The 55309-nt window shown below is 59.8% G+C and carries 59 protein-coding genes, 2 tRNA genes and 1 pseudogene (2 of these 62 cut by a window edge); 44 read left to right on the top strand and 18 right to left on the bottom strand.

Translation table 11 applies throughout. From position 1 onward, the window contains the following. On the top strand, positions 1–360 hold the 3' end of the coding sequence (locus tag BLJAPNOD_RS14755) for a hypothetical protein (protein WP_115420340.1). Its footprint begins 648 nt before the window's first position; only the last 360 of its 1008 coding nucleotides appear in the window; the start codon falls outside the window, past its left edge; its stop codon occupies positions 358–360. 112 nt (positions 361–472) lie between these two features. Here BLJAPNOD_RS14755 and BLJAPNOD_RS35630 read toward each other — a convergent pair whose 3' ends face one another. Beyond that, positions 473–628 carry a hypothetical protein gene (locus tag BLJAPNOD_RS35630; protein ID WP_176354716.1) on the bottom strand — a complete coding sequence of 52 codons (156 nt, stop codon included), beginning with the start codon at positions 626–628 and terminating at the stop codon, positions 473–475. Between the two features lie 1044 nt (positions 629–1672). Between BLJAPNOD_RS35630 and BLJAPNOD_RS14745 the strand changes: the two genes are divergently transcribed. From BLJAPNOD_RS14745 to BLJAPNOD_RS14660, 17 genes are all read left to right on the top strand, one after another. Continuing rightward, positions 1673–1748 (top strand) — tRNA-Met (locus tag BLJAPNOD_RS14745). Then, positions 1700–2035 (top strand): HNH endonuclease signature motif containing protein, encoded by a 336-nt coding sequence (locus BLJAPNOD_RS35985; protein WP_343215818.1) that lies wholly within the window; start codon positions 1700–1702, stop codon positions 2033–2035. Before BLJAPNOD_RS14745 ends, BLJAPNOD_RS35985 begins: the two co-directional genes overlap by 49 nt. 91 nt (positions 2036–2126) lie before the next feature. Beyond that, positions 2127–2591 carry a terminase small subunit gene (locus BLJAPNOD_RS14735; RefSeq protein WP_115420337.1) on the top strand — a complete coding sequence of 155 codons (465 nt, stop codon included), beginning with the start codon at positions 2127–2129 and terminating at the stop codon, positions 2589–2591. 8 nt (positions 2592–2599) lie between these two features. Continuing rightward, on the top strand, positions 2600–4192 hold the full coding sequence (locus BLJAPNOD_RS14730; RefSeq protein ID WP_115420336.1) for a terminase TerL endonuclease subunit: 1593 nt from the start codon (positions 2600–2602) through the stop codon (positions 4190–4192). Continuing rightward, on the top strand, positions 4192–5460 hold the full coding sequence (locus BLJAPNOD_RS14725) for a phage portal protein (protein ID WP_115420335.1): 1269 nt from the start codon (positions 4192–4194) through the stop codon (positions 5458–5460). The genes BLJAPNOD_RS14730 and BLJAPNOD_RS14725 overlap by 1 nt, the downstream gene beginning before the upstream one ends. Then, positions 5457–6059, top strand: coding sequence for an HK97 family phage prohead protease (locus tag BLJAPNOD_RS14720; protein WP_115420334.1), 603 nt, complete (start codon positions 5457–5459; stop codon positions 6057–6059). The genes BLJAPNOD_RS14725 and BLJAPNOD_RS14720 overlap by 4 nt, the downstream gene beginning before the upstream one ends. A gap of 106 nt (positions 6060–6165) precedes the next feature. Further along, on the top strand, positions 6166–7443 hold the full coding sequence (locus BLJAPNOD_RS14715) for a phage major capsid protein (RefSeq protein ID WP_115420333.1): 1278 nt from the start codon (positions 6166–6168) through the stop codon (positions 7441–7443). 45 nt (positions 7444–7488) lie between these two features. Continuing rightward, positions 7489–7722: a hypothetical protein gene (locus BLJAPNOD_RS14710; protein ID WP_115420332.1), complete on the top strand. Its 234-nt coding sequence runs from the start codon at positions 7489–7491 to the stop codon at positions 7720–7722. After that, positions 7682–8227, top strand: a complete 546-nt coding sequence (locus tag BLJAPNOD_RS14705; protein WP_115420331.1) for a head-tail connector protein — start codon at positions 7682–7684, stop codon at positions 8225–8227. The genes BLJAPNOD_RS14710 and BLJAPNOD_RS14705 overlap by 41 nt, the downstream gene beginning before the upstream one ends. A gap of 18 nt (positions 8228–8245) precedes the next feature. Next, positions 8246–8650, top strand: coding sequence for a hypothetical protein (locus BLJAPNOD_RS14700; protein WP_115420330.1), 405 nt, complete (start codon positions 8246–8248; stop codon positions 8648–8650). 168 nt (positions 8651–8818) lie between these two features. Further along, positions 8819–9175 (top strand): head-tail adaptor protein, encoded by a 357-nt coding sequence (locus BLJAPNOD_RS14695; protein ID WP_115420329.1) that lies wholly within the window; start codon positions 8819–8821, stop codon positions 9173–9175. After that, positions 9175–9666: an HK97 gp10 family phage protein gene (locus tag BLJAPNOD_RS14690; protein ID WP_115420328.1), complete on the top strand. Its 492-nt coding sequence runs from the start codon at positions 9175–9177 to the stop codon at positions 9664–9666. The genes BLJAPNOD_RS14695 and BLJAPNOD_RS14690 overlap by 1 nt, the downstream gene beginning before the upstream one ends. An 18-nt stretch (positions 9667–9684) precedes the next feature. Further along, positions 9685–10104: a DUF3168 domain-containing protein gene (locus BLJAPNOD_RS14685; RefSeq protein WP_115420327.1), complete on the top strand. Its 420-nt coding sequence runs from the start codon at positions 9685–9687 to the stop codon at positions 10102–10104. Positions 10105–10168: 64 nt separating this feature from the next. Then, complete coding sequence (locus BLJAPNOD_RS14680) at positions 10169–10600, top strand: phage tail tube protein (RefSeq protein WP_115420326.1); 432 nt, start codon at positions 10169–10171, stop codon at positions 10598–10600. A gap of 24 nt (positions 10601–10624) precedes the next feature. After that, a complete protein-coding gene (locus tag BLJAPNOD_RS14675; RefSeq protein WP_244610941.1) occupies positions 10625–10990 on the top strand; it encodes a hypothetical protein in 366 nt (121 codons plus the stop codon). Then, entirely contained in the window at positions 10987–11193 is a 207-nt protein-coding gene (locus tag BLJAPNOD_RS36390; RefSeq protein ID WP_115420324.1) for a phage tail assembly chaperone, read from the top strand. Before BLJAPNOD_RS14675 ends, BLJAPNOD_RS36390 begins: the two co-directional genes overlap by 4 nt. A 537-nt stretch (positions 11194–11730) precedes the next feature. After that, entirely contained in the window at positions 11731–14790 is a 3060-nt protein-coding gene (locus BLJAPNOD_RS14660) for a M15 family metallopeptidase (protein WP_158556127.1), read from the top strand. 80 nt (positions 14791–14870) lie between these two features. On the opposite strand, the gene BLJAPNOD_RS14655 is transcribed toward BLJAPNOD_RS14660, so the two are convergent. Next, the gene (locus BLJAPNOD_RS14655) at positions 14871–15218 is read right to left on the bottom strand and encodes a GrlR family regulatory protein (RefSeq protein ID WP_115420321.1); all 348 of its coding nucleotides are present in this window, start codon (positions 15216–15218) and stop codon (positions 14871–14873) included. A gap of 90 nt (positions 15219–15308) precedes the next feature. On the opposite strand from BLJAPNOD_RS14655, the gene BLJAPNOD_RS14650 reads away from it, so the two are divergent. The 5 genes from BLJAPNOD_RS14650 to BLJAPNOD_RS14630 all read left to right on the top strand — a co-directional run bounded on the left by BLJAPNOD_RS14650 (position 15309) and on the right by BLJAPNOD_RS14630 (position 22693). Beyond that, complete coding sequence (locus BLJAPNOD_RS14650; protein ID WP_115420320.1) at positions 15309–16052, top strand: hypothetical protein; 744 nt, start codon at positions 15309–15311, stop codon at positions 16050–16052. After that, complete coding sequence (locus BLJAPNOD_RS14645; RefSeq protein ID WP_115420319.1) at positions 16052–16654, top strand: hypothetical protein; 603 nt, start codon at positions 16052–16054, stop codon at positions 16652–16654. Before BLJAPNOD_RS14650 ends, BLJAPNOD_RS14645 begins: the two co-directional genes overlap by 1 nt. Positions 16655–16690: 36 nt before the next feature. Further along, positions 16691–17098: a hypothetical protein gene (locus BLJAPNOD_RS14640; RefSeq protein WP_115420318.1), complete on the top strand. Its 408-nt coding sequence runs from the start codon at positions 16691–16693 to the stop codon at positions 17096–17098. After that, positions 17095–19674: a hypothetical protein gene (locus BLJAPNOD_RS14635; RefSeq protein WP_115421300.1), complete on the top strand. Its 2580-nt coding sequence runs from the start codon at positions 17095–17097 to the stop codon at positions 19672–19674. Before BLJAPNOD_RS14640 ends, BLJAPNOD_RS14635 begins: the two co-directional genes overlap by 4 nt. 373 nt (positions 19675–20047) lie before the next feature. Continuing rightward, positions 20048–22693 carry an SGNH/GDSL hydrolase family protein gene (locus BLJAPNOD_RS14630; RefSeq protein ID WP_115420317.1) on the top strand — a complete coding sequence of 882 codons (2646 nt, stop codon included), beginning with the start codon at positions 20048–20050 and terminating at the stop codon, positions 22691–22693. Between the two features lie 10 nt (positions 22694–22703). On the opposite strand, the gene BLJAPNOD_RS14625 is transcribed toward BLJAPNOD_RS14630, so the two are convergent. After that, entirely contained in the window at positions 22704–22916 is a 213-nt protein-coding gene (locus tag BLJAPNOD_RS14625; RefSeq protein WP_115420316.1) for a hypothetical protein, read from the bottom strand. A 167-nt stretch (positions 22917–23083) separates the two neighbouring features. On the opposite strand from BLJAPNOD_RS14625, the pseudogene BLJAPNOD_RS14620 reads away from it, so the two are divergent. The 6 genes and pseudogenes from BLJAPNOD_RS14620 to BLJAPNOD_RS14595 form a co-directional block, all read left to right on the top strand. Then, positions 23084–23527 (top strand): annotated as a pseudogene (locus BLJAPNOD_RS14620) (lysozyme); the annotation flags it as partial. 83 nt (positions 23528–23610) lie between these two features. Beyond that, positions 23611–23826 (top strand): hypothetical protein, encoded by a 216-nt coding sequence (locus tag BLJAPNOD_RS14615; protein WP_199565943.1) that lies wholly within the window; start codon positions 23611–23613, stop codon positions 23824–23826. Next, positions 23823–24071 (top strand): hypothetical protein, encoded by a 249-nt coding sequence (locus BLJAPNOD_RS14610; RefSeq protein WP_115420314.1) that lies wholly within the window; start codon positions 23823–23825, stop codon positions 24069–24071. Before BLJAPNOD_RS14615 ends, BLJAPNOD_RS14610 begins: the two co-directional genes overlap by 4 nt. A gap of 120 nt (positions 24072–24191) precedes the next feature. Beyond that, complete coding sequence (locus BLJAPNOD_RS14605; RefSeq protein WP_115420313.1) at positions 24192–24494, top strand: hypothetical protein; 303 nt, start codon at positions 24192–24194, stop codon at positions 24492–24494. A gap of 175 nt (positions 24495–24669) precedes the next feature. Next, complete coding sequence (locus tag BLJAPNOD_RS14600) at positions 24670–24978, top strand: hypothetical protein (protein ID WP_115420312.1); 309 nt, start codon at positions 24670–24672, stop codon at positions 24976–24978. Further along, entirely contained in the window at positions 24975–25352 is a 378-nt protein-coding gene (locus BLJAPNOD_RS14595; protein ID WP_115420311.1) for a hypothetical protein, read from the top strand. Before BLJAPNOD_RS14600 ends, BLJAPNOD_RS14595 begins: the two co-directional genes overlap by 4 nt. 140 nt (positions 25353–25492) lie before the next feature. On the opposite strand, the gene BLJAPNOD_RS14590 is transcribed toward BLJAPNOD_RS14595, so the two are convergent. The 6 genes from BLJAPNOD_RS14590 to BLJAPNOD_RS14555 all read right to left on the bottom strand — a co-directional run bounded on the left by BLJAPNOD_RS14590 (position 25493) and on the right by BLJAPNOD_RS14555 (position 29221). Continuing rightward, positions 25493–25828, bottom strand: coding sequence for a helix-turn-helix transcriptional regulator (locus tag BLJAPNOD_RS14590; RefSeq protein ID WP_199565942.1), 336 nt, complete (start codon positions 25826–25828; stop codon positions 25493–25495). 383 nt (positions 25829–26211) lie between these two features. Then, positions 26212–26448 carry a hypothetical protein gene (locus tag BLJAPNOD_RS14585; protein WP_147294551.1) on the bottom strand — a complete coding sequence of 79 codons (237 nt, stop codon included), beginning with the start codon at positions 26446–26448 and terminating at the stop codon, positions 26212–26214. A 441-nt stretch (positions 26449–26889) separates the two neighbouring features. After that, complete coding sequence (locus BLJAPNOD_RS14570; RefSeq protein ID WP_115421298.1) at positions 26890–27999, bottom strand: tyrosine-type recombinase/integrase; 1110 nt, start codon at positions 27997–27999, stop codon at positions 26890–26892. A gap of 143 nt (positions 28000–28142) precedes the next feature. Then, positions 28143–28682, bottom strand: coding sequence for a hypothetical protein (locus BLJAPNOD_RS35975; RefSeq protein ID WP_244610940.1), 540 nt, complete (start codon positions 28680–28682; stop codon positions 28143–28145). Between the two features lie 35 nt (positions 28683–28717). Further along, positions 28718–28975 (bottom strand): hypothetical protein, encoded by a 258-nt coding sequence (locus BLJAPNOD_RS14560; RefSeq protein WP_115420306.1) that lies wholly within the window; start codon positions 28973–28975, stop codon positions 28718–28720. Between the two features lie 12 nt (positions 28976–28987). Then, positions 28988–29221: a helix-turn-helix transcriptional regulator gene (locus BLJAPNOD_RS14555; RefSeq protein ID WP_115420305.1), complete on the bottom strand. Its 234-nt coding sequence runs from the start codon at positions 29219–29221 to the stop codon at positions 28988–28990. Between the two features lie 104 nt (positions 29222–29325). On the opposite strand from BLJAPNOD_RS14555, the gene BLJAPNOD_RS14550 reads away from it, so the two are divergent. Together BLJAPNOD_RS14550 and BLJAPNOD_RS14545 are read left to right on the top strand one after the other, a co-directional pair. Beyond that, entirely contained in the window at positions 29326–29577 is a 252-nt protein-coding gene (locus tag BLJAPNOD_RS14550; protein WP_115420304.1) for a hypothetical protein, read from the top strand. Between the two features lie 198 nt (positions 29578–29775). Then, positions 29776–30627, top strand: coding sequence for a hypothetical protein (locus BLJAPNOD_RS14545; RefSeq protein WP_115420303.1), 852 nt, complete (start codon positions 29776–29778; stop codon positions 30625–30627). 82 nt (positions 30628–30709) lie between these two features. On the opposite strand, the gene BLJAPNOD_RS14540 is transcribed toward BLJAPNOD_RS14545, so the two are convergent. Together BLJAPNOD_RS14540 and BLJAPNOD_RS14535 are read right to left on the bottom strand one after the other, a co-directional pair. Beyond that, positions 30710–31066: a hypothetical protein gene (locus tag BLJAPNOD_RS14540; RefSeq protein ID WP_115420302.1), complete on the bottom strand. Its 357-nt coding sequence runs from the start codon at positions 31064–31066 to the stop codon at positions 30710–30712. Positions 31067–31229: 163 nt separating this feature from the next. Continuing rightward, positions 31230–31305 (bottom strand) — tRNA-Lys (locus BLJAPNOD_RS14535). A gap of 191 nt (positions 31306–31496) precedes the next feature. Between BLJAPNOD_RS14535 and BLJAPNOD_RS14530 the strand changes: the two genes are divergently transcribed. Both BLJAPNOD_RS14530 and BLJAPNOD_RS14525 read left to right on the top strand, forming a co-directional pair. Beyond that, positions 31497–32243 carry a cytochrome c biogenesis CcdA family protein gene (locus BLJAPNOD_RS14530; protein ID WP_053247663.1) on the top strand — a complete coding sequence of 249 codons (747 nt, stop codon included), beginning with the start codon at positions 31497–31499 and terminating at the stop codon, positions 32241–32243. 211 nt (positions 32244–32454) lie between these two features. Then, positions 32455–33417, top strand: coding sequence for an AEC family transporter (locus BLJAPNOD_RS14525; RefSeq protein ID WP_115420301.1), 963 nt, complete (start codon positions 32455–32457; stop codon positions 33415–33417). Here the strand turns inward: BLJAPNOD_RS14525 and BLJAPNOD_RS14520 are convergent. Next, positions 33385–34596, bottom strand: coding sequence for a UbiH/UbiF family hydroxylase (locus BLJAPNOD_RS14520; protein WP_115420300.1), 1212 nt, complete (start codon positions 34594–34596; stop codon positions 33385–33387). The genes BLJAPNOD_RS14525 and BLJAPNOD_RS14520 overlap by 33 nt on opposite strands. 280 nt (positions 34597–34876) lie before the next feature. Here BLJAPNOD_RS14520 and pcsA point away from each other — a divergent pair, with 280 nt between their 5' ends. From pcsA to BLJAPNOD_RS14480, 8 genes are all read left to right on the top strand, one after another. Then, positions 34877–35602 carry a phosphatidylcholine synthase gene (gene pcsA / locus BLJAPNOD_RS14515; protein ID WP_077503480.1) on the top strand — a complete coding sequence of 242 codons (726 nt, stop codon included), beginning with the start codon at positions 34877–34879 and terminating at the stop codon, positions 35600–35602. Between the two features lie 10 nt (positions 35603–35612). Next, a complete protein-coding gene (locus BLJAPNOD_RS14510) occupies positions 35613–36590 on the top strand; it encodes a quinone oxidoreductase (protein ID WP_115420299.1) in 978 nt (325 codons plus the stop codon). 49 nt (positions 36591–36639) lie between these two features. Next, complete coding sequence (locus BLJAPNOD_RS14505) at positions 36640–38214, top strand: ABC transporter ATP-binding protein (protein ID WP_115420298.1); 1575 nt, start codon at positions 36640–36642, stop codon at positions 38212–38214. Beyond that, positions 38204–39298 carry an ABC transporter permease gene (locus tag BLJAPNOD_RS14500; protein WP_077503483.1) on the top strand — a complete coding sequence of 365 codons (1095 nt, stop codon included), beginning with the start codon at positions 38204–38206 and terminating at the stop codon, positions 39296–39298. The genes BLJAPNOD_RS14505 and BLJAPNOD_RS14500 overlap by 11 nt, the downstream gene beginning before the upstream one ends. Further along, positions 39298–40218 (top strand): ABC transporter permease, encoded by a 921-nt coding sequence (locus BLJAPNOD_RS14495; protein WP_077503484.1) that lies wholly within the window; start codon positions 39298–39300, stop codon positions 40216–40218. Before BLJAPNOD_RS14500 ends, BLJAPNOD_RS14495 begins: the two co-directional genes overlap by 1 nt. Before the next feature lie 48 nt (positions 40219–40266). Then, a complete protein-coding gene (locus BLJAPNOD_RS14490) occupies positions 40267–41337 on the top strand; it encodes a BMP family ABC transporter substrate-binding protein (protein WP_115420297.1) in 1071 nt (356 codons plus the stop codon). 330 nt (positions 41338–41667) lie between these two features. Then, positions 41668–42414 (top strand): FadR/GntR family transcriptional regulator, encoded by a 747-nt coding sequence (locus BLJAPNOD_RS14485; RefSeq protein ID WP_077503486.1) that lies wholly within the window; start codon positions 41668–41670, stop codon positions 42412–42414. A gap of 175 nt (positions 42415–42589) precedes the next feature. Continuing rightward, on the top strand, positions 42590–43882 hold the full coding sequence (locus tag BLJAPNOD_RS14480) for a hemolysin family protein (RefSeq protein WP_077503487.1): 1293 nt from the start codon (positions 42590–42592) through the stop codon (positions 43880–43882). A 339-nt stretch (positions 43883–44221) separates the two neighbouring features. Here the strand turns inward: BLJAPNOD_RS14480 and glp are convergent, their stop codons facing one another. Genes glp through BLJAPNOD_RS14455 form a run of 5 tightly spaced genes read right to left on the bottom strand, consistent with a single transcriptional unit; the run spans position 44222 to position 49685 of the window. Continuing rightward, positions 44222–45433: a gephyrin-like molybdotransferase Glp gene (gene glp, locus BLJAPNOD_RS14475; protein WP_115420296.1), complete on the bottom strand. Its 1212-nt coding sequence runs from the start codon at positions 45431–45433 to the stop codon at positions 44222–44224. A gap of 6 nt (positions 45434–45439) precedes the next feature. Next, positions 45440–45928, bottom strand: coding sequence for a cyclic pyranopterin monophosphate synthase MoaC (moaC, locus tag BLJAPNOD_RS14470; protein ID WP_115420295.1), 489 nt, complete (start codon positions 45926–45928; stop codon positions 45440–45442). Beyond that, entirely contained in the window at positions 45928–46743 is an 816-nt protein-coding gene (trpC, locus tag BLJAPNOD_RS14465; protein ID WP_115420294.1) for an indole-3-glycerol phosphate synthase TrpC, read from the bottom strand. Before trpC ends, moaC begins: the two co-directional genes overlap by 1 nt. Before the next feature lie 16 nt (positions 46744–46759). Continuing rightward, positions 46760–47773 (bottom strand): anthranilate phosphoribosyltransferase, encoded by a 1014-nt coding sequence (gene trpD / locus BLJAPNOD_RS14460; protein ID WP_115420293.1) that lies wholly within the window; start codon positions 47771–47773, stop codon positions 46760–46762. 19 nt (positions 47774–47792) lie between these two features. Continuing rightward, positions 47793–49685 carry a peptidylprolyl isomerase gene (locus tag BLJAPNOD_RS14455; protein WP_115420292.1) on the bottom strand — a complete coding sequence of 631 codons (1893 nt, stop codon included), beginning with the start codon at positions 49683–49685 and terminating at the stop codon, positions 47793–47795. A 374-nt stretch (positions 49686–50059) separates the two neighbouring features. On the opposite strand from BLJAPNOD_RS14455, the gene BLJAPNOD_RS14450 reads away from it, so the two are divergent. After that, a complete protein-coding gene (locus tag BLJAPNOD_RS14450) occupies positions 50060–51706 on the top strand; it encodes a Na/Pi cotransporter family protein (RefSeq protein ID WP_077503493.1) in 1647 nt (548 codons plus the stop codon). A gap of 3 nt (positions 51707–51709) precedes the next feature. Here the strand turns inward: BLJAPNOD_RS14450 and BLJAPNOD_RS14445 are convergent, their stop codons facing one another. Beyond that, positions 51710–53473 (bottom strand): hypothetical protein, encoded by a 1764-nt coding sequence (locus tag BLJAPNOD_RS14445; protein WP_115420291.1) that lies wholly within the window; start codon positions 53471–53473, stop codon positions 51710–51712. Positions 53474–53678: 205 nt separating this feature from the next. On the opposite strand from BLJAPNOD_RS14445, the gene glmU reads away from it, so the two are divergent. Both glmU and glmS read left to right on the top strand, forming a co-directional pair. Continuing rightward, positions 53679–55049, top strand: coding sequence for a bifunctional UDP-N-acetylglucosamine diphosphorylase/glucosamine-1-phosphate N-acetyltransferase GlmU (gene glmU / locus BLJAPNOD_RS14440; protein ID WP_115420290.1), 1371 nt, complete (start codon positions 53679–53681; stop codon positions 55047–55049). Positions 55050–55195: 146 nt separating this feature from the next. Further along, positions 55196–55309 carry the beginning of a glutamine--fructose-6-phosphate transaminase (isomerizing) gene (gene glmS, locus BLJAPNOD_RS14435; protein ID WP_115420289.1) on the top strand. 1713 nt of this gene lie beyond the right edge of the window, so 114 of the gene's 1827 nt are visible here — the first part of the coding sequence; it begins with the start codon at positions 55196–55198; its stop codon lies beyond the right edge, outside the window.

Genomic DNA, 55309 nt, shown 5'->3' with positions numbered 1-55309 from the left:
AGCCTTGGTGTCGATGGATCCGTTAAGTTCGACGATCTTCCGATTACGGCGACCAAATGCGAGACAGCAGTCGCCAAAGGCGCTGCATTTTTAGGAGGAGTGTCGCGCCCTAGCGGAAATTCTTCTGCTGGCGCGCAGCCCTGGGAAGCGCCAGAGGAGGCAAAAGGCGAAGTCGTCGAGGTTATCGAAGAAGTGGCGGCCCGAGGCACGTTGAAATCGATCGGTCTGCGACTTGGCTATTCGGAGAACTACGCCGACAGGGCGGGGAAGGCGGCGCTGGTCGAGGCGGCTCGAGTGCTTGCCGCCGCAAACGACAATAAAAAATATGAGGCAAATGTGCCAAATCGTGCAGGGTTGTGAGGTATATATACAGAAGACATTGAAGGCCGCGCGAGGCGGCCTTCTTTCATTGTGGCGCCGAATTTGAGCGGACGGTTCACCTCGCTATCAATGCCGGGACTGCCACATACTCTTACGCCGCAATCCGCCGAGCCGCCTTGTCGGCGTTCTTTCGGTCGTCTCCGTATTGGTCGAGGATCGTCTGCGCGTCCTCGATTTCAATTCGGTGCTTCTTTGCAAAAGCCTTGACGTCGTTAAGAGGCGTTGCCGCCGTTGTTTTTTCGCTCAAATCAATCTCCTGGAAAAGGTCGCGCGCATTACAAGCCCATTGAGGGTGCGCTGCCGACTGGATCCATATGTGGGGATTGGATGACCGGATGTCCAGAGCACAGCGGCTCGTCAATCGTTACCCCATCTCCGCAGCGCGCCTCCTCTGGCGACGGGTGATCGTGCGCCGGGCTCCCTTAAGTGGTTGAGCCCTTCCTTGTTGTGCAAAAATACAAGGCAGCAAACGATAACTACTTGATTGAGCGTAGGAAAATCGCATGACCGCCGCTAACCCGCATCCAAGTCCCCTATAACGGGGAAGCTGTTTTACACTCAGGCCCACTTCGGTGGGCCTTTTTCTTGAGACCTATGCGTCTCCCCGGTTTCATTGCCGGGTAACTATTGCCGCAGCGCGCCTCCTCTCGCGACGTGGCAATCGTGCGGCAGGTCGAGGTCCGGAAGATAAACCGGGTGCCTCCCTGCCGCTTTTCGTTTTCACAAGCTATCGGGTGGTTGGCGCCAGCACTCCGGGTTACGACCCCGGGTTAGAAGTCGAACGAAAGTTGTCGAGGCCAGGACCTCACATGCGCACAGACGTTTTCCAGACGACCGAACCGCATGCGGACGTACGCTCGAACTTTGACCAACTTAGACGCAAACACGTTCATGTTTGTTCTCCCATCGTAGGTGGATGGAGTCCACCGCTCTAGGGCGAAATGCCCTTGCTCCGTACGAGTTCAGATGGGTTTGTTGGCGCCAACCACTGGTAGATTAATTCAAGATTCTTCGCGCTGTCTACGGGAGATTTGCAATGTGGGGTTTGGCCTTAAGCATAAAGCCCAGCGAATGGCGTTTCGGCGCGTGTGATGCCATCGAGGACGATGGCCGCATTGTTGGGCGATGGTACTGCCTCGGCCCAGTCGCGGTCACCTACGACTACAGCTAAGCCGGGCTCCCTTCGGGTCGAGGTAGCCGCTTTTGCTTTTTTATGATGCCCGCCCCTTTGGGGTTTAGTGTTCTGCCGAGCTAATTAATGGCAGCGACGATCGCTATCGGTAGTCAATCATGCAGGTTAGAGAAGTGGTCATCTCGCTTGGCTCATAACCAGAAGATCGCAGGTTCGAATCCTGCACCTGCAACCAAGACCCCATGGAGCCGCCTGTATGACACTGCGCTGTGGAAGCGGCTGCGTCGCCATCAGTTGGCGCGTGAGCCACTGTGCCGCTTCTGCCTTGTTGTTGAGGATGTGACCGAGGCAACGGTCGTCGACCACATGCGCCCTCACAAGGGCAATGTTGAGTTGTTCTACGACCCTGGCAATCTGCAGAGCCTATGCAAGCCATGTCACGACGGCTTCAAGCAACGCATCGACCGAGGCGCGAGAGTCGCGATCACAGGCGTCGATGGCTACCCCATCGAGATCGGGTAGGGGGCGTTGATCGGTCTGGGCCGATCCGGCCGCCTACCGGTGGCCTCCAAGAGCGATAGCGCTAATACAGAATTTTCTATGAGGAGCGGTCATGGCCAAGAGAAAGGCGCGCATCGATAGCGCGGCCGAAGCCGTCCGCGTGATGGCCAAGGCGACCACCGAGATCGAACCGCCGGCGAACGTGCCGCTGGATGCAGAAGACCTGCCGTTCTTCCGGAACGTGATCGCTGAATACGCGCGGTCGGAATGGTCTTCACACCAACTGGAGCTCGCAGCGATGCTGGCCAGGACGATGGCGGATCTGACGCGCGAGCAGAAGTTGCTGCGCGATGAGGGCGGCGTCGCATATTCCGAGAAGGGTACGCCGGTCGCGAACCCTCGAAAATCAATTGTGCAGATGCACGCCAGTTCGATCTTGTCGTTTCGACGGTCTCTGTCGCTTCACGCACGCGCGCAAGCGGGCGAGGCGAGGGATGTGGCCAAGCGGCGGGAAGCCGCAAAGGATATCGAAAGCGATAACCCCTTGGATGACTATTTGCTGGCGCGACCCGGTTAGCGAAGTAAATGGCCAAAAAGCAGAGGACGCGCGGCGAACGTGTTATCGCGTTCATCGAAAGATACTGCCTTGTGCCGGAGGGAACTCTGCTCGGCAAGCCGGTTAGGCTTCTGGCTTTTCAGCGCAAATTCATTCTAGATGTCTACGACAACCCGGCCGGAACCTCTCGAGCGTATCTGTCGATCGCTCGTAAGAACGGCAAGACGGGTCTGATTGCCTGCCTTCTGCTTGCCCACATTGTTGGGCCGGAAGCATACCAGAACGGCCGAATCGTTTCTGGCGCTCGATCGCGAAAACAGGCCGCTGAGGTCTTCAACTACGCCTCCAAGATGATCATGATGTCGCCAGAGCTGACTAAGCTCGCCCGCATCGTGCCGTCTAGCAAGATGATTGTCGGCCTGGCGAAGAACGTCGAATATCAGGCAAGCTCGGCTGAAGCCAAGAGCGCCCACGGCGGCTCGCCCATCCTTGCCATCCTCGACGAGGTCGGCCAGATCAAGGGTCCGACCGACGATTTCGTCGAAGCTATCGAAACGTCGCAGGGTGCCTATGAAGGCAAGGCGATGTTGTTCGCCATCTCGACGCAGGCCGCGACAGACAACGACCTTTTTAGCCGGTGGATCGACGACGCTGAAACGTCGAAGGATCCTCGCATTGTTTCGCACATCTATACCGCGCCAGCGGATTGCGAACTAGACGACCGTGAGGCGTGGGCTGCAGCCAACCCGGCGCTGGGTGTCTTTCGCTCCATCAAGGACGTTGAAGACTTCTCACTGCTGGCCAGCCGCATGCCGACGAAGGAAGCCAGTTTCCGCTGGCTGTTCCTGAATCAGCGCATCGACGCGTCTGCGCCGTTTGTCTCCCCAGCCGTCTGGCGCGCGTGCGACGGCCCTGTCGACGATTTCGATGGCTTGCCCGTCTTCGGCGGGCTCGACCTATCGGAAGTCTCCGACTTAACGTCATTGGTGCTGATGGCGCCAAAGGAAACCGACACCGGCACGATCTGGCATGTAAAGCCGACGTTCTGGCTGCCTGGCGATGCATTGCGCGAGAAGGCCAAGGCCGACCGGGTTCCTTATGACATTTGGCATAGCCAAGAGCTGAACGGGCAGAAACTGCTCGAGACGACACCAGGCCCGACGGTCGATTACGAGTTCGTCGCACATCATCTCCATGGCCTGTTCGATCGGATGGATATTCGCAAGATTGCGTTTGACCGCTGGAACTGGCGCCACCTTAAGCCCTGGCTGCAGAAGGCTGGCTTCACCGAAGACCAGTTGGACGGCGAACAGGCGGTGTTTGAGCCGTTCGGCCAGGGATTTGCTTCTATGTCCCCCGCATTGCGGGATCTGGAAAGCCTGATCTTGAACAAGAAGATTGCTCACGGCGGCCATCCACTTCTGACCATGTGCATGATGAATGCAACTGTAAAGCCGGATCCATCCGGCAACCGGAAGCTCGACAAGCAAAAATCTCGGGGCCGTATCGACGGCGCCGTAGCGCTCGCTCAAGCAGCGGCGATGGCCGGCACCTATGAGGGTGCGGCCGCGTCGAACAGTCCATGGGACGACCCATCCTTTAGCGTCACAAAGGCGGCATAATGGCTATAAAAAATTGGTTTGCCCGCCGAAATGCGGACAACGCGCTGGAAACTCGCGCAAGCATCGAGAATCCCACGGTGCCGGTGAGTGCAGAAAACTTCCTGACCTTCTTCGGTGTTCAGACGGCAAACTTGCCGGCAGTAACCATCGATCGAGCTCTGACGGTGCCGGCGGTCCTGGCCGCTGTGGCGTTCATGTCCCGCACGTTGGCCGCGCTTCCACGGCACGCCTACAGGGACACGAAGACGGGGGCAAAGCGGGTTTCGGGCAGGCTGGAAACGGTGGTCAACAAGGCCCCGAATGAGGCCATGGGCTCTTTCGCATTCTGGCAATGGTTCTGGCAGCAGGTATTCACCGGCGGCCGAGGCCTTGCCTACATCGAACGGACACCTCAGGGCATTGACTCGCTGTGGCCCATGGATCCGTCGAAGACCGTCATCAAGCGCAGCGGCATGCGTGTCGTCTATCAGTTTGGCGCCAGGGATTATGATGCAGCCGACGTGATCGACGTCCCGTTCATGTTGCATTCGGACGGACTGAAGCACTACGGTCCAATCAACCAGGCTGCGAAAGCAATTCAGCTTGCGATCGCGATGAATGACTACGGTTCCAACTTCTTTGCCGGTGGCGGTGTTCCGCCGCTATCGCTTGAAGGACCGCTGCCGGCTGGCGCCGAAGCAATGAGGCGTGCACAAGCCGACATCAAACGCTCGGTTGATGCCGCCAAGAACGCCAACGAGCCAGTGTTCCCAATTCCGGCCGGCTACAAGCTGTCTCCGGTTGGTCTTGACCCGGCCAAGGGTCAGATGATCGAGGCGCGCCGATTCCAAGTGGAAGAGATTGCCAGGAGCTGGCAACTGCCGCCTGTGTTCCTGCAGGATCTGACGCGCGCGACGTTCACTAACGCCGAGCAGCAGGATCTGCATCTGGTCAAGCATCTGATCGGCCAGTGGGCGAAGGCGCTCGAAGATGAAATGAACCTGAAGTTCTTTGGTCGCGATTCCAACGGACGCTGGATTGAGCATGCGCTCGACGGAATCTTACGCGGCGACTTCGTCTCGAGGATGAACGGCTACGGTGTTGCTATCCAGAACGCCATTCGAACGCCTGACGAGATCCGGGCGCTGGAAAATCTTCCGGCAATGGGCGGCGAGGCCGACAAGCTGCATATCCAAGGGGCCACAGTGCCTCTTGGCTCGCAGAATGTCTCGCAGGTAGCGCCGACGCCAGCCAATGACAACAACAACGATGAGGCGGAAGCCGCATGAGTGACTTCGAAAAACGCGGCGGGCTTCACGGCGTTGAGGCTCGCGCTACCGACGAGAAGCGGACGCTCGTGGGCTACGCTGCAATCTTTAATAGCGACACGACAATATCCGACTATTTCGTCGAGCGCATCGCGCCTGGCGCATTTGCCGAAACCATCACCGGGGATATTCGCGCGCTAGTCGACCACGACACCGGCAAGGTGATCGGTAGGACACGTAGCCGGACGCTGCGCTTGTCCGAAGACACCAGGGGGCTGCGCGTCGAGATCGACATTCCGAACAACACTGTCGGAAACGACCTTTGGGTCTCGGTCGAGCGAGGTGACATCAGCGGCATGTCGTTTGGCTTCCGCGTCACCAAGCAGGAATGGGACGAAAGCGGCGATATGCCGGTGCGTACCATCCGCGGGATTGAGCTTTTCGAAGTCAGTGCCGTTGCCTTCCCGGCCTATGACGACACCACTCTAGCGAAGCGCTCCCTAGAGGCGGCACGCACGGACGCCGGCGGCTTGCGAAATGCAGCCGCAGCCGCAAGGCGAGTTGCCGAAAAGCGCGCATCCACGGAACAGAGAATTCGGGGCATCTGGCACGCCTCGTAGTCACCCGGCGTTGCCGGAGGGCAAGGGCGACCAGTCCTGCCATTCCTCACCACCATCCAAAACAGCACAGGCTCGCTTCGGCGGGCCTTTTTATTGAGGTAGACCCATGTCCCTGAAAGATCTGCAGGAAAAGCGCGGCCGTCTTGTGGCGCAGGCCCGCGAAGCCCTGAACGAAATCACTGCAAACACCGACGAAGCTCGCTCCGCCGAACTCGACGCACGCCACGACACGATCATGGTTGACTTCGACAAGGTTGAAAAGTTGATCGAGCGCGAGCAGAAGCTGGCCGCCATCGAAAAGCGTTTCGAAGATCGCGCCGCTGAAGAGCGCGCCAAGAAGCGCCCTGTCTCCGACGGCGAAGCCCGCGGCCAGGAAGACGGCGACAAGACCGAATATCGCGACGTCTTCTACAAGTTCATCGCCAGCGGCGCCGAGCTAGGCGACCTTTCCTCGGAAGAGCGCGCAGTTCTGAAGGCTGGCGTCCAGTCGACCAAGGAATTCCGCACCCAGACCACTGGGACGGCATCCGCTGGCGGCTATACGGTTCCAGTCGAGCTCGCGAACATCATCATTCAGTCCATGAAGGATTGGGGTCCGATGTATGACGCCGACGTCGCGACGGTCATTACGACCTCAAGCGGTAACGTCATCAACCTCCCGACCGTTGATGATACGTCCAAGACCGGCGCGAAGCACACCGAAGGCGCCGCAATCGCTGATGATGGATCGCAGGATGCCGTCTTTGGCAACAAGGAATTGTCGGCCTACGTCTATGACACCGAGTTCGTGAAGTTCTCGATGGAGCTGGCCGCCGACAGCATCTTCAACATGGAGTCGCTGCTCGGTAGCCTGCTCGGTGAACGCCTGGGCCGCATCGCCAACCGCGAACTGACAATCGGCGATGGCACCGGCGACCCGAACGGTGTTGCCACGGCATCTTCGCTTGGTAAGACCGCGGCGGCCACCGCTGCCATCACCAGCGACGAAATCATCGACCTTCTGCACTCGGTCAACGCGGCCTACCGCCGTTCTCCGAAGGCGAGGTTCATGTTCGCCGACGCGACGCTCGCTGCCATCAGGAAATTGCGTGATGGCGACGGAAACTATCTGTGGTCGATGGGCGACGTCCAGAAGAGCGAGCCTGGCACGCTGCTCGGCTACCGCTACTCGATCAACGATGACATGGACGCGCTCGCTGCGGCCAAGAAGGTCATGTTGTTCGGCGACTTCTCCAAGTACTTCGTCCGCAAGGTCGGATCGCCGGTTATCGGCGTCATGCGGGAGCGCTTCTGGCCTGATCTCGGGATTGCCGGCCTTATCCGCTTCGATGGAGAGCTCGGAGACACTGCGGCGATCAAACACCTGATCACTGCTGCTTCGTAATCCTTGGGTGGCGGGCTTCGGCCCGCCTCCTTCCCAGGAGTGAACATGAAGATCAAAATGTTGGTCGGGCTTGCCGGCAACGAATATTCGCTCGCGCCTGGCGACGAGCGCGATTTCCCAGATGGCGAAGCAAATCGCCTGATCGTGGCCGGCTACGCCGTGCCCGCAGTCGCCGAGAAGGCTGAGCGTGCTGTTGTGCAGCCAGTTACGGAGCGGCGGACCAAGAAGGGCAAGGCTGATGTGGTATCCAGCGAAGGTGACAACTCAGCCGACGGCTGAGCCTATCAGCGAGGCGGAAGCCAAGCGCCGTCTGCACATCACGTTTGAGGATGACGACGACGACATCACGCTGATGATTGCCAGCGTTCGAGACCACGCCGAAAAGTACTGCAACGTTCGCTTCGCCAACCAGACGGTCGAGATGAAGTGCGACGGCTTCTGCGACTTCGCTCGGCTGCCAGAGGCGCCGGTCTCCACGGTGAGTTCGATCAAATACATGGACACAGCGGGAGCCGAGCAGACGCTGGCCGACACGGTCTACGAGCTTCGCAATGACGAGCTCGAGGTCGCGATCGTCACGAAGTATGGCCAGCAGTGGCCGGCTATCCAGCCAGGATCTCGCATCACCGTCACTGCAGTCGTTGGCTACGCTGACGCTCCTGCCGCGGTGAAGCAGGCGATGCTGCTCTTTATCGGCGATGCCTACGAAAACCGCGAGAACGCGGAGCTCGACGACTGGACCGCGTTTGACGCGCTTCTTTGCAACTACAGACGCGGCGCCTAAGCCGCAGGGGATTCGATCATGGCAGACCTAGTTCTAACGGCTTCGGCGATCATCGCCGGAAGCAACGCAACGCGCGACATCGGCACGGCCGGCGAAACTATCGTGGCCGGCAAGGCCATTTACCTCGACGCCGCCACTAGCAAGTGGATGCTGTCGGACAACAACGGCACTGGCACTCGCCAGGTGCACGGCATCGCTCTTAACGGCGCCTCGCTGAACCAGCCTGTTTCGATGATCAAGTCGGGCGACCTCACGGTTGGCTCCGTTCTGACCGCCGGCACTGACTACTGGCTGTCGGCGACGGCAGGCGGCGTTTGCCCCCGCGCAGATCTCGCCACCGGCATGGACACGATTCAGATCGGCGTTGCGAAAAGCGCGACCGTGCTGACCGTCGCAATTCAGGATCCGGGTGTGACGCTCTGATGGTTTGGGTGAAGTACACGGCCAACCATAATTGGGAACAGCCGGGTTTTACGATCGCCTACAGGGCGGGCATGCACTTGAATGTCACGCGCGCTTGCGCTGATGAAGCTGTCGAGCGCGGTGTCGCAGTGAGAACGGCGGCGCCGAAGCAGACGCGGGAGAGCGCGGATGGCAAAAAAGCCCACTAGCGGCCGGATGCGCGAGAAACTGCACCTGCAGAAACGCGCGATGGTCGACGACGGCTACGGAAACGAGGTCGCTGGCGACTTCGCCACAGTCTTCACCGCGCCGGCCGAGCTTGTGCCAATGCGGGGCGGCGAGGGCGTGCAGGCGGCCAGGCTAACCGGCACGCAGCCATACATCGTCCGCATTCGCTCTTGCGCTGCCAGCCGTGAAGTCACGACCGATTGGCAGGCTGTCGACGCTCGAAACGCCAAGCGGGTTTTGAACATCCGCACAGTGACCAATCCAGACCAGAAGAACGGCTGGCTTGAGTTGCTGGTCGACGATGGGGTTGCGACCTGATGGCGCTGAAGACCAAAATTTTGGGGCGAGAGGCACTGTCCAAGCGGCTGAATGAGATTGCGCCATCGATCGAGAAGTACGCGGCTCCGGTGAAGATGGAGCTCGCCGAAGAAGCGGCCGACAAGATCGCAGCGCGAGCTCCAACCGGCGCGACACTCGATTACATGCACAGTATCGAGGCCGGCCGTCTTGCCGACCACCCAGACAAGAAGCCAGTCGGCATCAATCCTTCGAAGGATCCGACGGCGACGGGCGTTTTCGCTCCGTTTATCTGGAGGTTTTTGGAATTCGGCACTGCTCCGCACAACACCGCAGCGGGCGGCGGAACGGCTCTAGGGCAGGCGACGCATTCTGAAGGCGGCGGCACGCAGCACCCCGGCACAGCCGCTCAACCGCATATCTTTCCGACATGGAGAGAAATGAAGGCGCGAGCCAAGCGGAAAATTCAGGCCGCCGTCAACAAGGGCGTCAAAGAAGCCATGGGTAAGTAGCCCAGGATAGGATTTCAAATGGCGAGCGCAGAGCTTGAATTACAGGGCGCGATCGTCACGCGACTAAAGGCCGACGCCGCCCTGACGGCCCTTGTCAACGGTGTTTACGACCAGCCGCCGGGGACCGCATGGGCAACGCCGAAAGAGGGCTACGTCACGATCGGCGAGGCGCAGTTCATTCGGGACGATGCCACGTGCATCAACGGCGGCGACGTTTATCTGACGCTGCACGCTTGGTCGCGGAAGGTCGGATTTCCAGAATGCAAGAAGATCGCCGATGCTGTCGTCGAATCCCTGCACCTTGCCCCGATGAACCTGACGACCTGGCGGCTCGTTTCCATCATGCATCGCCAGACGCGAGTGTTTCGTGATTCTGACGGGCTCACTAGTCACGGCGTGATTGATTTCGTGGCGAACGTCGAGCGCATAGCGGCCTAGCGCCGCTCACCACCACCAAAACCACCACAATAGACGTCCGGCGGCTGCCGGCGAAGGAGACCACATGGCAGACGGCCAGCAGCTTGGAAGACTGTTGCTCATTAAGGTAGGCGACGGCGGTTCGCCGGAAACCTTCAACAACCTTTGCGGCATCAAAACTCGCAGTTTCAACCTTTCCGCCAATGAAATCGATACGACCATCCCGTCGTGCACGAATCCCGGCGGCCCGGTTCAGAAAACCAGCCGCCCCGGCATTTCGAACCGTACATTCACCGGCTCCGGCAATTTCGTGAAGAGCGCCGTTTCGACCGCGTTCCTGGCGCACGTTCGCGCAAGCGAGGCATTCAATGCGCAGGTCGTCGTTCCCGGCGATGGCACCTATGAGGGCTCGTGGATGGTGACGGACTTTTCGTTCGATGGCGACGTCGAGCCGAACTTGGAATTCAGCGCAACCTTCGTTGCCGCTGACGTCCTGACGTTCACGGCCGAGGTCTAATCCATGAAAAAAGAGGAGAAGACTGTGCAGGCAACTGCAGTGAAAAAGCCGTTTCCGCTTGAGGTAAACGGCGCCCGCGGAGAAGCCGAGCTTTGGGTCGGCGACGTCCCGCTGGTTGTCGCGGCGAGCATGGCTGGCCTTGCGGCTGTTTCCACCCGACTGGAGTGCAAGTCGTTTCAGGAGCTTTTCGTGCGCCTGTCCGATGTCGAGGTTGCCGCCACGTTTGCTGCGATCGAGCTTCTGACGGTTCGCGGAGATAAGCTGGCAGCCATCAAGGCGCTGAAGCTGAAGCACCTTGCAGGCTGCAAGGCTGCGTTCCTGACTGTTCTCGGCCATCACTTCGATGGTGACGAGGGAAACGAGGAAGCCGTCGACGAGGCGGCCAAATAGAACAAGAAGCGCCATTTCCATGGCGTGACTGGCTTAGGCTAGCGCTTGGCGGCCTTGGTTGGCGTCCCACTGAATTCTGGGGCGCCACCATGACCGAGTTCTTTGAGGCTATCCACGGACGCAACGAGGCCAATGGCATCGACGACGGCCCGAAGGCACCTTCGAAGAGCGAAATGGATGCGCTGCTGGAAAAGTATGGGTGAGACCGATGAGCGAACTAGACGGCGCCCCAATCGTGGGGCGCGCTGAATTTCAGCGCCTTCTGGCTACCCATGGAGTCGCTGAAGCGGAAGAGATACCGATGCCACCTTTAAAGACATCGCAAGGATGGCAGCTTCGGTCCCGGGCCGGCCGCAGTTTCGTTCGCGGTGACGGCGGTCGCGTCGTGGCGGTTCTTAATCGTAGCCTGGCATAGGCGTGTTGACCGTCATTCTGCACGGACTACCGCCGAAAACGGCCACGCCCACAGTCTGACCAGTGTTCAACGTAAGTGGCAATCGGTCGTCTTGCGGATGGGGAAGTAGTGCCTTCTCGGGAAGGTCGTGCAGAAGGCCTGTGGTCTTTTGCACGTTCGAGTTCCCCTCGCGCCTGATCTCATATTTCACCGGATATTCCGATCCGTTGATGACAATCGACCCGTCGCCCGACCACGTGTGAACTACCGCTTTCACCTGAAACAAATCTCCATACCAAGAAGCCCGCCACCACGCGGGCTTCTTCTATTCTAGGATATGCGCCTGATGGTTGAAAAGACCGACGATCTTGTAATTTCCATCAGCACCGACCTTGCTACCGTCAAGCGAAGCCTGAAGCGGCTCGAGCAAGACATCTCGTCGACCACAGGCAAGGTCCAGAAACAATTCGATTCGCTCGGCAAGGGCATAGACACCTCGATGACGTCGGCCATGCAGGCCCGCGTCGATAAGATGGTCGGGATCGGGACCAAGGGCGCAAAGGAGTGGAGTGGCGCGCTTGCGGACCAAGGCAAGGAACTAGAGCGACTGCGCTCCAAGTACAGCCCGTTGTTCGCGACGATCAACAATTACAAGTCGGCCGTCTCTGACATTCGCCGCGCGCATGCGGTAGGCGCCATCTCTGCAAACGAGATGACGGCAGCCATCCAGCGCGAGCGGCAAGCGGCTCTAGCGTCGACTGCAGCGATCAAGAAGCGCAACGCTGCTCTGACGGATGCGCCGGCTGGCAGGGGTTCCTTCAATACGTCGAACCTCGCCGCACAGGGGTTCGACGTGGCAACCACTGCGGCGTTCATGCCGTGGTATACTGTCGCTCTTCAGCAGGGTCCACAGGTATCGCAAGTCTTTAACGACATCAGGGCGAAGGGCGAGAAGATCGGGCCGGCTGTCGCTGGCGCGTTTACGCAGATTCTCAACCCCATATCATTGGCAACAATCGCCGTGATTGGAGCCACTGCTGCTGCGGTCCAATATTTCTCCACGATGGAATGGGGCGGCGGCAAATCAGAGGAGACTCTGAAGAAGGAAGCCGAACTCGTTCAGGCGGTCGTCAATAAGTGGGGTGAGGCGCTTCCCGCCCTAAAAGCATACAACGACGAGCGCCAGAAGGCCGCAGACGCCAAGGAATCGAAAGAGGCGGCGGCCATTGCCGCAGACGAGCAGTGGACCGAGCTCCGCAATGCCCTCGGCGACGTCAACACAGAAATCGCTGACATTGTGTCTCGCCTGTCGCAGATGGGTGAAGACACGGACAAGGTCACAAGCCTTCAGCGCGCATTCAACGAGCTGACTACCGGCATTGAAGACGGCACGGCAAGCTCTGACCTGGCTAATAAGGTTCAGGAAGAGTTGGCGGCTGTCATCAAGGACAACGCCACTCCGGAACTGCAGAAGTACCTCGAGATATTCGAGAAGTTGTCGCCGTCGATCGACAAGGCAGCAACAAGCGCTTCGAAATTCAAGACCGAGGCGGCCGTTCTCGCCGACCTCATCAAGCAACTTGGCCCGCTCGGCCAGTTGTCGCCTATTCTAAGTGGCGACGGCAAGTTCCTAGTCGACCAGAACGATATCCAAGACTACCGCGCTCGGCAGGCGGCGAACGAAAACCCGACCATTGTCAACGGCGACGGTCGCACGGTCTCCGTTCCAACTCCAGGCGCTAAGCCGATCCAGTTGGGTGAAGAGCCCAACAAAAAGACCGAGACTGCCGCCACCCGCGCAGCGAACGCCTACCGTGATCTTATCAAGAGCGCGGACGACCGCATCGCGCAACTTCGGCTGGAATCGGAACTGACGGGCGAGTACGGCGTCGCAACCGACGCTGCACGCTTTCGGCTGGAACTGCTGCAGCAGGCCGAAGACAAGGGCCGTTCACTCAGTGAAGCGCAGCGCGCGCAGATTGAGCAGAAGGTTGCCGCCTACGAGAAATACTCTCAGGCGCTGTCGGAAGCCAAGCTACAGCAGGATCTGCTCGACGACGCGGTCTTTGCCGGCATGTCGAAGCAGGAGCAGGCCGTTAAGCTTAGGCTGCGGTCCTACGGCCTGTCGGAAGACATGGGCGGCGAGAATGCCGGCTCCATCCGCGACCAGTTCCAGCGTGAAGAGTTGTCGGACCTGACGCAGTCGTTCCTGTCAGAGTTTACAACGGGCGTCGTCTCAGGCGGCAAGAGCATCGGCGAGTCCTTCGCTGATGCGATCAAGAACGCCGCAGCGAATGCCATGCAGGATTCGCTGGATAGCCTGTTCACGCAGATCGGTAACGCTTTCGCGTCGGCTGTGTTTGGGTCTAAGGGTGGCGGTGCAGCCAGTTCGGCGCTATCTGCATTCCCAGCCGCACCATCGTCGCTTGCTTCCGCGTTCTCGGCGCCGATTGGTGCGGTAACGCGTGGATCACTGCCAGCAGCCGGAACGTCAAAGACTGGCATCGGCCTGTCAACGATCAGCACGGCAGGCGGCCTGACGGCGGATGTGAACGCCAAGTTCGCGTCGCAGTTTCAGTCGCTCGTCAACGACCTCGAGTCCACCGGCTACCAGATTAAGTCGATCGGCGGCTACAATCACCGCAACATCGCCGGCACGAACAAGCTTTCTAACCACGCCTATGGCAATGCGATCGACATCAACCCTCAAGCCAATCCGATGGGTCGGAACCTTGTCACCGACATGCCGACGGGCGTCAGCGCTATCGCTGCGCGCAACGGCTTCAATTGGGGCGGCGACTGGAAGTCCAAAAAAGACGCTATGCATTTCGAGATCTCGCAGGCCAAGTCGGCCGGCGAGGCGCTCGAGAAGTTGGCTGGGGCTTCTACCGAAACGACCAAGGGTCTTAGCAGCCTTGCGACCAACCTGACTTCGGTCGGCGGTGGTGGCGGCTCTTCCTGGTTGTCGTTCCTGTCCGGAACGGCATTCTCTGGCTCCAAGCAATTGGCGGCAAGCGGCGGTATCGGCCTGTTCGACAAGGGCGGCTACACCGGCGCGGGCGGCAAGTACACGCCGGCAGGCATCGTCCACAAAGGCGAGTATGTCTTCGACGCTGCCGCAACCAGTCGCATTGGCGTTCCTACGTTGGAGCGGCTGCGCGGCTATGCCAACGGCGGTCTTGTCGGCGCGCCTCGCGCACCAAGGCTCAACGGTCGCTCTTCGCCGGCAAACAGCAACGCACAACCCGGCATTCTGCAGGTGCACGTAAGCGGCGCCAACGGTGACGACCATGTGCGCACGCTTGTGAAGCAGGGCGTGGGCGAGGCTTTGGCTGCGCAGAACAAGAACATGGAGCGCGGCGGCTTTGGCACGATGCAAGCACGCTACGGCAACCAGAAGGGCTGAGGATGAACTGTACAGTCGACTCGGAAATTAGGCGTCTCACTCACGCGATAGAGAGGCTGAGTTTCATCGTGGAGTTCGCGTTACTCCACCAGCCAGGTCAATCCTATTTGGATGCCGTCGCCGGGAGATGTGGAAATTTCGCCGCCGCAGCGGATGCCAACAGCATCGGCAGTTCCTCTGATTGTGAGGGTGGCGCCGCGCTCGAAAGGCGTGAGGCCTAACGGGCGAGGCGTGTGCGGTGTAACCGCGATTGTTGCGTCCAGTTTAGTTCCGTCGAGGCTATACGTGCCTGCATAGTAGTAATTGCTATCGCCGCCGCGTATCGAACCATCTCGGATGTCAACGACGCCACGTCCGAATTCGTCTCCCATCAATCCAGTTCGCGGATCGGTGAGGTAAAAACTAGCGCGATAAAGACCCTGCCGCATGCATATCTCCCAAACACTTTGGGTGACGATGCCATGTGGGCGAGAGGTTGTCCACGGCGTTCGCTGCAATCACCGATCTAGGAAATTACAATGGCTGTTTACATCAATCAGCCCACGCTGGCGGCCAACTTCCTGGCTCCGGTGCGGACCTCCTATGACGTTACCGGCTCGTCGATCGACGGTGGCCGCAATGGCGTAGGTGAGGGGCAGACAATCGAGATGAGCGGTGGCGGTATCGTCACCGCCGTCTACGAAGACTGCAAGATCAAAGACCCGGAACACTACGAATACGTCAATTGGCTTGGAGCTCGCCTGAACGGCGGGTTCCGGTTCATCAACGTTCCGATCATTACCGATTGGTTTGGCCCGTTTCCGAAGATCGGCCGGCTTCCAACTCCGATCGTCAGTGGCATTCCGCATTCGGATGGCTCTTACTTCGACGACGGCTCTGGCTACAGCCAGGCAACCGTCTGGGGAGAGATCACCGAAGCGGCGCCACTAAATGCCGGCGTCATCAGACTGAAGGTCTACGGCCTTTCTCGGCCGCTGCGTTGGTCGGATTGGTTTTCGATCTATCACCCGACGAAGGGCTGGAGGGCCTACCGCTATTGGGAAGTGCTCGACGCGACGGATGGATCCGATGGCGCCGGCACCTTCACCGAGTATCAACTGGCCATCGCGCCACCGCTGCGGGAAGCCGTGACGGTCGGCACGCGTGTCGAGTTCGCTCGGCCAATGTTTGTGGCGAAGTTCAAGTCGGAATTCACGCTGCCGTCGGTTGTCGAGGCGTTCTTCGTGACGCAGCAGGCCATCCAGTTTGTTGAGGCGTTCTGATGGGCTGGGTTCCGGATAACGTCATCGACGAACTGCGCGGCAGCCACCAGCTTGGCATCTTTCTTCGCATCGCCACTGATCCCGCGCTGCATATGTGGTTCGGAATCAACGATATACCGGCGAATTTTGACAGCATAGATCCAGATGGCACGGTCTATCTGGGCGGTGGCAAGCTGGTTGGCGTTCCTACGCTCGAGGTGCTGGTCAACGGCACGGCGGATAGCGTGGAATTCACGCTGTCTGGCATCGACGCAACGACGGCGGCCAAGACGATCGACAGCTTGCCAGTGGTGCGTGGCGCAGCGGTGCAGATGGGCATCACGACGCTGGACCAGTACTTCCAGCCGATGAGCGACATCATTCCGATCTGGACCGGCACGGCGTCGCACGTAGGTGAGCAGTCGCCGGCAACGCCTAGCGGCCAGTCTGTGACGCTGACGCTTTCGCTGGCTGTTGTGGCCGGAGAGGCGACGCGGTCCAGACCGGCCCGCACGCTTTGGTCGTCGGCTCATCAGAAGGCGATTTCGTCGAGCGACAAGTTCTGTGACGAGACGGCCCGACTGGCGCGCGGCGTCCAGCCGACGTGGACGCTCGGCTACTAGGCCACGGCGGCAACTCGGCCAGCCCAAGGAAACAAGATGACACTGCAGGAATTTGCGGCCCTGCCTCACCGTTTCAGGTGGGGCGGGATGGGTGGTGACGACTGCACGACGTTCTGCGCCACGTGGCTGCAGGAAAGCATCGGCATCGATCCGGCCGCCAGTTACCGCGGCACATACTCCACGGCGAAGGGCGCTCACGACATCCTGACGCGCGCTGGAGGCGTTGTCGCTTTCGCTGCCAAGACATTGGAGCCGCTCGGCTTCAAACGCGTCCAGAATCCGCAAGACGGCGACGTCGGTGTGGTCAAGGCGATTGCCGGCATGGACGGCACCATCAGCGAGATCTGCGCAATCAAGTTTGGCCCGCTCTGGATGATGCTGGGGCCGTCCGGCGTCGTTGCGAAACAGATGAATCACGTTGCAGCATGGAGGTTTACGGGGTGAGTTTACACCATCGCATGATGCTGCAGCGGTACGGCCTTGGTCACTCGACCTCGCTTTACAGCACAGTTCTTTTCGACCCGATTTTCACGCCGTTGTTCACCGCTGTGCTCGGCACTGGCGGCATTACAATCGGCGCGTCGACCATCACATACGCATCGATTGCCTCGGCCATCGCCACCACGGCGCTGTCGATTGGCATTCAGATGCTCATGGCGCCTAAGCCGCCCAAGCCGGAAGCCGCGAAGCTGCCGCTGACGCAAGCCATTCCTTATCGGATATGGGGCGTTGGACGCTGCCGGCTTGCCGGCGCTTACATGCTCTGGGAGTCCAGCGGCCCGAACCTACACGCAGTGCAGGCGATCGCTGGCCATCGCATCAAGTCGTTCAATCGCTACTGGCTGCATGATGATGAGGTAACGCTGAGTGGCGGAATCGCATATTCGCCTACAGGTCGCTATGGCGGCAACGTCGGCATTGAGACCCGCTTGGGTTTGCCGACCGAGACAGCCTATGCTTCGGCCGTAGCCGCATTCTCTGCCTCCGGTTTGTGGACGTCAGACCACCGCGGTGACGGGCAGGCGTCCACGCACTTGTACGCCAGCGCGACCCGCATGAAGGATCAGCAGAAGCTGTTCCCATACGGCGTACCGTCGCTTTCGGTCGAAGCTGATTTGGCGCTTTGCTGGGATTTTCGTGATCCGGCGCAGGATCCGACAAACCCTGCAACATGGCAGTGGACGCGCAATGCGGCGGTGATCATCGCCTGGCATCTGTGCTTCAACGAGTTCGGCTTCGGCCTCGACTACACCAAGGCGCTCTTGCCGGTTCTCGATCTCTGGATTGAGGAAGCCGACATCTGCGATGAGGACGTCGCAAGGGCAGGCGGCGGCACAGAGAAGCGCTACGAGTGCAACGGCTACGACACCACCGAGAACGGCCCAAAGTCAGGCCTGAACGCCATGCTGGCTGCCTGTGACGGCCATCTAGTTGCGAGAGGCGATGGTGCCCGCATCCTGACCGTCGGCAAGTTCCGAGAGAGCAGGTGCGCGACACTGGCGGATCGCGATATCGTCGGCCACAACATTCAATACGACGTGCTTTTCGAGGATGAGTGCAATCGCCTCATTCCGAAATTCACGTATCCCGCCACCGACTACACCACATCAGACACCGACTATTTCGAGGATGTCGACGCGCAGATTTCTGCGGGCCGTATTCTTGCGCAGGAGGCTGAATACCAGTGGGTCCACCAGTGGCGACAGGCCCGTCGGCTTGGCAAGCGTGATTGGCTGAGACTTCGCCAGAAGGTCAAGGGTAGCATCGACGTTAGGCTTTCCGGTATCAATGCCGTCTATTCGCGCTGGGTCAGGCTTGAAACGCCTAATCGTATGCCGCGCCTCAATGGCAAGGTTGTCGAAAATCGCCGATCGATCCTGGCGCTGACCCGCGGCGGATTCTCGATGGACATCGTTCAGAACCCTGACAACATCGACGCATGGAATCCGGCAACGGACGAGGGGGCGCAACCGCCTGTTCCAGTTGGTGCAGGCTCTGCGGGGATCCCGACGCCAGTAATCAATCTGGTGCAGGCGAAGTCGAACGGCACATCTGTTTATGTCAGGGTCGTTCTTGTCGATCCGACGGACGCGAGCTTGACTCCGGTCGTTCGATATCGCCTTGCTGACAATGGCACCGGGAATCCTGGCGCATGGGTCGAGCAGAGCTTTCCAGATGCTACACCCGGCGTTCCGGTTGTTAGCTACATCGAGCTCAACACTAACGTTGTTCCAAGCGACGAGCTACTCGACATTCAGGCCGCGTTTCGGACTTCTGGCGGCGCGATTTCAGATTGGTCAACAACGGCTAACGTGACGTCCACGGTCGATCCAGTCGCTCCTATTGCGTTGGCATCGTTCGCGTTGACAGGATCAGCACCTAGGCTGGGGCGATCGACTTTTTCCTTCGCGACCGGAAATGATTCTCACGTCAAGACGGTCAAGATATTCCGCGTAGCTTCTGGCGTCGGATTTGATCAAAACACGGCTACACTCGTTACAGCCCAAGCCGTTGGGGCATCAGGCTCGTATGGGGTTACTGACGGCGATGCAAGCCGCACCAATATCCTGTCGAATAGTGACTTTGCTACCGATACGGTTTGGACGAAGGGCGCCGGCTGGACAATCTCATCAGGCCAAGCCGCACACGCTGCAAGCTCTGACAGTTACCTTGCACAAACCGTGTCGCCCACGGCGGGCACTGTCTATCGCTATTCATTCGATGTGGCTTCCATATCGAGCGGCGGCGTAGCTGTTCGCCTTACTGGCGGAACGACTGTCCTCGGTCCTGCAAACACGACTTCTGGAACCAAAATCAACAAGCTGACGGCGGTAACTGGAAATACGGCGGCGAATATCTTTGCGACGGCATCAACCGTTGCCGCGGTCGACAATTTCTATCTCTTTGCGGAGACTGTTGCCTGCGCACCCCAAGGGATATGGGACTATTACGCCGTCCCATACAACGGATCTGACGTTCCGGGCCCAACCTTCGGCCCGCTCACAGCCACTGTCGTCTAATCCAACCATGAACGAAATCAGTCGCCTTGGCCTACCGGCCATGGCGATAGCCCCATGAGGACAAATAATGGGTGACATTAGAAATGAGGCAAACGCCGTCTACTCTGACGGGCCAGGATCCTATCCCGATAGCCCGCTGAAGAGTGAAGTCAGGCGACTGTTTGGGAGCGTAGAGGATGCTGTACAGGGGGCCTCCGCTGGAGCTGTTCGCGCAGAAACCTGGGCCCTTCTCAATGGCCTCGTCGGTACGCGCGTTGGCCAGCCGGGTCAGGTAACATCGGGCGTGGGTACGCACACGGACCCGGTTGCGGGCGGGACGGTTCCGGATAAGGGAGAGTACCGTTGGAGCTCGAGCCCTGCAGGATGGCGTCGAGTGGGCGACCTTATCGACCCTGCGGCGCTCAATGCCGAGATAGCGACGAAAGCTGACCAAACCGATCTCGATGCAACGCAGGCACATCTGGAAAACCTTCAGGAGAACGTTCAGGCCCTGCAGGAATCTGCCGTTGTGGCCACCACGTCGGAAGTGTTCGGCACCTCTCCTGAGGTCTCCCTTGCTATCCGCATGGGCAATTTTCCTTGGACGCCGGCCGAGTTCACTGGCTGGGTTTTTGCATGGATGCCGCAAAAGCCGATGGTGCTGGGCAGCATTGCGCCCCTTATCTCTGTCGGCAGTGGCACGGCCTCGATGGAGCTGAAGTTCTATCGCCGACGTCTGGAGAACTCCGAAAGCACGTTGGGCTTCGGCAGCATTGCGACCGACGAGTTGCTCTATCAGCGCACCGTGGCCCCGGCAGAATTCGCAGATGCTGTGGGCGTCTTCAAACACGTGGAATTGTCACTTGTTGAAGCCGGCACGATCTATCCCGGTTACATCTACGCCGTTGATCTGACGGCGCGGACCTCCGGCGGAAGCCTCGGGCAAGTCGCAAGCGGGGCATTGGGCGTTAGCGCCGGACTCGCCCAATGGGAACGCGGCTGGTACAAAAACTTGGCGGGTGGTTCAGTCCCGGTGTCGTCGATCTCGCGCTTGGTTTTCCGCCTCAATGAGCTCACCGCCAAAACGCTGGACATCATCCAAGGCGAAGTCGCGGCCCTCTCTGAAAGCTTTTTGAGTCGTCGCGACGGGTTAGCGGTTGATACGGGTTATGCAGGCCGCCATCCGCTATCGAGCAATTTTCGAGGCGTGCAGATCGGCGTCCAGTTCGAGCAGGAGGTTATCGCCACCCGCGCAATCCTGCCGTTCCGTGTCGCGGCAAACGCCGCCTTTATCTACGCCCGCGTTTACCGGCGCAGCGCCACTTACAGCGGTTCGGCAGCGTTTGGTGGCGATGCGGACGACGCCGTCGTTTTCGATGAAGTTCTGTCGCTGGCGGAGGCCGGCCTAACCGCCGATGTGGACGGCGCGATCACCATCGACCTTTCGGCGCTACCGGTTTTGCGCCCTGAGTATCGATATGGATTCGAGTTCGCCGCGAAGACCTCGGCGCTGGATTCTGCGGTTCTCGCAATGGGATTTGTCGGTCGTTCTACCACTGACCCGCAATGGTCCAAGGGGTACTACACCACCGCCACCGGGAATCCTTCTTGGAGCCCGTTCAGTCCGACGTCCGGCTTATCATTCAGGCTGGAAAAGCTTGCCTATGAGCCGGCCTCATCACCTTCGGCTGCGATCGCACCCGTAGCGGTTTCGCCCGACCTCAATATTCGCGTGATCTCGGGCTTCTCAGTCAACATTCCCGCTATGAGGGTCCTGCGGCCCTCTGGTCCGATCTCGGTAGCACAGACGGTCGCAACATTCGATCAACCAGCTTCCGTCGTCAGGACCGGCACCCACAACCTTGCGCAATTGCCGTCTGCCGGCATCGTGCCGGTGTTGCCGACCGGCGATCAGTATCTCTCCAGTGTCACCTTGACGCGTGTTTCTGATGGCGTGCCCCTGGTCGCTGGCACCGACTATGTCGCTTACTTTGACCAGGGCGCCTTCGGCCTGCCTGGAGCAGGCGCCGCAGTTCCGGTCAGCTACTCAGCCGTGGCAAGTGCTCAGCGTTACGACATTGTCTCCCTCGACCCGGCGACCAAAAATGTAGTCGTGACTAAGGGGACTGATCGATACACCCGCGATCCCGAATACTATCGCGCCGGCGTCCCGGCCGGGAATATCCCGCTCTACACCGCCTATGTCACGCGCTATGGCGTCGACCTGATCCCGGTCATGCACCACCGGAAATTCGTCCGCAGCGATCGCAAGGCGGATGTCGCCGCTTGGCGTGCCTATTGCCGCTCTTGCCTGCCAGCTACCATGAAGAAGCTCCTGACCGGAAGCCCGCTCAAGGTGCTCGGCTATGGTGACAGCATCACGGCGATCGGCGGTGGACAAGTCGAACCGGATGGAGCGACTCGAGATCTAGTGTCCTGGCTGAGCGGTATGGCGGCCGACACCAAGGCATTGTTCCCCGTTTACGACGGGCCTGCTGGCGTCGGGGCGCATCTCCAGATCGGCTGGAATTGGGTATTAAAGAAGGCGCTGGAGAAGCGTTATGCCTCGGCAATAACCTATCTCAACTTCGGGTGGGGCGGCACCACGTCAGCCGACACCGGTGACAACGGCCTGAGCCCGACCCGCCTTAACCGCGTACTCGCGGAAGGGCCCGCCCTGCTTACGTTGGCGTTTGGGATGAACGAGCTGGGCTCGTCCACGACTTATGCCAACGTAGTCAACATCATTGGGCAAGCGCGCGCTGTCGGTATGGAGGTGCTCGTGATCACGCCGCCTCGTTGCAACGAGGTCGGTCGGCCGACTGTGCTGGCCGCATGGAAGAAAACCCATGATGATCTCGTCCAGGCGGCTCTCGATACTGGGTCGGCCTATCTCTCGACCTACGAGCTTTCCGGCGAAGGGTTCCAGGGCGCTACCGGGCGGTCCCCGAAGAACATGTGCACCCAGAACCTCTACAACCACCCTTGGCCTATGGAGCTGTCCGAGATCGGTCAGTTGATGACCAGCATTTTCGAATGAGTCTGGCTGTCTAGTGGGCGGGCAGTGGCATTTTTATGCCAGTGAGGCTTTCGATCGGGTCTCGCAGATCGAAAGCCTCAGACTCTGCGCGAAGGAGTTCTTTCTCCACTGCTAGCGTGATGAAAGCGTCCCGCTTATCGCACCCAAACAGCTCGTCTATTCGGTGCAAAATCAATTCCGGCAAAAGACAAATGGCGGCGTTCAGATCGTTTTCCTTCGTCATTCCACAATCCTCTGGATAACAGATTTGCCGTAGCAGACCATGATGATGCGTACAATCCGTTCTTTGTCCGTTGTCATTGATCGATGTTTCAAACAAGACACACTTCATCTTTTGCAGCCCCGCCCACGAGCGGGGTTTTTCTTTACCCAACAACAAGGTAAATCCACATGAACCGACGCATCAACGCGGCGGGCCTTTCGCTCGTCAAGCAGTGGGAAGGCCTGAAAACGAAGGCCTACCAGGACGTCGCCGGCGTCTGGACCATCGGCTACGGCCATACCAGCACCGCCGGCGCGCCTGTAGTGAAGCCTGGCATGGTGATTACCGAGGCAAGCGCCGAAGAGATCCTGCGCGCCGACCTCGCTGTTTTTGAGGAGCGGGTGTCGCGGTTGGTCAAAGTGCCACTGAACGATAACCAGCACGCTGCGCTCGTCTCCTTCGACTTCAATACCGGGGCGCTCGGCAAGTCGACCCTGCTCAAGAAGCTGAACGCTGGCAACTATGACGCAGTGCCGGCTGAGCTGATGAAGTGGGTCCATGCCGGCGGCAAGCGCGTAAAGGGCCTTGTCAACCGGCGATCGGCCGAAGCTGGCCTTTGGGCCAAGGGCGCCACTGCGCCAACCGCACCAACCACCGGCGGCTTCTGGGCCGCACTCGGCCGCTTCCTGCTTGCGCTCATCAAGGGGGGCAAGAAATGACCACAGGACAAATGTCACCCTTCATTCGTATCGCTCTCTACATGGTCGCCGGGTGGCTTTATGGCTCCGGCTACATCGGCGAGGAGGTCAGGTCGCTGATCACCGAAGACCCTGCCGTTGCTGGCGCTATCGAGGCGGGCATCTCTATGGCTGTGGCCTCCATCCCTGTCGCGTGGTGGCAGTGGGCTAGGAAGATGGGGCACCCGACATGATCCTCCTGGCCGCAATATGGTCCCGCATCACAGGTTGGCTGGCTCCAGCCGGCGTAGCGCTCGCGATCGTCGCGGGTGCATTCTTTTACGGACGCTCCAACGGCAAGGCTGAGGCCAAGGCGGAGCAGGCCAAGGCAAACGCGAAAGCCATCAAGCAGGCGAGGGGCGTGGAAGATGCGATTCAAAACATGGGGGGCGATCGTGTTGACGACGCTCTTTCTAAGTGGCTGCGTGACGGCCGGTAGCTATTGCGACATTGCGCGCGCCGTTCGGCCATCCGTCGAAGACAAGATGACGGAAGGGACCAAGAGGCAGGTCCTGGCCGAGAACTCCAAGTTGGAGAAGCTTTGCGGGGTGAGGCCGTAATGGACGCTATTATTGCCGCCATTGGGCCTTTCGTTCCGGTAATCGTCCTCATTCTGACGATTTGGTGGAAGGTGGAAGGCAAGATCTCTGCGCAAGGCGACAAGGCCGAGAAAGCCATCACCGATCTTGCCACGTATAAAACTCACGTGGCGGAAACATTCGCAACCAAAGCCGGCATGCAAGAACAGACTGGCCAGATTATGCGGGCGATCGAGAGCGTTGGTAACCGGATCGACGGAGTGCATGAGAGACTCGACAGGGCCTTTGAGCAGAGAACGTCAAGCCGCGCTACCCGCTCCTAACCAAGCCGCCCAGCCCTAACCGGTTGGGCGGCATTTTTTCGAAGTTGCTGCCGCGACGCTCTAATTCAGGCCTTGCTAAAAAAATGTCAGTACAAGCGGTTCGACCGGTTGCTACGCCATGATTGCAGTTGTACTCTGAGTTTAACGTATCGTCCTAGGTTGTTAGGAAGCGTTGATGTCAGCAACTGAAGAAATGCTACCAGGACCTCGCCGAAAACAGCGACGTCGGCAAAGTGACCTCTTCCTGGACTTAAAAGGCCTATTGGCATTCGCTTTCCCAAAGCATTTTTTTAAGTTCACTGGCCCAGCGAGCTACGTGCGCGCCGTTGCCGGGATTTACTTCTGCTATGGATTCTATCTCGCGATTAATGGCTATTTGTCCGCGCGGCCGTTCGCGGATTATGACTACTCCTTCTTCCTTGTCCTCAGCGCTATTCCGGCGCTGATAGTTGCCAGTCGCATGGAAGGCCGGAAGAATCCATGAGCGAAGCTCAACTAGACAGAATTCTTCAGGGATTTGGCTACACCATAGCTGGGATGGTGGTAGTAACGTGCGCGTTTTTTCTTATCGTTTATCGAAAAGATCCATTGAAGCTTGGTCTTATCCTATCGTTGAACATTATAACTTTTGCGTTGGGGCTTTGGGCCGCAAAAGACTGGGCAGTTAATTTAGCGATTAAGGTCGGCGCCATCCAGGCGACCGCAACCACGGTCGAGAAGATAGGGGAGCCGTTTGTTTATATAAGTGTATTCTTGTTTATGACTTTTATTGCCGCGAAGTCTCTCGAATACATTTATTATGATCGCCGGGATGAACGTGCCACCGAACTGGAGAGGCGAAAGCTTGCAGCCGGCTGATAACGCGAAAAAGTAAGCGTTACTGGTGCAGAAATGCGCGGCGTAGATAGCTTTGATCGGCATACACAAACACCAAGGCCCGCTACCCTAAACGGTGGCGGGCCTTTTTTTGTTTGTGCAGATTACCTGCCGGATGCGCGTCAATTCCGTTCGGCGAGGATTTTCTGCATCCGCACCAGTTTGCCCTCTGCTTTCTCAAGTCGCTGCAGGAGCACGTTCGGTCTCTCGGCGCCGTCTTCTTCCGGAAAATCTCCGATGATTTCCATCGGATGGGCGTTCAGCACCTCGCAGATCTGAATCAAGGTTGGAACGGAGAGGCGATTCGTCCCGCGCTCATATTTCTGGATCTGCTGAAACGTTATCCCAAGAGCTGTCGCAACCCTCTCTTGGGACAGCCCTCGCGTTTGGCGTATCGCTCTGAGACGCTCGCCAATCTGCACGGAAAGCTCCATCGCGGTTTCCGTCATCTTGCCCATGTGCATCTCCTGTCGCTAGAACTCGGACGCTATATGGCAACCATTCCGCGCTCGGCAACTCTCAGATGTGAGGGGTGCGCGCTGTGTCGATGGGTATTTAAGCAACTTCGCATTCATGTTAGGTTCACTGCGGAGATGCGATCAGGCCGCGCCGCATCGCCTTGCGGCAGCCGAGGTCTAGCCGAAGTCTACGAGGGGCTAAGGTCGGATCTCGGTTCAAGGGGAGGCGAACATCATGTGGATCTTGGGCCTTTTCAGGAAGTGGTTCGCCGGACCGAGGCCGCCGGCCGAGGTTATAAACACGCGCTTCAACGACCCTTGGGCGGAGCGGGCGATCCAGGACTTCGAAGAAGAGATGAAGCGGCAGTAGAGCCGCCGTCGGCTCAAAAGCCTTCGACGTCATCTCTCGGCAACCGGCCAGGGATGTTGGCGGAGACATCGACCAGCGTAAGTGGGTCGGCGCTGTAAAAGGCATAGCAGGTGATCTGGAAGGTCTTTACGTCCAGACCCGTTTTCGCCGCGAATTTCACCGCCGCGTTGAACTCGCGCATAGCCTCACGCAACCGTTCTTTGGCCTCGCTCTGATCTCGGGTGAGTGGGAATTCTACTATCTCTGCCACGACGGGTTCCTTTAAGGCCACTGGTTGCGTCGACGGCATCAGCGGTCGCTTTCTTCGTCCAACTTAGCGTCGATCGCGCGTTTGTCCCATTTCCGAGTGCCTGGGATGGCTGGCGGCATTTTGTGGCTTGCCACCCACATTGAAAAGCAAGTCTGCGATATACCACAATACGCGGCGGCCTCCTGGCGGCCGATGAGGCGGGGTGAATGATCGGAGCTCATAGCTTTTCCATAAGCTGCTCTAGCAATGACTTTGGCGCTGTTGCGCCTACCTTGAAGCTATCTATCCACTTGTCGATATCGCGCAGATCGTATCTGTGCATGCGAGGTCCGTCGCCAAGCGCGATCGGTCTTACTGGGCACACACCTGCGAAAGTGGAGACGCACAGGCCGCAGTATTGCGCTGCTTCACGTTTAGTGAGGAGGCGGACCGCAGGTAGCATCATTTCGCGCCCCACTTGATGTGCCGACGCGAAAAACCCAGCGGATCGCTCCACCACCACATGTCCCTCCACACCTGCGGAACGGGTAGGGTATTGATTGCCTCGATCAGCGGCGCCTGAGGCACGTTCGTGTAGTGCCGGCTCATGTCATTAATCGCGTGGCCGAGGATCTGATCCTTAATGTGCGGGTGCACGCCGTTGATCACCAGTTGAGTCGAGACAGTGTGCCTGGCTGTGTACGGGCTGATGTCGCGGATCGGGGTTTTAGCCTTCGCCAACCTCTCGCGAGTACCTCGGATAGACCCGTTTAATTGGCCACCTCGGTTCTCAAACAACTGGTATGGCTCCCCACGATAGCTTTGGAATAATTGCGGATATTTGCCTTTCCGCTTAATGAGTGCACTGAACAGCGGCACGAGCAAATCATGCATCGGGACCCCGCGTGGCTCGCCGGTTTTCGTATGGCTCAGCGCGATCCAGCGCCGCTCAATATCCACGTCACTCCCCTCGAGAGTGAAGAGTTCGATCGGCCGCATGCCCGTATAGAACAACGCCGTCATGACCATCGCGGGCGCCGGCGACATGTTACTCACGAAAGTGGCGGCAAGTTCATAATCGACAGGTCTGTCGCCGCTGCGCTTCTTCGTTTTTTCTATGACAGTGCCTTTGGCTTTTCGAGGGCGTTTCCATTTGCGGAAATCGGCCCACTCGTTGCCAACCGCGTGGTTCCAGACGGCAATGAACGGCGTGTAGCATTGGCGATTGCGCGTTTCAGCGGTCGTGTCTGGATACAATCTGCGTGCAACCAAATCCAGGTCGTTCTGCTTGATCTTTCGAAGAAGATTGGTTCCTAACGCGTCCGTGAGCTTTGACAGGAAACGTGTTGAACCTCCACTATCAAGGTAGGCCCTAGCCGCCTCCTCGAAAGTGACGCTGATCTTCTTTCCAAAGATACTTTCGTCGAGGAGCTCGCGCTCACGGAGGATCCGAATAGTTTCGGCCGCTCCTTCGTCGGAGGTCTTTGTGCTCTCGTAAACGTGCAATCCGCGGACACTGCCGCGTATCCAAATGTGCGGGCTGTCTTTACGCTTCATCAATTTGAGAGCCACCACGGACCTCCTCAAAAAGTAGACATATCTGCCGCCGGCACGGATGCCGACCGCATTTGCGATGTCTCCTCTTGTGGTGGTACGCCGCGATGGCGGTGCGCTTGGTGGGCGCTATTGGAAGCTATTGATCTAGAAGGGAGCGGTCAAGATCGGCGAGGCTTTCCGCGGTGCCAATCGTCGATGCGTGCGATCTCCTCTCGACCTAGATCGGTCACGGTCCATGTTCGGTCGCCTTGGCCGTCACGCTTCCCCTCGCCAAGGGCGCCAGCATTGGCCAGTTGTTCCAAGGTGAAGTCACGAGCGCCAGGGATCTCCGCGCTAGTGCGAACGTCAGGATGCTCGACCATGTAGCGCAAGGCCGACAGACAGCGAGTACTTAAGCCAAGTTGCGGCTTGCGCTCCTCGCGTCTCTGCCGTTTTGAGTGCCAATCCCAGTTCTCCTCACCGTCTGGCGCTGTTGCCGAGAAGCCGACAGTTATCCCAAAATATCCATCATAGAATTTCCTGACCAGTGGCACTGGGCGACCGTCATGCAGTGGGTCAATCCGCGGAAAGCCTTTCCGCTCAAGTTGCGGTATGACCGCTTTTATCCACATAGCGGCTCGTTCTTTGCCCACGATCGCCACGGCCAGTTGCCGGTCAGTGGCGAAGAGGGGAAGTTGGGAAAGCGGATCGGTGGTCATGGGCTGCTACTGCAAGCTATCGCGAACTGGCGGCGTCAATGCACAGCGGGGTCTGCTTCGAGGAACGATCTGATTCCGTCTCGCGCGACAGTCGCCAGAAATTCGCTGAAAGCTTCCTCGTCGGTAGGAAACGTCTCTTCCCATGTCGTGACGTCGTCATCTTCGGAAATGACCTCGAGAGACCAGCCGATGTCGGCTCCAGCCGGGCGAAAGATGTCGACGAGAACTGTGATCCCGTCATCGGTGAACTCGCCCGCTAGTTCGGAGTGTTCAAGTTTGGGCTTCTTGGCCATCGGTCAGCTCCTTTACGATTGGCGGTCGCGAAGACGAACGCCTGGGCCGTTGCCGTTCTGATCGATGAACATGATGCCAGCCTCAACCAACGCAGCTTTCAGCTTGGCGCTGGTTGCCTGATTCAATCCGCCGCGCTCATTTTCAAACCGTGTGATTGTTGCTGTCGTGACGCCTGCGAGCGCAGCCAGCTCACGAACGCCTATTTTTAGCGCTGCTCGCGCCATCCTCAGTTGAACGGAATCCATACTTGTTACCCTGTGACAAATCATTGGTACGGGGTGTTGACTTTCAATTTGTCACCCTGTATCAAATACCTATCACAGCGTAACAAGTCAACGAGGAGACAAAGATGCGCACCCACGACCAGGCCGACGAATTCAAGCCGGACAGAACCCTGCTCCCGAGGGCACTCGTCAGAAGAAGATCGGCCTTCGCATTTAAGAAGGGCCAGACAGTTTCCAGCGGCGATCTCATCGCCGTTGTCACCAACAGAAGAAGAAGCGCAGCAGGGAAGGAGATCTACGACGTGGCCGTATTGGGCGCCGACTATGGCCGACCACAACGCACGTTCCTGGGACAGTACCTGCTGCGGGTTCACTGAAGTCCGCGATTTTCGGCCGTACCTCCGGCCTGGCTGCCGCGCTCCGGCGATCACCACCTGCGCCTACACAAGCAGCGCGCCGGCCGGTTGCCAAGGATGATAGAAGGTGGAGCTCATGACCTGTTCGGAGGAAATGAGGGCGTTTATTAGCAGCGCCGCTTATCGTACTCTCAGCACCATGCAACTGAGGCGATAAATATGGGTTGGGAAGATTGGGTGCCCGCTGTCATTAGCAGCGGGCTTGTTGCCGTTTTAGGAAGTCACTTTCTAAAGGTGGCAATAGAGAAATCCGTCGCACATGGCTTCGATCGCGAAATCGAGAAACTCAAATCAGATCTGAAGCGAAAGGAGACCGATATCAACGACTTGAAGGCGAGCGCGCTGTCTGGTCTCTCGGCGAGGCACGTTGAGCTGGATAAGCACCGGATACGGGCGGCATCAAATTTATGGGCGTGGACTATCAAAGAGAAGCGATTTCATCTCGCCGCGGGAATGGTGTCGCGTCTAAATCGGTCGGCGATACTTGAGGGAACCAAAGAAGATCAAGTCGCTAGGGACAAAATGATGCAGCTCGGAGAGGTGCTATGGAAGACCAGCGGCCTCGATAGTATGCCCCAAGCGGGCGAATCCTCCCCAGAGCTGGATCGAATATTCCTTCCCCCTCAGGCGTGGGCATGTTTCGACGCACTTCGACATATCGGCATCGATGCGATTGCCTTCTTAGGCACGATGAAGTCAGGAGCCCCGTTGTCGCTCTTGAAAGATAGTAGCGAGATAAACGAGAAGGTGAAAATCGCTCTACCGCATCAGGCTCAGTTTTTGGATAAGTATCCGGAAACTGGAGCGTTCTATTGTATTGGAGAACTAGAGGGTAGAATTTTCACGGAGATTACTCGGTTCCTAAACGCCAATGACACCCATCTCCGTGCTGTAGATGATGCTTCAAGAATCCTTGCGCATGCCAGGCAATACGAGCCGGGGAAGTTACCGGAAGGCATCCCGGACAAGTTAAGAGTTGATCCGCCTCCGCTGGATGAGCTGCCATCCTGATTCAGCGAAGCTGCTTAAATGACGCCGCAATAATGCGAGTGCTGTTTTTTCGGAGGATAATGCGATGACGGACGGCGTACAGCTACCGTAACTCGACAAGTCTCTTGGTGATGGTGAACTTCAGCCCCGCGTCGGGATCAAAACTGACGTTTTCGACGCCATAGATAGCGATGTAATTCAGCCGCGTGAACCCCGTTAGCTCACCCTCGTCATCGAGGTGCTCATCGTCATTCGTTAGAATTACCTGCTTTTCATCTTTTATTGCCTGAACGTATTTCAGGATTTTGGACGCGCTAGGCCCATTCTCTGTTGGCTTGAACGGGTCGTGATAATGCGGCCAGTTTTTCTTCGCCCAACGCCTGTGGGCGCACGGCAATTCTATCCCGTCGACAGTCGCGAACCACGACCCGCGTTGGCCTACAGCCTTCTTTTTCGCCACAGATTTTGCTCCCCACGCAGATGCCCTCATATGGGGTACCCATTATCTGATGTGGACGTCAATAATCAGGGCGACTAGTCGCGACGATGCCTCGTGGCGACTCGGTGGCGACTCGCCAAATCACTGGCAACACACCATTTCTTGCTAAGTATTTGAATTTTAGTGGTGAGCGCGCAGGGATTCGAACCCTGGACCTACTGATTAAAAGTCAGTTGCTCTACCGGCTGAGCTACGCGCTCCCTGGCCGCGGCGGTTGAGCCCGGCGGAAGTGGGCGGACATATGCACTTGAGCTTCCCGCCGGTCAACCCAAAAATGACGGCTTTCGTGAAGAAATGGTGCATGGCGCAAAGATCGCCAAAAGGTGATTGGTATCGTGGCGGTCATGCGGCTAAGGAATGGCCCAAATACCGCATGCCGGAGTTCTTGCCGTTGTCGATTGCCGATATTTCGATCTGGACCGCCATTCTCGCTGGCGCTCTGTCCTTCCTTTCGCCCTGTGTTCTGCCGCTTGTGCCGCCCTATCTCTGCTATATGGCGGGCGTCTCGGTCGATCAGTTTCGAAGCGGCGAGGCAGTCTCGGCCCGCAGCACAAGGCGCGCCGTTCTGCCGGCGGCCCTCCTCTTCACGCTCGGCTTTGCAACCGTGTTCGTATCGCTCGGCGCCGGCGCGTCCTCGATCGGCCTGCTCTTGCGCCAGCACATGGATCTCCTGTCGCGCATCGGCGGCGTGGTGATCATCATCATGGGCCTGCATTTCCTCGGCGTGTTCAAGATCGGCCTGTTGGCCCGCGAGGCGCGGTTCCAGGGCGGCGGCAAGCCGGCGACGCTGTCGGGCGCCTATATCATGGGGCTTGCCTTCGCCTTCGGCTGGACGCCTTGCATCGGCCCGGTGCTCGGCACGATCCTCGGCGTTGCCGCTGCGCGTGACACGGTCACGGACGGCGCCATGTTGCTCGCCGTCTATTCGCTCGGGCTTGCGATCCCGTTCTGGATTGCGGCCGGTTTCTCCGGTGCCTTCATGCGCTTTCTTCTGCGCTTCCGCCGCCATCTCGGCCTCGTCGAGAAGCTGATGGGCGCGCTTCTGGTGCTGGCGGGCCTGGCATTTCTGTTCGGCTTCATCAGCTCCGTCGCCATCTGGTTCCAACAGACCTTCCCGATTCTGATGAAGATCGGCTAACGCCCCGTCGAGCGAGCCGATCGGTGCGATCGGATGCGCCGGATTGCGCTGCAGCCTGTTGGAATCGATCTGGTTGATGCTATTGGGTTGGAAAGGCCCGATACCGCAACCGCGTGAAGGTTGCCCTTGAGCGGCGATTGCCGCATCGACCGGGCTTTGGGGCGGGCACGACGCCGTGCAACCTATCGCATACGCATGGTCGGGGAGTGGCATGACGGAAATTGCTGGTCTGGTACTGCCGTTCTTCGGACTGATTTTTCTCGGCTATCTCACTGCCCGCTTTGTCGAGCATCCGGGCGAGGCGATGGGGTGGTTGAACACCTTCATCATCTATCTCGCCTTGCCGGCGCTGTTCTTCAAGCTGGTGTCGCGGACACCGATCGAGCAGCTGACGCGGGCCGATTTCATCCTGACGAGCGTCGGCGCGACCTATGTCGTCTTTTCGCTGATCTTCATCGTCGGCTTGTACGTTCGGCGCAACACCGTCGGCGAAGCGACCATCCAGGGGTTTGCCGCGGCCTATGGCAACATCGGCTACATGGGCCCGGGCCTCGCCTTGCTGGCGCTGGGTGATGCAGCGGCGGTGCCGGTCGCGCTGATCTTCTGCTTCGAGAATGCGGCGCATTTCACCGTTGCGCCGGCGATGATGGCGCTTTCGGGCGGGCGAAAGGAAAAGCCTGTGGCAATGGCTTTCGGCATCGCCCACAAGATCATCCTGCATCCGTTCATCTTGTCGACCCTTGCCGGGGTGGTCGCAGCGTTTTTCGCGGTCCAGCCGCCGTTGCCTGTCCAGCGGCTGATCGACTATCTGGCGCAGGCGGCCGCTCCTTGTGCGCTGTTTGCCATGGGTGTGACGCTGGCGCTGCGGCCGATCAAGCGCATCCCGGTTGAAATCGGCTACATCGTGCCGGCTAAGCTCATCCTGCACCCGGTGCTGGTGTTCACGGCACTCAGCCTGACGGGCAACTATGATCCGGTGTGGGTGCAGACAGCTGTGTTGTTGGCCGCACTGCCTACCGCGACCAACGTCTTTGTCATCGGCCACCAGTATGGCGTCTGGCAGGAGCGCGCCTCGGCGACGATCCTGATCACCACACTGCTTTCGGTCGCAACCGTGACCGGCCTGCTTTATCTGATCCGGTCAGGCGCTCTTCCGGCCGATCTTTTCCCGTAAGCTGTCCTTCAGCGCGTGAAACGCACTGCCAGGGTGCACGCCTTCACGCATCAAAAGGCTGCGCAGCGGTCCCGCAGCAGACAGGATGTGCAGGCCGACGGCGCGCAGCGCCTGTACCGGCAGGAAGGCCGACAGCAGCGACCGATTCAGGAGATCGACGCTCGCCGTGCGGCTAAGAATGTCCGGGCGGCGGCGGCTGTCAAACCGGTCGCCGATGTCGCCTGTGAGGCTGTCATCCGTCTTGGCACCGATCAGGTCGACGAGCGTCATCGCATCGCGAAGGCTCAAGTTGAGGCCTTGGGCGCCGATCGGCGGGAAGGCGTGCGCCGCTTCGCCGACGAGCGCGACCCGGCCCTTGCCAAAGCGATGAGCGCTCATGCCGGACAACGGGAAGGACTGCGGGGCAGCCTCGACGGCGACTTTGCCGAGGATCGACTGCATCCGATCTTCGACGGCACGAGACAGTGTGGCGAGGTCCAGCGCCAGCGTTGCCGTGGCATCTCCGGGCTTGCGCACCCAGACGAGGCTCGAGCGATTGCCGGGCAGGGGCACCTGGGTGAAGGGCCCGCTCTCCGTATGAAACTCCGTCGAGGTGTCCTGATGGGGGAGCTCGTGCGAGAAATTGAGGACGACTGCCGTCTGCGGGTAGGACCAGGTGCTGACGGAGATCTTGGCCGCTTCGCGCACAGGCGAACGGCGACCATCGGCACCGACGACCAGATCAGCCGTGATATCGCGTCCGTCATCGAGCGTGATTCGCACCCTGTCGTCGGAAAGGTCGAAATCGTTGGCCGACATCGTTATCCGGTCGAGCGTTTCCGTCTCGGAGACCCGTTGGCGCAGGATATCGAGGAAGGGGCCATTCGGAATGTTGTAGCCGAAAGCTGCCAGGCCGACTTCCGAGGCGCGAAAGTTCACGGTCGGCGCCCGCAGCAGGCGGTTGGTGCCGTCAAGAATACGCATCGTCGACAGCGGCGCCGTCACCGGCTGAACCTTGTCCCAGAGGGTCAGTTTCTTCAAATATTCGATCGATTGGTCCATCAGTGCGGTCGTCCGGCCGTCGGACGATGCCGGTTCCGGCCCGATCAGCGCAACACGGTATCCAGCGTCGGCAAGCGCAATCGCTGCCAGGGAACCCGCGAGGCCGGCGCCGACGACGGCGATGTCGTAATGATCCATGATGGAAAGAACCCTTTTGCTCGCGCCATCAAGCGCCTGCTGCTTTCATCTCGATCTTACTTCTAGTCCTCGGCAAGTGCGAAATAAATGGGTTGAATCAGCGCAGAAGCAATTTGGAAGTGTCCACAGAACAATCTCCACCGGACAAAGTCATTGCTTGAATTTTGCTGGCGATACGTTGCAAAGGGTGCATATTACGCGCAATGCGCCGCCAAAGCGGTTGGGGTGGGGTGACGGCCCCGCCTGGCGAAGTGCACAAGGGGATAGGCGGCGTCCGCAGATGAAGTTTTTCAACTATAAAAGAGTCCCCTACGCCGAGATCCGCGCCTTCTCCGTGCACATACTGACCGCTTCCGGGTCGTTCCTCGCTTTTCTCGGCGTCGTTGCTGCGGCCGAACACCGCTTCGTCGATATGTTCTGGTGGCTGGGCTTGGCCTTGCTGGTGGACGGTATCGACGGTCCGATCGCCCGCAAGGTGCGAGTCAAAGAAGTGCTTCCCAATTGGTCTGGCGACACACTCGACAACGTCATCGACTATGTGACGTACGTGCTCTTGCCGGCTTTTGCGCTCTACCAGAGCGGCATGATCGGCGAGCCTTGGTCCTTCGTGGCCGCGGGTGCGATCGTCGTCTCGAGCGCGATTTATTACGCCGACATGGGCATGAAGACGGACGAGTATTTCTTTTCGGGCTTTCCCGTTGTCTGGAACATGGTGGTCTTTACGCTCTTCGTCATCCAGGCCAGCGAACTGACCGCCTCGATCGTCGTTTTCGTGTCGGTGGTGCTGACCTTCCTGCCGATCAACTTCCTGCATCCGGTGCGCGTTCAGCGGCTGCGGCTGCTCAATCTCGGCGTCTTTTTCCTCTGGTCGGCACTCAGCATGTACGCGTTGCTTCTGCATTTCGTGACGCCAGCCTGGGTGGTGACCGGTGTTCTCGCAACAGGCATCTATCTCTACGTGATCGGTTTCGTCCTGCAGCTTTTCCCCAAGCTCGGCCGGACCTAGGAGCTCTTCCATGGCACAGGCAATTGTCGTACGCGAACTCGGTGGACCTGAAGTCCTGAAACTGGAGGGGGTTACGCTCTCGCCGCCGGGGCCGGGCGAAGTGCAGATCCGCCAGGTGGCTGTCGGGTTGAATTTCATCGACGTCTATTTCCGCACCGGCCTCTACAAGTCCGCCTCGGGCTTGCCCTTCGTTCCGGGCAAGGAAGGTGCCGGGATCGTCACGGCCGTTGGCGACGGCGTCAACCTCTTTGGCGTCGGCGATCGGGTGGCCTACGCTTCTTCGGATGGCGCCTATTCCAGCGAGCGAAACGTCGAGGCCTCGCAATTGGTCAAGGTGCCTGACGGCATCTCGCTCGAGACGGCAGCTGCGATGATGTTGAAGGGCATGACCGCGCAATACCTGCTCAACCAGACCTTCCAGGTGGGCCCGGAAACGACGCTTCTCTTCCATGCGGCCGCCGGCGGTGTCGGCTTGATCGCCGGCCAATGGGCAAAGGCTCTCGGCGCAACGGTCATCGGCACGGCCGGATCGCAGGACAAGATCGATCTGGCGCTTGCCCATGGCTACGACCACGTTATCAACTACCGCACGGACGATTTCGTCGCCCGGGTCAAGGAACTGACGGACGGCAAGGGTGTCGACGTCGTCTATGATTCGGTCGGCAAGGACACCTATCCGGCATCGCTCGATTGCCTGAAATCGCGCGGCCTCTGGGTGAGCTTCGGTAACTCGTCCGGGCCGGTCGATGCCTTCAGCATCGGCATTCTGGCGCAGAAGGGATCGCTGTTTGCGACGCGTCCGACACTCTTCGGTTATGTGCAGACGCGGCCTGCGCTTGAAGCGTGTGCAAATTCCCTCTTTGATATTGTGCAAAGCAACAAAGTGCGTATCAATATAAATCAGACTTATCCGCTTGCCGACGCCGGTCGCGCGCATACGGATCTTGAGACAAGAAAAACGAGTGGAACAACACTGCTGATTCCGTGATCGAAGCCTTAAGGCGGACGGGGATCGACAGAGGGGAAAAGAGGGCAGCGTGCCTGTTGAGGGAGCAACTGCGAACGGTCCATTGTTGACTGTGAGCAACTTGACGAAATTGTTTGGCTCGTTTGCGGCCTGCAATGACATCAACCTGCAGATAGACCAGGGCGAAATCCACGCCCTTCTCGGCGAAAACGGTGCCGGAAAATCGACGTTGGTGAAGATGCTGTTCGGCGTTCTTGCGCCGACGGCGGGAGAGATCTTGTGGCAGGGGCGCAGCGTGCGCATCGCCAGCCCTGCGGCAGCCCGCAAGCTCGGCATCGGCATGGTTTTTCAGCATTTTTCGCTGTTCGAGGCGTTAACGGTTGCGGAGAATATCGCGCTGTCGATGGATGGCAATATTTCGCTCGCCAAGGTCGCCGAAGAGGCCTCGCGCCTGTCGCACGCCTATGGCCTGCCGCTCGATCCTAAGGCGCACGTCGCCGACCTTTCCGTCGGTGAGCGTCAGCGCATCGAGATCGTTCGCGCGCTTCTGCAGAACCCGCGCCTGATCATCCTTGACGAGCCGACGTCGGTCTTGACGCCGCAGGAGGCGGATCGGCTGTTCGAGACGCTCAACAAGCTCAAGGCCGAAGGACGCTCGGTCCTCTATATCAGCCACCGGCTTGAAGAAGTGCAGCGCATCTGCGACCGCGCCACCGTGCTGCGCCACGGCAAGGTCACCGGCGCCTGCGACCCCAAGGTCGAGACGCCGGCATCGTTGGCGCGCATGATGGTGGGGAGCGACGTCGCGGCCGTTACTGCCGAGGGCACCAGCACCAAGGGAGACGTGCAGCTTGAGGCGCGGCATCTGTCCGTTTCCGCGCGCACGCCCTTCGCCGTCTCGCTGAAGAACGTCTGTCTCAAGGTGCGTGCCGGCGAAGTGCTGGCGATCGCCGGTGTGGCCGGCAACGGGCAAGGCGAGCTTTTCGACGCACTTTCCGGCGAATATCCGGTTGCCGACGATGCCGCGGTGCAGATCAGGCAAAAGCCGGTTGGCACCAGAAACATCAATGCACGACGGCTGATGGGCGCCGGCTTCGTTCCCGAAGAACGCCACGGCCACGCTGCGGTATCGGCTATGCCGCTTTCGGACAATCTCGTGCTGGCCAGAAGCCGGTCAGATGCCAAAGCCTTTCTCGGCGGCGGTTTCCTCAACGTCATCCGCCGGGACGCGGTCGCCACGGCGACCAAGCGCATCTCTGAGGCGATGGATGTGCGCAAGAGCGGAGAAGACCCGCCGGCAGGTTCGCTTTCGGGCGGCAACCTGCAGAAATTCATCGTCGGTCGCGAACTCGACCGTCAGCCGGCCGTGCTGATCGTCAACCAGCCGACCTGGGGCGTCGATGCAGGGGCTGCAAGCCGGATCCGGCAGGCGCTCGTCGACCTCGCCAAGGCCGGGTCCGCGGTGCTTGTGATCAGCCAGGACCTCGACGAGATCTTCGAGGTTGCGACCGAGATCGCGGTGATCAGCGAAGGGCGGCTCTCCGATCCCTATCCGGCGCGCGAGCTTTCGCGTGAGAAGATCGGGCTGCTGATGGGCGGCATGTACGGCAAGACGGAAGGCACGGGGGCTGTGCATGCGCATTGAACTGGAAAAGCGCGCCAGGATATCGACGCTGTTTTCGATCCTGTCGCCGTTTATCGCCTTCCTGCTGACGATCCTTTTCGGCGGTATCATGTTCGCGCTTCTCGGCAAGAACCCGGTGATGGCTCTCTACAGCTTCTTCGTCGAGCCCTTGAGCGAGGTCTGGTCGCTGCACGAACTGGCGATCAAGGCGGCCCCGCTGATCCTGATCGCCGTCGGCCTTTCCGTCTGTTTCCGGTCGAACAACTGGAACATCGGCGCCGAGGGGCAGTTCATCATGGGGGCGATTGCCGGCTCGATCCTGCCGGTGGTGTTTTATGATTGGCAGTCGCCTCTGGTGCTGCCGCTGATGATGCTGATGGGCATGCTGGGTGGCGCACTGTTTGCCGCCATCCCCGCCTTCCTCAAGGCGCACATGAACACCAACGAGATCCTGACGAGCCTGATGCTGGTCTACGTCGCCCAGCTGTTTCTCGACTGGCTCGTCCGCGGCCCATGGCGCAACCCGGGTGGCATGAATTTTCCGGAGACGCGCACCTTTGCGGCGGACGCGATCCTGCCGGAAATGATCGCATCGGGGCGCACGCACTGGGGCTTTGCCTTCGCCATCATCGCGGCGATCCTCGTCTGGTTCATGATGCGCTACACGCTGAAGGGGTTCGAGATCTCGGTTCTCGGCCAGTCCGAGCGGGCAGGGCGGTTCGCCGGCTTCTCATCCCGGCGAATGATCTGGTTCTCTATGCTGTTGTCAGGCGCGCTTGCCGGTCTTGCCGGTATTTCAGAAGTCAGCGGCGCGATCCAGCAGCTGCGCCCGGTGATCTCGCCCGGCTATGGCTTCACCGCGATCATCGTGGCGTTTCTTGGCCGGCTCAATCCGCTCGGCATCATTGCGGCCGGTCTCGTTCTGGCGCTGACCTATCTCGGCGGTGAGGCAGCGCAGCTGTCGCTCGGCGTTTCGGACAAGGTCACCCGTGTCTTCCAGGGCCTGCTCCTGTTCTTCGTGCTCTCCTGCGACACGCTCATCCACTATCGCATCCGGCTGGTTTGGTACCGGTTCACTGCATCAGATCTGGACGGGAGCCGCTGATGGGCATCGTCGAAGCCATATTGCTGAGCGTCATCACTGCCGCGACGCCGCTCGTTCTCGCCGCCCTCGGCGAACTGGTGACGGAACGCTCCGGCGTGCTTAACCTCGGTGTCGAGGGCATGATGGTCATGGGGGCCGTCTGCGCCTTTGCTGCCACGCAGATCACCGGCTCGCCCTATCTCGGGATATTGGCCGGGATCGCCTGCGGCGCCGTCTTCTCCCAGCTCTTTGCATTCTTGACGCTGACGCTTGTGGCCAACCAGGTGGCGACAGGCCTGGCGCTGACGCTGCTTGGCCTTGGCGCTTCAGGCATGCTCGGTGAAAGCTTTCTCGGCATTCAGGGTATCAAGCTGCAGCCGATCGCCATCCCGGTGCTGGCGGATATCCCTGTGATCGGGCCGCTGCTGTTCCGTCAGGACATTATCTTTTACCTGTCGATTGCCCTGGTCGCGGGCGTGCACTGGTTCCTGTTCAAAAGCCGCGCGGGATTGAAACTGCGCGCTGTCGGCGACAGCCATGCGTCTGCCCATGCCCTCGGTGTCAACGTCATCCGGACGCGCTATCTCGCCGTGATGTTCGGTGGCGCCTGCGCGGGTTTGGCAGGCGCGCAATTGTCGCTGGTCTACACCCCGCAATGGGTTGAGAACATGTCGGCCGGACGCGGCTGGATCGCGCTTGCGCTGGTGGTGTTTTCGTCCTGGCGTCCGTGGCGGCTTATCGCCGGAGGCTACCTGTTCGGTGCAGTCTCCATCAGCCAGCTTCACGCGCAGGCCTTCGGTATCGGTATTCCCTCGCAGCTCCTATCGTCGCTTCCCTATCTCGCGACGATCCTCGTCCTCATCCTCATTTCTCATAACCGGCGCACGACCCTGATCAACACGCCGGCATCGCTCGGTAAGCCGTTTGTGCCAGATCGGTGACAATAACAATCCAGACGGACGTTTCTCAAACCGACAGAGGTCAAGAAAATGAAAAAACTACTGCTCGCTCTCGCAAGTACCGCTGCCGTCATCGGCTTTGCCAGTGCCGCTGCCGCCCAGGAAAAGGCGAAGGTCTGCTTCGTCTATGTCGGCTCCAAGACCGACGGCGGCTGGACGCAGGCCCACGATATCGGCCGTTTGGAGCTGGAAAAGGCGCTCGGTGACAAGATCGAGACGCAGTTCCTCGAAAGCGTGCCGGAAGGCCCGGATGCCGAGCGCGCAATCGAGCGCCTGGCTCGCTCCGGCTGCGGCCTGATCTACACGACATCCTTCGGCTTCATGGACGCGACGATCAAGATCGCCCAGAAATTCCCGGACGTGAAGTTCGAACACGCCACCGGCTACAAGGCCGCGCCGAACGTCGCGACCTACAACAGCCGCTTCTATGAAGGCCGCTACATCCAGGGCGTGATCGCCGCCAAGATGTCCGAAAAGGGCGTTGCCGGTTACATCGCTTCCTTCCCGATCCCGGAAGTGGTGATGGGCATCAATGCCTTCGTCATCGGCGCGCGCTCGGTCAACCCTGACTTCAAGATCAAGGTCGTATGGGCCAACACATGGTTTGACCCGGGCAAGGAAGCCGATGCCGCCAAGGCGCTCGTCGATCAGGGCGTCGATATCCTGACCCAGCACACCGACACGACTGCGCCGATGCAGGTTGCTGCAGAGCGCGGTATCAAGGCCTTCGGCCAGGCCTCGGACATGATTGCCGCCGGTCCGAAGACCCAGCTGACCGCGATCGTCGATACCTGGGGCGCCTACTACATCAAGCGCACGCAGGCCTTCCTCGACGGCAAGTGGGAAACCACGTCGAGCTGGGACGGACTGAAGGACGGCATCCTCACGATGGCGCCCTACACCAACATGCCTGACGACGTGAAGAAGCTGGCCGAGGACACCGAGGCCAAGATCAAGTCCGGCGAGCTGAAGCCGTTTACTGGTCCGTTGAAGAAGCAGGACGGTAGCGAGTGGCTGGCCGCAGGCGCGTCGTCGGATGACGGCACGCTGCTCGGCATGAACTTCTACGTCGAAGGCGTCGACGACCAGCTGCCGAAGTAAGCCTAATCGGAAGATCGAGACTAGGTGCAGACCCCGCCGTTACGGCGGGGTTTGTCGTTCTCGCCGGTTGGTCATGACCGTGCGGCGATCCGTCTGCAACTGTGAACTGGTGTTGTTCTCCTCGCAACGACTGATGCAATCCATGGTCGTGCAGGCCGATCTCAACACTAGTGCAGCCTGCCTGCATTTCGTGTAATGCTCTGAGGAATCGGTTGGCCGCTTTTGACGTTAGCCCGTCCAGTTCGTAGGGATCGGGCGATCGGTGGCGAACCGCATGTTGAGGCGCCGCATCCGGCGCTGTCAGGCAAGGGAGTGCCTGGAGGAGGTGGGTTGAACAGGAGTTTGCTGGAGACGGTCCTTTCCGGGACGCGGAAGCGCACCAGTCATGCGCATGTGGTCGACCAGCTTGGCAAGGCGATCGTTTCAGGCGAGTTTCCGATCGGATCGATCCTGCCCGGAGATCCGGAGCTTGCTGCGCGCTTCAAGGTGTCGCGCACGGTTCTTCGCGAAGCGATGAAGACGCTTGCCGCCAAGGGCCTCGTCGTTCCACGTGCCCGTATCGGCACGCGCGTCACGCCGAGAAACGACTGGAACCTCTTCGACAACGATATCCTGACCTGGCATTTCGAATGCGGCGTGGATGAGGAGTTCCTCTACCACCTCAGCGAAGTGCGTCTTGCCTTCGAGCCGCATGCCGCGGCTCTTGCTGCAAGGAATGCTTCTGATGCAGAGATCAGCCGGATGATGCGGTTGGCAGTCGCCATGGGCGAAGCCGGCCACACGGCCGAGAGCCTCGCCTATGCCGACCTGAAATTCCATCTCTCGATTGCCGAGGCCTCGGGAAATCCGTTCATGCGTACTGTCGGCGGGCTGATCGAGGCGGCCCTCGTCGGTATCTTCAAGCTGAGTTCCCCTGTTGCGGAAAAAGGCGGCGTCGACGAAGTCGCCCGCAATCACATCCTTATCGTCGAGCAAATCGGCCGCCGCGACGAAGCCGGCGCGCGCGCCGCAATGGAAAACGTCATCAAGATCGGGCGCGAGCGGGTGCGCGGAGCGCTTCGCTCAAGCGAACATTGAGCCGACGTCGCAAACGTTTTCCATTTCGGGCAGGTATTTCCTCGCGAAATACGGGTGAAGCGCATTTGGTGACACGGATTTCGAGACTTGCGCTTGCTCGGATCGCCCGCTGGCCTTATTTGGTGAACGGTCGCTCTCGATTGGGCGACTTTTCGTCAACGGTGACTTGGAGACCATGTCCGAATTTTTTGTCATTTTCGTCCTGCTTTTGATCAACGCATTTTTTGCTCTCTCGGAAATGGCAATCGTCTCGGCAAGCAAGCCATTGCTTCGCCAGATGGCAAAACAGGGAAATCTCCGCGCCGATGCGGCATTGAAGCTGGCGGAAGATCCCGGCAAGTTTCTTTCCACCGTCCAGGTGGGCATCACATTGGTCGGCACGCTGGCCGGCGCTTACGGTGGCGCGACGATCGCGGCCAAGTTTGCGCCGTTCTTCGACAGCATCGCCTGGATCAACCCCTATGGCCATCCGGTGGCTGTGGCGATCGTGGTGACGCTCATCACCTTCCTCTCGGTCGTCATCGGTGAGTTGATCCCCAAGCAGCTGGCGTTGAAGAACTCGGAAGGCTTTGCGATGTTCGTGGCGCGGCCGATGACGCTGCTGTCGCGCATCGTGGCGCCGATCGTCTACCTGTTCGAAACGTCGGCAGCCCTGATGATGCGTCTGCTCGGCATACGTCCCGATGATGCGGACCATGTGACCGAAGAAGAAGTCCACGCGATCATGGCGGAAGGTGTGGAGAGCGGCGCGATCGAAAAGTCGGAGCACGAGATGCTTCGCCGCATCATCCGCCTCGGCGACCGCAACGTGAAGTCGATCATGACGCACCGCACCGAAATGAGCTTTATCGACATCAATGACAGCCTCGATGTCATCGGCGAGAAAATCCGGCAATACGGTCATTCCCGTTACCCTGTCGTCGACGGACCGAGTGGCGATGTCATTGGTGCGGTCCTGGCGAAGGAAATCCTCAACGCACCGACGTCGGTCCCGCTCGACGTGCGCAAATATGTGCGTGAGATCCATACCCTGCCGGAAACCGCATCCTGCCTGAAGGCGCTCGATGCCTTCAAGTCGTCGAGCATCAACATGGCGATGATCGTCGACGAATACGGCAGCACGGAAGGCATCATCACCATCGCCGATATTCTCGAGGCGATCGTCGGTGTGCTGCCGTCGAACTATGACGACCTCGAGCACGCTTTGATCCGTCAGCGCGAGGATGGAACATACCTGGTCGACGGCCGTACGCCGATCGATGAAATCCATCTGACCATCGGCATCGAAGGCATCGATGCCGACGGAAACTTCGAAACGATCGCGGGTTTTCTGGTTCAGCAGCTGCGCAAGACGCCGGAAGAGGGCGATATTGCCATTGCCCATGGATATCGTTTCGAAGTGATCGATATGGATTCCCGCCGTATCGACAAGATCCTCGTCAGCCGCTGCGAGAACACCGCTGCCTGATGTCCTGATGAGGACGCGGCGTCCGCTTGGGCGTCGCTGATCGACAATTGGCCAACGGTGCTTTGGCTGACGCAGTCATCGTTCGGGAAAAAGCGGATAGCATAGAAAAGCAAAAGGTCGGGCAATACCCGACCTTTCCCTCAAATCATCACAGCGCCTGCTAGTACATCCGTAGTCATTCGCCTTGAACGATGATTGAATGATTGTGTTATTAAAGGGTTACTATGTCGGGCATATGACAATGCAGCAGCAAATATTCTTTGTGTCTGCTGCGCTGCTATGAATGCCATGCCCACGCGTTGAGTGCCCGCGACGTGTCGCCCGACCGCCTGTCCGGGCCTATCTGAGTTTGATGACCTGGCACTGCGAGCCCGCGGGTGCCTCTTCGGCGTTCGGCGCGCGAACGATCAGGCAATCGGACTGGGCAAACACCTTCATCATCGACGAATCCTGCCGCGGGAAGGGATGCGCCACAAATGAACCGTGCGCATCTTTCGAAAGCCGCGCACGCACATAGTCCTGGCGTTTGTCGTTGGCAGGCAAAGGAGAGGCGAGGCTGGCCGTCGTCAGGCGATCGCGCCCCGGCAACCGTGCCAGTTTGCGGGCCAGAGGCTCGAGAAACAAGAGCGCACAAACGAGGCTGGAGACAGGATTGCCGGGCAGGCCCAGCACCGTCATGCCGCCGAGCTGCCCGACCATCAGAGGCTTTCCGGGCCGCATCGCAATGCGCCAGAAGTCGAGCGTCATCCCGTTTGCAAGCAATGTCGACTGCACGAGGTCATGGTCGCCGACCGAAGCGCCGCCAAGCGTGACGAGCACGTCGGCTTCCGCCAGCCTTGCCTGCTCGACGGCCGCTGAAATCGCCCGGCTGTTGTCCGGGACGATGCCGAGGTCGAGGACATCGGCCCCATTGTCGCGTGCGATGGCAGCAACGCCGAAGGTGTTCGAGGCTATGATCTGATCGGCACCAGGGACGCTGCCGGGTGTTAGCAATTCATCACCGGTCGCAAGGATCGCAATCAAAGGCTTCTTGAAGACCGGCAAGGTCGCATGGTTCATGCCGGCGGCGACAGTCAACCGGCCGGCATCCAGCACGTCGCCCGCGCGCAAAACCGTCTCTCCGGCTGTAAAATCCTGGCCGGACAGCCTGATATGCCGCCCCTTGCCGGGTACAAACGAGGTTCGGATCCTGCCATCCGCAAGCGGCTCGGTATCTTCCTGGATGATGACGGTATCGGCGCCCGCGGGAAGCGGAGCTCCGGTAAAGATGCGAACGGCCTGCCCAGGCTTTACCTCGCCACCGAAGCCATGGCCGGCAGCGGATTGGCCGATGACGCTGAGTTCGGCGCCGACGGCGCTGACATCGTCGTGACGCACGGCATAGCCATCCATCGCTGAATTGTCGAAGGCGGGGTGGGTGACACGTGCAGCGACATCCTGCGCCAGCACACGACCTAGGCCGTCATGCAGGCTGATCTCTTCGATTGCCTGCCGCGGGCTGGCACTGCCGAGGACCCTGTCAAGCGCATCTTCGACCGAAAGCAGCGACATCGTCCGTCAGTCTCCCCGACGCTGGTAATCGCCCGACCGGCCGCCGGATTTGCTCACGAGCTGGATGCCGCCGATTTCCATCTCCCGGTCTGCGGCCTTCGCCATGTCGTAGATGGTCAGGCAGGCGATGCTGACTGCGGTCAGCGCCTCCATCTCGACGCCGGTCTTGCCGGTGAGCTTGGCGAGCGCTTCGACCCGCAAGCCTGGTAGGGCGGGATCCGGCACAATGTCCACCGACACCTTGCTCAGCATCAGCGGGTGGCAGAGCGGAATGAGACTAGACGTCTGCTTGGCGGCCATGATGCCGGCCAGCCGCGCCGTGCCGATAACATCGCCCTTTTTGGCATCACCCTCCAGGATCAGCGCAAGCGTCTCGGGACGCATGCGCACGTGGCCCTCGGCAGTGGCGGTACGGACTGTCTCGGCCTTGCCGCCGACGTCGACCATGTTCGCTTCGCCGCTGCTGTCGAGGTGCGTGAGCGTGGTCTTGCCCATCATTCCGCCGCCAGAACGCTTTCGGAGCCGGTCAGGAGCGCACGTGTTGCCGTCTCGACATCGCTCTTGCGCATCAGGCTTTCGCCAACCAGGAAGGTGGTGATGCCGCTCAATTCCAGACGCTTGCAATCGTCATGGGTGAAGATACCGCTTTCGCCGACGAGCAGCCGATCGGAAGGAACCATGGATGCCAGTTGCTCTGACACTGCGAGATCGACGTCGAATGTTCTCAGATTGCGATTGTTGATGCCGACCAGTGGCGAGGCAAGCTTGAGCGCCCGCTCCATCTCTTCGGCGTCGTGCACTTCGATGAGAACATCCATGCCGAGAGAAAAGGCAGAATCCTCCAGGCGCCGGGCGTCGTCGTCGCTGAGCGATGCCATGATGAGCAGAATGCAATCCGCACCCCAGGCGCGCGCTTCGAGCACCTGATAGGTGTCGAACATGAAGTCCTTGCGCAAGGCAGGAAGTGTACAGGCAGCGCGGGCAGCCTCAAGGAATGCCGGAGCCCCCTGAAAGCTCGGCCCGTCGGTCAGCACAGAAAGACAGGCTGCGCCGCCAGCCTCATAGGCTTTCGCCAGGGCCGGCGGATCGAAATCAGGACGGATCAGGCCCTTCGACGGGCTCGCCTTCTTGATTTCGGCGATCAGGCCAAAGCGGCCCTGTTGTTGACGCGCGGCCAATGCCGCATGGAAACCACGCGGAGCGGACTGATCGGCAATGCGGGCCTTCAGGTCTTCGATCGACGTTTGCGATTTGGCCGCGGCGATCTCGTCGCGCTTATAGGCTTCGATCTTGCGCAGGATATCGGTCATGGCGCGGTTCCTTGTCTTACGCAGCGTTCGAGACGCTGACCAGGCGCTGCAGCGCCGCTTTGGCGCCACCGCTGGAAAGCGATTGGCGGGCGAGCGTCATGCCTTCACCAAGATTTGCAGCCTTGCCGGCAATCATCAGCGATGCGGCCGCATTGGCAAGCGAAATGTCCCTGTAGGCGTTTTCAGCGCCATCGAGCACAGCCTGGAGCGCAACGGCATTGTGGGCGCCGTCGCCGCCCTTCAAGGCGTCGAGGGTGGCCGTCTGGAGGCCGAAGTCTTCAGGCGTCAGATTGAAGGTGCTGATCTTGCCGTTTTCAAGAGCCGCAACCTGCGTCGTGCCGGTAGTGGTGATCTCGTCGAGACCTTCGCCATGCACGACCCAGACATTTTCGGATCCGAGGTCGCGCAGCACCTCCGCCAGCGGTTGGACCCATTGCGGCGCGTAGACGCCGACCAGTTGCCGCTTGACGCCGGCGGGATTGGAGAGCGGGCCGAGCAGGTTGAAGATCGTGCGGGTTCCGAGCTCAACGCGCGTCGGGCCGACATGACGCATGGCGGAATGATGCTGCTGGGCAAACATGAAGCCGACGCCGGCTTCGTTGATGCAGCGCGAGATGGCCTCTGGGCCGATGTCGAGCTTGACCCCAAGGCATGACAGGGCGTCTGCCGTGCCGGACTTGGAGCTCAGCGCACGGTTGCCGTGCTTGGCGACCGGCACACCCGCGCCGGCAACGATGAGCGAGGCGAGGGTGGAGATATTATAGGTGCCTGCACCGTCGCCGCCGGTTCCGACGATATCGACGGCATTGGCCGGAGCATCGACCGGCAACATGCGGGCGCGCATGGCAGCAACCGCGCCGACGATTTCATCCACGGTTTCGCCGCGGACGCGCAGAGCCATAAGGAAGCCGCCAATCTGCGATGGAGTCGCCGCACCCGACATGATGATCTCGAAAGCCGCTCGTGCGTCTTCGCGGTTGAGTGCCTCGCCGGCGGCGACTTTGGCGACAAACGGTTTCAGATCACTCATCGGTAGTTTTCCTTGCCGCTTATCTCTGTGCCAAAGCCGTTTCGGCAAGTGTCTGATTGATCGAAACACCGTAGGCCGACTGCAGCGTCGAGACCATCTGGTCGAGAATGTCGTCGCCGCTGGCACGGGCCATGGCCTGGATCTGGCGGCTGTCGTCCTCCAGGGCGTCGGTCGGGCCGTTGTTCTCGATCGAGGTGACACGCAACAGGATTTGACCGTCGCCACCAATACCGGCGGCGTTGGCAACGTGACCATCCGGACCGCTGAAGGCGGCAGCAACGGCGGCCGGGCTCAGGGCCGCATCCGACGTCGACCGGGTCAATCCGGCCTTAGTTTCGACGGCAAGACCAAGTTCCGTCGCGATATCGGCGAGCGTCGCGCCCTTTTCGATGCGCTGCTTCAGCTCCGTGGCCTTGGTGGCGAGAGCCGTGCGCTGCTGTTCTGCGGTCCAGTCCGCTGCCACTTCGTCGCGTGCTTCGTCGAGCGTGCGATCACGTGCCGGAACCACTTCGTCGAGGTCGAACCAGACGTAGCCGTCACGGCCGATGTTCACCGGCAGCGTCTCGTCGCCCATCTGGGCCTTGAAGACTTCCTGCAGCAGTGCGTTCGGCTCGGGCAGGCCGGCGACATCATCGCCGTTCATGTCCTTGCCGGTCGCGTCGATGCCATCGATGGTCGCAACCTTCAACTTGAGGGTCTCAGCCAGATCCTTGAGCGAGGCGCCGGAAGCACGCTCGTCCTCGATCTTGTCGTGAAGGCCGATGATTTCGCCCTGTGCGTTTGCGAGGGCAATTTCCTTGCGCAGTTCTTCCTTCACTTCATCGAAGCTGCGAACCGTTTCCGGGCGGATGTTCGTCGCGCGCAGGATGACCGGTCCGAAGGCGCCGTCGATGACAGGCGAGGTGCCGCCATCGGTTGCGATCGCGAAAGCGGCTTCGCCGATCTTGGCGTCCGGAACGTTTGCCGGTGTGAACTCGCCGAGCAGAACGTCTGCCGGCGTCTTGCCTTCGGCCTTCACAAGGTCGTCGAAGGATGTGCCGGCTGTGAGCTTGGCTGCCGCAGCGTCCGCGGCCTCACGTGACGGGAAGGCAAGCTGTTCGATCGTGCGCGTCGCTTCGGTGCGGAAGTTGTCCTTGCGCTTGTCGTAGTCGGCGCGAACGTCCGCATCGACGACGGTCGTCACGTCGGCAAGATCTTCAGGCGCCAGCTTCAGGTAGGTGACCTTGCGGTACTCCGGCGCGCGGTAGTTAGCCTTGCGGCTGTCGTACCAGGGGGCAAGAACGTCATCGCCCGGCGCCTTGACCGGATCGATGTTGGCATTCGAAAGGAGGACGTAGTCGACCGAGCGCTTCTCGTGACGGTAGGACGCGATCGCGTCGCTCAGCACCTTCGGTGCGATGTAGCCGTCGGACAGGGCATCGACGATCTGCGAGCGCACGGCAACCTGGCTGCGGTTGTTGATGTAGTCCTGTTCGCGAAGGCCGGCGTTGCGCAGAACGCTCGAGAACGTCAGGCGATCGAACTGGCCGTTGACGCTGTGGAAGGCCGGATCTTCGGCGATGAGCTTGGCCAGCCGGTCTTCCGAAAGCCCAAGGTTCATGTCGCCGGCGAGCTGATCGAGGGCTGCACCCGCGACGAGCTGGGAATAGACCTGCTGCTCGATGCCGAACGCTTTTGCCTGCTGCGGCGTCAGGCGGGTGCCGAGCTGGCGCGAAACGAGCGCGAGCTGACGCTCGTAAGCGAGGCGGAAATCCGGGGCCTTCACTTTGACGTCACCGACGACGACCACGGCATCCGACTGGTTTGCGATCATCGATGTCGATGCGCCCCACACCATGAATGACAGCACGAGAATGACGAGCAGGCCTTTGACGACCCAGGTCTGGGCGGCTTTTCTCAGGAATTCGAGCATGGGGGCAGAAACCTCGTTTCAGTGCGGTGGCTGTTGGCCAAACGAGTTCGTTCCTTAAAACAAACGAAACAGGAAATGAAGGGCGCAATGGCGCAAATTGCGCGCCACCCGCAGATCACGGCAAATCAGGTGATTCGTACGGACGTCGGGCCATCGGCAGCCGGGAGGCTCCGGCGAACTCTTTGCGATGCCGATAGCTATCGATGCAACGGCGCTAATGACAAAATTGGCGTCGGATTTATTAGCCGGCAACAGAAATTTGGCCGTCATACTGGGGAATTCGCCGTCGCTGGATTGAGATCGAAAACACTTCGGAACTATGGTTGTGTGTATCGGGCGGGGCGATTCATGCGGCCTCCGTGGAAAGACATGCCATGCAATCGACAATCGTTATGGTCAATCTGTTTGGGGCGGTGGCGCTGCTGCTGTTCGGCCTTTCCCTGGTCAAGGAAGGGGTCACGCGCGCCTTCGGGGCGAAGCTGCGGGCCGGCCTTGCTCGGGGCACGAGCGGGCCGACGCGGTCGTTCCTGACGGGGCTGTTCGCCACCCTTGCCCTGCAGAGCTCGACCGCGACGGCCTTGATGACCGCTTCCTTCGTGGAAAAGGGGCTGATCCGTTCGCGCATGGCGCAGATCGTCTTGCTCGGCGCCAATGTCGGCACGGCAGTCACCGCCTGGATTGTTGCCACCGGCATCGAGTGGCTGTCGCCGATGATTATTCTGGTTGGTGTGGTACTGCATCGCGTCAGCCGGTCGAACGCGCGACAGGGCCTCGGTGCGGCTTTCGTTGGCATTGGCCTGATGTTGTTGTCGCTGCATCTGCTTGGCCTTGCGACCGAGCCGATGCGCGAATCGGCGGCGCTGGCCGCATTTCTCGGCATGCTCGACAGTGCGTGGCCAGTGGCCTTGATCATATCGGCTGGCCTTGCCTTCGCATCTTCCTCCAGCCTCGCGGTGGTGATGCTGGTGCTTTCGCTTTCCGCCGCCGGCGTTCTCTCCGTCGGGTTGACGGTTGCACTGGTGCTCGGTGCCAACCTCGGCGGCGCAATCCCGCCGGTCATGGCGACACTGTCTTCGGCGCCGCCGGCTCGACGCGTGACGCTTGGCAACCTGGTGGTTCGCGGCATCGGCTGCCTGATCGCGCTGCCTCTGACCGGTGTCAGCGTCGAGTTTCTGCAAAGCTTGCCTTTGCCGAAACAGAACCTGCCGGTGGACATCCATCTGGCGTTCAATCTTGCCGTCGCCGTCCTTGCATGGCCGTTCGCCGGCCTCTTGTCGCGGCTGATGACCCGCTTCATCCCCGACAGCGAGACCGACGAAACCGGTCCGCGCTATCTCGACGAGAACGTCCTTCACACGCCGGTGATGGCCCTTTCGGGCGCCACGCGCGAAGTGCTGCGTGTCGGCGACCTGATCGAGATGATGCTGATCCGCGCCCAGACGGCCTTCAACAACAACGAACTTTCCGAGATCCGCGATGTCGGCAAATTCGAGAAGCAAGTCGATCTGCTGCAGCAGGAGGTGAAGATCTTCCTGTCGCGCCTGGGTCGTGATGGCCTGAGCCCGGAAGATGGGCGACGCTCGATCGTCATCATCGACTATGCGATCAATCTTGAGCACATGGGCGACATCATCGAGAAAGGGCTGTGCGAACAGATCGGCAAGAAGGTCAACAACGGCCTGAAATTCTCCGAGGACGGCTATCAGGAACTCAAGAGCCTCTTCAATCTGACGATCGACAATCTGCGCGTCGCCCAGACGATTTTCGTCACCCGCAATGCCGATCTCGCCCGGCAATTGATCGAGGTGAAAGTCAATGTTCGGCACATGGAAAAGCGATCGGCCGAGCGCCATATCGAGCGGTTGCGCGACGGACGGCTCGAAAGCCTGCAGACCAGTTCGCTGCATCTCGACATGCTGCGCGACTTGAAGCGTATCAACGCTCATATCGCCTCGGTCGCCTATCCGATCCTTGAGGAAAACGGGCTTCTGACCGAGAGCCGGTTGCGGCCGCAGGCGTAACCGTTACGAACCGGCGGCCGTTTCGCCAGGTCGCAGGCCGTTGCGGACGAATGCGTCGTAGCATGGGGTCAGTTTGATGCGCGTGTGCCCGGTTTCGAGACTCGGCAAGTAAAGTGCCAAAAGCGTCCTGTTGACGTTCGTCGTCGGGCAGGTCGGCACGAGTGCGATATCGACGGCGGCGACCGCTGCGCGCACGTTTGCGTCCGGCGGCGGAATGGCGCGGAATGGATCTGCGCCGATGGCTACGCGCCTTGGCGCGTGGCGATCCATCAGCCAGGGAAACGGATTGGCGAAATCGATGTTGAAGATCGTGTCGAAGCGAACGCCATTGGCATCCTCATAGGCGCGCAATGCATCGATCGTATTGTCTACATTTGTCAACCAACCCGTTTGAAAGTCGAAGTCGCTATAGAACAGGAATGACGGTAGCTCGCCTTGATCTGCCAGAGCTTCGAAGGCGCCCGGTTCGGTGATGTAGGTGTTGCGCATTCGCTCGGCTCGCGCGGCGACGGTCGGGCGGACATTGACGGCCGCCATGGTTTTCAGGTTGCGGCTTTCGATCCTGATATTGTTGGCGGCGCCGATCCAGGCGCGTGCACTCTTCTGGATCACGACAGTCATCGGTGGCAATGCCGCAGCGATAGCGAGCAGCCAAACCGCGATTGTCAGCCGTTTGCCCTTACCCTTCGTGGCGTAGTCGAGAGCGATCCGCAGAAGCAATGGGTAGAGGAAGATGAAGGCCTGGCTGCCGGTGTTCTGGCTTTCGAACAGGATGCCTGCCACGACAAAGGTGCCAAGCCAGAAGAAATCCTGATCGAAAACCCTGCCGAGGGCCGCGATCGAAGGCCGTCGGCATGCATCCTCCAGCAACGAGACAAAGGCGGGCTGGTCGGCAAAGAAGAGAGTGAGGCAGAGGACGCCTGCCGGTAGCAGCAGACCGGCGTTCAGCGAGGCGGCCTGTAGAAGGCGCGTCAGCAGGATCCCGTCATTGACATCGAGCAGTGCGAGAATGTCGCCGACATAGGCCGACACTGCGCCGAGTGACAGTTCGATAACGGCAAGGACGCCAAAGAAGATCAGAGCCGCGGCCACCGCTGAGCGCAGGCTGAGCCGTCCGGCAGCAAACGCCGTCAGACAGAGGATGATGCCGGCGACGGCTCCGGTGACCTTTACGAAGAAAAGCGCGATCATCGCGCCGGCGGCAACTGCGATGAGGATGCGTGGACTGCGGACGTAGATGAGCGCTGCCGCCAGCACATAGAGCAACTGGCAGACCTGGCGATTGTATATGCCAAACCCATCCGAACCCGGATAGGGGTAGAAGTCGCCGGTGTTGAACGGGAGTATGGAAAAGAGAAGGAACGGCAGCAGAATGGCGTGGGCCAAAGTTCGCGAACGCTTCTGGAGGTCGAACGTGACCAGGCCGATCAACGGCCCGGTAACGACGAGAAGGCACCAGCTGGCCAGCAACAGGGGGTGGCCGCTCGGGAAGACAGACTGCAAGGCCGCAAAGAGATAGTATCCCAGTGCGCCAACCGGTGCGAAGAAGTCGACTGATGGGATCTGGCCGTCGCCAAGCCGGTTGGCGGCGTCGAGATAGAGATAGTGATCCCAGAACATTGGCCCTATCGGCTGCGGGATCGTGACGGTCAGAAGCAACGAGAGCAGGATGAGCGCCAGAGCGAGTGCCGCGAGTGGCGAGCAGACGGCAACCAGAATGGTATTGGCCGGCTTTGCCGCTGCGTCGAGATCGGTGCTGGCATGCATTGCGGCTTCTCTCCCCGGGGGAGCGATGCACGCGCATGGGTTGTCGAGGCAGGCTCCGCTTCTCCTTATGCCATCATCGGGTTTTAAGCGGGTTAACGTGACGTGATTGTGCGAGTTATGCTTCCCGCAATATGTTGCTGATACACGAGGGTCGAATCGGGCGACCCGTTTGGCCCTTCAAGAAAAAGACCAAGGAGATCATTGGATGGAACGGAGTTGCCTGGCGATTGTACTGGCTGCGGGTGAAAGCACGCGGATGAAGTCGTCGATGTCGAAGGTGCTGCATCCGGTGGCCGGTCGGCCGATGATCGCCCATGTGGTTGCAGCGCTTTCGAGTGCCGCGATCTCCGACGTGGCTCTCGTTGTCGGTCGTGACGCCGATGCCGTTTCGAGCGCGGCCGCGATCGGTGGCGTATCGATCGCCTCGTTCCTCCAGAAGGAGCGCCTCGGCACGGGACACGCGGTTCTGGCGGCGCGCGAAGCAATATCCAAGGGATTTGACGACATCCTGGTCATCTTCGGCGATACGCCACTGATCACGCCTGAGCCTCTGAAGGCAGCGCGAGATGGCCTGGCCGCCGGCAACGATGTCGTCGTCATCGGTTTTGAGGCTGCCGATCCTTCCGGTTATGGCCGGCTGATCGTGGAAGATGGCGCGCTGATCGCGATCCGCGAGCACAAGGATGCGACCGAGGAAGAACGCCGTATCACCTATTGCAATGGTGGCCTGATGGCGATCGATGGTCGCAAGGCGATCGATCTGCTCGACCGCATCGGCAATGATAACGTCAAGGGAGAATACTACCTGACCGACCTGGTCGAGATCGTGCGGGCGATCGGCGGTCGCGCCATCGCGGTCGAGGCGCCCGAGGAAGAGCTGACCGGCTGCAACACCCGCGCCGAGCTCGCCTATATCGAACGGCTCTGGCAACACCGCCGCCGTCACGAACTGATGCTGTCGGGCGTGTCGATGATTGCGCCAGAGACCGTTTTCCTCGCCTGGGACACAGAGCTGCAACAGGACGTGTTGATCGAGCCGAACGTCGTCTTCGGCCCGGGCGTCCGCGTCGAGAGTGGCGCCATCATCCATGCGTTCTCGCATCTGGAGGGAGCGACCGTGCGCTCTGGCGCGACGGTCGGCCCCTATGCGCGGCTGCGGCCCGGTGCCGATCTCGGCGAGAAATCCAAGGTCGGCAATTTCTGCGAGGTCAAGAAGGCGGAAATCGGGGCCGGCGCCAAGGTCAATCACCTGACCTATATCGGTGATGCCTTCGTGGGTGCCGGGTCCAACATCGGTGCGGGTACGATCACCTGCAACTATGATGGCGTGAACAAGCACGAGACCCGCATCGGCGAGAATGCCTTCGTCGGCTCGAATTCTTCGCTGGTGGCGCCGGTGACGATCGGCGACGGCGCGTTGGTCGCCTCCGGCAGCGTCATCACCGAGGATGTGCCGGCCGATGCCGTAGCCTTCGGCCGCGCGCGCCAGGAGATCAAGCCGGGCAGGGCGCGTGTCTTGCGTGAGCGCTACGAAGCAGTGAAGGCCGCGAAAAAGTCGGCCAAGGCTGCTGGATAGGTTGCGCGTTAAATACTGAAACCGAAAGTGAAATCGGGGCGGATTGCCTCGTCCGGCAAATGCGTTACCAAGGCAACGCGCCGGGCGGGACTTCCGCCCTGTCGATTGGGGCGTCGAGATGGCGCGGGACGAATTCGGAGACGACTATGTGCGGAATTGTTGGCATCGTTGGAAACCAGCCGGTCTCGGAGCGACTGGTCGATGCGTTGAAGCGGCTGGAGTACCGCGGCTACGATTCGGCCGGTGTTGCGACCATCCAT

Source organism: Ensifer sp. M14 (genome assembly GCF_003355565.1).
GTDB lineage: Bacteria > Pseudomonadota > Alphaproteobacteria > Rhizobiales > Rhizobiaceae > Ensifer.
This window is presented reverse-complemented; position numbering and strand designations above follow the sequence as displayed.

What these genes read in the sequence shown, in the direction of transcription:
- BLJAPNOD_RS14735 (WP_115420337.1), top strand. Translation starts at nt 2,127, where the DNA reads ATGGCCAAGAGAAAGGCGCGCATCGATAGCGCGGCCGAAGCCGTCCGC.
- BLJAPNOD_RS14730 (WP_115420336.1), top strand. Translation starts at nt 2,600, where the DNA reads ATGGCCAAAAAGCAGAGGACGCGCGGCGAACGTGTTATCGCGTTCATC.
- BLJAPNOD_RS14725 (WP_115420335.1), top strand. Translation starts at nt 4,192, where the DNA reads ATGGCTATAAAAAATTGGTTTGCCCGCCGAAATGCGGACAACGCGCTG.
- BLJAPNOD_RS14720 (WP_115420334.1), top strand. Translation starts at nt 5,457, where the DNA reads ATGAGTGACTTCGAAAAACGCGGCGGGCTTCACGGCGTTGAGGCTCGC.
- BLJAPNOD_RS14715 (WP_115420333.1), top strand. Translation starts at nt 6,166, where the DNA reads ATGTCCCTGAAAGATCTGCAGGAAAAGCGCGGCCGTCTTGTGGCGCAG.
- BLJAPNOD_RS14710 (WP_115420332.1), top strand. Translation starts at nt 7,489, where the DNA reads ATGAAGATCAAAATGTTGGTCGGGCTTGCCGGCAACGAATATTCGCTC.
- BLJAPNOD_RS14705 (WP_115420331.1), top strand. Translation starts at nt 7,682, where the DNA reads ATGTGGTATCCAGCGAAGGTGACAACTCAGCCGACGGCTGAGCCTATC.
- BLJAPNOD_RS14700 (WP_115420330.1), top strand. Translation starts at nt 8,246, where the DNA reads ATGGCAGACCTAGTTCTAACGGCTTCGGCGATCATCGCCGGAAGCAAC.
- BLJAPNOD_RS14695 (WP_115420329.1), top strand. Translation starts at nt 8,819, where the DNA reads ATGGCAAAAAAGCCCACTAGCGGCCGGATGCGCGAGAAACTGCACCTG.
- BLJAPNOD_RS14690 (WP_115420328.1), top strand. Translation starts at nt 9,175, where the DNA reads ATGGCGCTGAAGACCAAAATTTTGGGGCGAGAGGCACTGTCCAAGCGG.
- BLJAPNOD_RS14685 (WP_115420327.1), top strand. Translation starts at nt 9,685, where the DNA reads ATGGCGAGCGCAGAGCTTGAATTACAGGGCGCGATCGTCACGCGACTA.
- BLJAPNOD_RS14680 (WP_115420326.1), top strand. Translation starts at nt 10,169, where the DNA reads ATGGCAGACGGCCAGCAGCTTGGAAGACTGTTGCTCATTAAGGTAGGC.
- BLJAPNOD_RS14660 (WP_158556127.1), top strand. Translation starts at nt 11,731, where the DNA reads ATGGTTGAAAAGACCGACGATCTTGTAATTTCCATCAGCACCGACCTT.
- BLJAPNOD_RS14655 (WP_115420321.1), bottom strand. Translation starts at nt 15,218, where the DNA reads ATGCGGCAGGGTCTTTATCGCGCTAGTTTTTACCTCACCGATCCGCGA.
- BLJAPNOD_RS14650 (WP_115420320.1), top strand. Translation starts at nt 15,309, where the DNA reads ATGGCTGTTTACATCAATCAGCCCACGCTGGCGGCCAACTTCCTGGCT.
- BLJAPNOD_RS14645 (WP_115420319.1), top strand. Translation starts at nt 16,052, where the DNA reads ATGGGCTGGGTTCCGGATAACGTCATCGACGAACTGCGCGGCAGCCAC.
- BLJAPNOD_RS14640 (WP_115420318.1), top strand. Translation starts at nt 16,691, where the DNA reads ATGACACTGCAGGAATTTGCGGCCCTGCCTCACCGTTTCAGGTGGGGC.
- BLJAPNOD_RS14625 (WP_115420316.1), bottom strand. Translation starts at nt 22,916, where the DNA reads ATGACGAAGGAAAACGATCTGAACGCCGCCATTTGTCTTTTGCCGGAA.
- BLJAPNOD_RS14615 (WP_199565943.1), top strand. Translation starts at nt 23,611, where the DNA reads ATGACCACAGGACAAATGTCACCCTTCATTCGTATCGCTCTCTACATG.
- BLJAPNOD_RS14610 (WP_115420314.1), top strand. Translation starts at nt 23,823, where the DNA reads ATGATCCTCCTGGCCGCAATATGGTCCCGCATCACAGGTTGGCTGGCT.
- BLJAPNOD_RS14605 (WP_115420313.1), top strand. Translation starts at nt 24,192, where the DNA reads ATGGACGCTATTATTGCCGCCATTGGGCCTTTCGTTCCGGTAATCGTC.
- BLJAPNOD_RS14600 (WP_115420312.1), top strand. Translation starts at nt 24,670, where the DNA reads ATGTCAGCAACTGAAGAAATGCTACCAGGACCTCGCCGAAAACAGCGA.
- BLJAPNOD_RS14595 (WP_115420311.1), top strand. Translation starts at nt 24,975, where the DNA reads ATGAGCGAAGCTCAACTAGACAGAATTCTTCAGGGATTTGGCTACACC.
- BLJAPNOD_RS14590 (WP_199565942.1), bottom strand. Translation starts at nt 25,828, where the DNA reads ATGGGCAAGATGACGGAAACCGCGATGGAGCTTTCCGTGCAGATTGGC.
- BLJAPNOD_RS35975 (WP_244610940.1), bottom strand. Translation starts at nt 28,682, where the DNA reads ATGACCACCGATCCGCTTTCCCAACTTCCCCTCTTCGCCACTGACCGG.
- BLJAPNOD_RS14560 (WP_115420306.1), bottom strand. Translation starts at nt 28,975, where the DNA reads ATGGCCAAGAAGCCCAAACTTGAACACTCCGAACTAGCGGGCGAGTTC.
- BLJAPNOD_RS14555 (WP_115420305.1), bottom strand. Translation starts at nt 29,221, where the DNA reads ATGGATTCCGTTCAACTGAGGATGGCGCGAGCAGCGCTAAAAATAGGC.
- BLJAPNOD_RS14550 (WP_115420304.1), top strand. Translation starts at nt 29,326, where the DNA reads ATGCGCACCCACGACCAGGCCGACGAATTCAAGCCGGACAGAACCCTG.
- BLJAPNOD_RS14545 (WP_115420303.1), top strand. Translation starts at nt 29,776, where the DNA reads ATGGGTTGGGAAGATTGGGTGCCCGCTGTCATTAGCAGCGGGCTTGTT.
- BLJAPNOD_RS14525 (WP_115420301.1), top strand. Translation starts at nt 32,455, where the DNA reads ATGACGGAAATTGCTGGTCTGGTACTGCCGTTCTTCGGACTGATTTTT.
- BLJAPNOD_RS14520 (WP_115420300.1), bottom strand. Translation starts at nt 34,596, where the DNA reads ATGGATCATTACGACATCGCCGTCGTCGGCGCCGGCCTCGCGGGTTCC.
- pcsA (WP_077503480.1), top strand. Translation starts at nt 34,877, where the DNA reads ATGAAGTTTTTCAACTATAAAAGAGTCCCCTACGCCGAGATCCGCGCC.
- BLJAPNOD_RS14510 (WP_115420299.1), top strand. Translation starts at nt 35,613, where the DNA reads ATGGCACAGGCAATTGTCGTACGCGAACTCGGTGGACCTGAAGTCCTG.
- BLJAPNOD_RS14500 (WP_077503483.1), top strand. Translation starts at nt 38,204, where the DNA reads ATGCGCATTGAACTGGAAAAGCGCGCCAGGATATCGACGCTGTTTTCG.
- BLJAPNOD_RS14495 (WP_077503484.1), top strand. Translation starts at nt 39,298, where the DNA reads ATGGGCATCGTCGAAGCCATATTGCTGAGCGTCATCACTGCCGCGACG.
- BLJAPNOD_RS14490 (WP_115420297.1), top strand. Translation starts at nt 40,267, where the DNA reads ATGAAAAAACTACTGCTCGCTCTCGCAAGTACCGCTGCCGTCATCGGC.
- BLJAPNOD_RS14480 (WP_077503487.1), top strand. Translation starts at nt 42,590, where the DNA reads ATGTCCGAATTTTTTGTCATTTTCGTCCTGCTTTTGATCAACGCATTT.
- glp (WP_115420296.1), bottom strand. Translation starts at nt 45,433, where the DNA reads ATGTCGCTGCTTTCGGTCGAAGATGCGCTTGACAGGGTCCTCGGCAGT.
- moaC (WP_115420295.1), bottom strand. Translation starts at nt 45,928, where the DNA reads ATGGGCAAGACCACGCTCACGCACCTCGACAGCAGCGGCGAAGCGAAC.
- trpC (WP_115420294.1), bottom strand. Translation starts at nt 46,743, where the DNA reads ATGACCGATATCCTGCGCAAGATCGAAGCCTATAAGCGCGACGAGATC.
- trpD (WP_115420293.1), bottom strand. Translation starts at nt 47,773, where the DNA reads ATGAGTGATCTGAAACCGTTTGTCGCCAAAGTCGCCGCCGGCGAGGCA.
- BLJAPNOD_RS14455 (WP_115420292.1), bottom strand. Translation starts at nt 49,685, where the DNA reads ATGCTCGAATTCCTGAGAAAAGCCGCCCAGACCTGGGTCGTCAAAGGC.
- BLJAPNOD_RS14450 (WP_077503493.1), top strand. Translation starts at nt 50,060, where the DNA reads ATGCAATCGACAATCGTTATGGTCAATCTGTTTGGGGCGGTGGCGCTG.
- BLJAPNOD_RS14445 (WP_115420291.1), bottom strand. Translation starts at nt 53,473, where the DNA reads ATGCATGCCAGCACCGATCTCGACGCAGCGGCAAAGCCGGCCAATACC.
- glmU (WP_115420290.1), top strand. Translation starts at nt 53,679, where the DNA reads ATGGAACGGAGTTGCCTGGCGATTGTACTGGCTGCGGGTGAAAGCACG.